The organism is Lamprobacter modestohalophilus (assembly GCF_016583905.1).
GTDB lineage: Bacteria > Pseudomonadota > Gammaproteobacteria > Chromatiales > Chromatiaceae > Lamprobacter > Lamprobacter modestohalophilus.
Genome location: NZ_NRRY01000005.1, coordinates 56,567 through 112,942 on the forward strand (window position 1 = coordinate 56,567; position 56,376 = coordinate 112,942).

Consider the following 56,376-nt stretch of genomic DNA (forward strand, 5'->3'; position numbering starts at 1 on the left):
CATCGACCACCTGCATCTGATCGCCGAGATAGCTCTCGGAGGGCAAGCTGAGCACTTCGGCGATCAATGCGGCATCGGTAGCCTCGGCACGATCAGCAGCACCGGCATGATCAATTGCATCGGTAGCACTGGCAGCATCGGTAGCACTGGCAGCATCGGTGGCACTGCCAGCATCAGTGGCACCGTCAGCCTCGGCCGCCGCGTCCGCAAGCGCACGCTCGAAGGCCTCGATGAAGCTGTCTGGCGCGGCCAACGCCGGGTCGGCCACCATCGCCAGCAACAGGCGCTGAGCCAGCGTCTGCGCCGCATCCCAGCGGTTGAAGCCATCGCTGTCGTGAGCCATCAAGAAGCTGAGCTGCGCATCGGTGTAGGGATAACTGACCCGCACCGGGGCCGAGAAGCCACGCAGCAGCGAGGGCACCGGCTGCGCGGCGAGGCCGGTGAAGATGAAGGTCTCGACCGGCTGGCGCAGCTCGAGCAGGCGTGTGCCGGGCGCCGGGGCTTTGGTCTCGCCTTGCAGCCGCAGCGGCAGCTCCTGGCCATCGGCATCGAGCAGTCCGAGGGCGAGCGGGATATGCAACGGTTGTTTGTCGGCCTGCCCCGGCGTGGCCGGCGTGTGCTGGCGTACCTCGAGCTGATAGGTGCCGGCCACCGGATCATAGCGGTCCGCGCAGTCGAGCTGCGGCGTGCCGGCCTGGCGATACCAGCGCTTAAACTGGGTTAGGTCGATGCCACCAGCGGACTCCATGCAGTCGACGAAATCGTCCGTCGTCACCGCTTGGCCATCGAAGCGCTCGAAGTAGAGATCAGTCGCCTTACGGAAACGCTTCGGACCAAGCAGGTTGGCCTGCATCCGCACCAGCTCGGCGCCCTTCTCGTACACCGTCGCGGTGTAGAAGTTGTTGATCTCGATGTAGGAATCGGGCCGCACCGGATGCGCCATTGGACCCGAGTCCTCGGGGAATTGGCGCGCACGGAGCATGCGCACATCCTCGATGCGCTTGACCCCGCGCGAGCCCATATCGGCCGAGAACTCTTGGTCACGGTAGACGGTGAAGCCCTCCTTCAGACTAAGCTGGAACCAATCGCGGCAGGTGATGCGGTTGCCGGTCCAGTTGTGGAAGTATTCATGGGCGACCACGCCCTCGATGCCGGCGAAATCGGCATCGGTGGCCGATTCCGGGCTCGCTAGGATGTACTTGGCGTTGAAGACATTGAGCCCCTTGTTCTCCATCGCACCCATGTTGAAATGGCTGACGGCGACGATGTTGAACACCTCCAGGTCGTATTCGCGACCATAGCGCTCCTCGTCCCAGCGCATGGCGCGGATCAGCGATTGCAGCGCATGCTCGCACTTCGCCTCGTTGCCGGGCTCGACATAGATCCGCAACGGCACGCGACGGCCCGAGGCGGTCTTGAACGTCTCCTCGACCGCGCTCAGCGCGCCAGCGACAACGGCGAACAGATAGCTCGGCTTTGGGAAGGGGTCATCCCAGTGGACGCAAAGACGGCCGTCTGCGAGCCGCTCCTCGCCGGCCGGATTGCCATTTGCCAGCAGCACCGGATAACGTTCGGGGTCGGCAATCAGGCTGACCCGGTAGGTCGCCATCACGTCCGGGCGATCGAGGAAATAGGTGATGCGCCGAAAGCCCTCTGCCTCACATTGGGTGCAGAGCATGTCACCGGAGACGTAGAGCCCCTCCAGCGCCGTGTTCGCACTCGGATTCAACCGCACCCGGGTCTGCAGCTGGAACCGATCCGGCACCCGACGGACGATCAGGTGATCCTCCTCGACCTGATACTCGGCAGGCGCCAGCGGCCGATCGTTCAGGCTGATCGTCTCGAGCTTGAGCTGTTCGCCATCCAGCCGCAGATCGCCATTGCCGCGGGTTGCGGCCGGGTTACGCCGCAGGCTGAGTTCCGCCTCGACCTCGGTGTGCTGATCATCAAGCTCGAACCGCAGTGCGACGGTATCGATCAGGAATTCCGGCGGGCGATAGTCGCTGAGGCGGATAACGGGTGGTGTCGTGCGATACATCGGCGTACTGAGTGGCTCTGCTAGGATGGAGGAAAAGAGAGGCTGGAGGAAAACGGGCGGTGGCGCTCGAGGCCAGCCAGGGCTCGGCGAAGCTTGGCGGATGCGGGTCGCTTGTGCCAATCTTGGCTCATCCGGTCGCAATCGACCGATTTCAAGCAACGCGCGCGGCGGTTCTCCGATTGAGAGCGGCCGCCGGCGCCGATCAGCGAGGGTCAAAGCGCAATGATGCCCATTGTGGAGATGTACTCGACCGCTTTCTGCCCCTATTGCGTGCGAGCACGCAGACTCCTCAAGCAGAAAGGCATCGAATTCGAAGAGATCCGGGTCGATAAAGACCAGGATCAGATGCGCAGCATGATCCAACGCAGCCAGCGCACGACGGTGCCGCAGATCTTCATCGATGAGCGCCACATCGGCGGCTACGACGACATGGCTGCACTGGACCGGGCCGGCAAGCTTGACCCCTTGCTCCAAGGCCAATGAGTACCGACTGATGAACGCCGACTGATGAGTACCGACTGATGAGCGCCAACCGATGAGCTCAGCAAAGGCTAGCGTCGAAGAGGCGGGAAGCCAGCGGCTCGACAAATGGCTCTGGGCGGCGCGCTTCTTCAAGACGCGACCACTCGCTGTTGAGGCCATCAACGGCGGCAAGGTCCATCTCGACGGCCAACGGGCAAAACCCGGCCGCAGCGTGCGCCCGGGGACCAGGCTCAGCATCCACAAGGGCCAGCTCGAATGGCAGATCGAGGTCAAGGCGCTCTCCAAGCAGCGCCGTCCGGCCAGCGAAGCGGCACTGCTGTTCGAGGAAGACGAGCAGAGCCGGCTCAAGCGCCAAGAGTTGGTGCAAGAGCGCCGGGCCGCGGGGCCGAGCTTACGGGTCGAAGGCGGCCGCCCGACCAAACGCGACCGCCGCCGACTCAGCGAGTTGACCGGCAAATAGACAGAGGCCCAAGCGCTGATGGACAACCAAGTCTTACGAGAGACCTATAGCACCATTAACGAGCGCTACTGTCCGTTCGAGAAGAGCATCTTGACCAATCAATGCGCCTGCAGCCGCGCCGAGCGCTTTTGCATCGCCGAACGTGAAGGCGTGAGCTGCGAGACGGACGAGGCGCAGGCGCGCTGTGTTAGGTTGTTGGAGCTGTTACGAGGCCAGGCGCGGTTCGCGCTGAGAACCACCGATGGCAGCTCGGCACTGCCGCACGCGAAGGCGATGCGCGTTCAGGTGGGCGGCCTACGCGGCCTCTATCTGGCGCTGAACCCGGATGCGGAGGTGCCAAAGACCATCGACGATGTGGATGCGATCATCAGGGCTGCGGTCAGCCGATTCGGCAGTCTGGACCATCTCCCCTTCCAAGTCATCGTGCAGCAGATCACCGCCTACCGAGGACGCCGCCCGTTTCGCGACCGCCGGTCCTGACCGTCATCGCCTCCTGACTGTCATCGCCTTAATGCTTGCTGTAGACCTCGCGCGAGCGCCCGGCATTGGAAAGACGCACGATGCGCGTCACGCCGGGGATCTGGCGTAAACGACGCATGATGCCAGCAAGATGCTTACGACCGGTCACATTGACCAAAAAGTCGAGCGTTGTGGTCATCCCATCCTTATCGCGCGAATTCACGTTCTCGATATTGGAGCCCTGCTCGGCGATGGCACTGGCAAGCGTCGCCAAGGCACCACGGCGATTGCCCACATCAACCCGGATCTCGGTCTGAAACTCGGCCAGCGGGTCCTCTGCCCATTCGACCTCGAGCCATTTGTCGCGCTTTGAATGGAAATCGCCTAGGTTTCCGCACTCGTTGCGGTGCACCACAATCCCCTTACCTGCACTGAACAGCCCCGTGATCGGATCGCCAGGGATCGGCCGACAGCAGCGCGCGAAGTGCACCACCATCCCCTCAGTGCCTCGAATCGCGAGTCGGCGGGCGCCCCGGCGGTCAGCATCGCCGGCTTCCGGCGCCCCCGTATTGACCAAGAACTCACCACCCGGCACCGGCTCGGACGGCCCCGCAAGACGCCGCGCAATCAGCATCGGCATGCGATTTCCAAGACCAATCTCAGCAAACAGCCGCTCGCCGTCTTCCAGACCGCTCTCGAGCGCATGTGCCAGGATGCGCGCCTCACCGACCTGCTCCAACGTCAGTCCAAAGGCCGCAAGCTCGGCCGACAACATGCGCTGACCCAAGGCCTCTGCTTCACGATTCTGCAGATTCTTCAAATAGCTACGAATACTCGCACGCGCCTTGCCGGTGACCACGAAGTTGAGCCAGGCGGCATTCGGCTTAGCGCCGGGCGCGGTGATGATCTCGACAGTCTGTCCGCTGCGCAGCGGCGTGCGCAGCGAGGCCAATCGCCGGTCGATCCGCGTCGCCACACAGGTGTTGCCAACGTCGGAGTGGATCGCATAGGCGAAGTCGACCACGGTCGCGCCCATCGGCAGCACGAGGATGCGCCCCTTGGGCGTGAACACATAGACTTCGTCTGGATACAGGTCGACCTTGACGTGCTCGAGGAACTCTTGAGAGTCGCCTGAATCACGCTGCACCTCCAGCAGTCCCTGCAGCCAATCCTTAGCCGCCGCCTGTGGCCCGCTGGCCTCGCCATTGCTCTTATACATCCAATGCGCGGCAATGCCCGATTCTGCGAGCCGGTTCATGTCCGCAGTCCGGATCTGGATCTCAATCGGCACACCTTGTGGCCCAATGAGACCCGTGTGCAAAGACTGATAGCCGTTCGACTTCGGGATCGCGATGTAGTCTTTGAAGCGCCCCGGCACCGGCTTGTAGAGATCATGCACCTGACCAAGGACGCGGTAGCAGGTGTCGACGCGGTCGACGATGACGCGAAAGCCGAAGACATCGACCATGTCGTCGAACGAGCGCCGCTTGGCCGTCATCTTCCGATAGATGCTGTAGAGATGCTTCTCGCGGCCGAAGACCTCGGCCGCAATGCCCTCAGCGTCGAGCCGGGCTCGCAGCGTCGCCTCCACCTTGGCGACGGTCTCGCTGCGACCTTGGAGTTTGTCACCGACCGTGCGCGACAGCACCGCATGGCGCCAAGGCCAGTGATGGCGAAAGCCGAGGTCTTCGAGGTCGAGCCGAATCCGATTGATACCGAGCCGGTTGGCGATCGGCGCGTAGATCTCGAGGGTCTCGCGCGAGATGCGCCGGCGCTTGGCGGGCATCATCGCATCCAGCGTGCGCATGTTATGCAGGCGATCCGCCAGCTTGATCAGGATGACGCGAATGTCGCGCGTCATCGCCAACATCATCTTGCGGAAGCTCGCGGCCTGCGCCTCGGCGCGCGAGGGAAAGTCGATCTGGGTCAGTTTGCTCACCCCGTCGACGAGCTCCGCGACATCATCGCCGAAGACATCGGCGAGATGCTCTTTTGCGGTGGGCGTGTCTTCGATGACGTCGTGCAGGATCGCCGCCATCAGGCCTTTGTAATCCATCCGCATCTCGGCGAGGATGCGCGCCACCGCGATGGGATGATAGATGTAGGGCTCACCGCTTTGTCGCTCCTGCCCTTGATGCGCTTCAGCACCAAAGAGGTAGGCTCGGTAGACCTCGCTGATCTGCTCGGGTGGCAGATAGGTCTCGAGTTCGGTGAGGAGATCGCTGATCAGGAAGCGCGCGGGCTCATTGTCCAGCCGCAGGTAGAGGCTCGGCCGCGAACTACCCGCGACGCGCGCACCCTGCTGCGAATGTGCCTGCGGGATTCTCGGTGGAGGCTCATCCGAGCGCGACTGATAGGCAAGCGCGGGCATCACGGATGCCGGAGCCCCCGTACGCAGCGAGCTCAGTGGTGATTCGGCCTCAGTCTTCTGCATCCCGTGACGCAAGTTCTTCAGCCAGCGCGCGCTCGAGCGCCTCGGCCGCATCCTGAGCCGCGCGATCGCCTTCTTCCAAGGTCTGCGGTTCGATCAATCCAGCCGCGATCTCACGCAGCGCCATGACCGTCGGCTTGTCATTCTCCCAGGGCAATAGCGGCTCGACGCCCTTAGCGAGCTGGCGAGCGCGCTTGGACGACACCAAGACCAGCTCGAAACGGTTATCCACATGCTCGAGGCAGTCCTCGACCGTGATACGGGCCATTCAAGTACTCCAAAAACGACAGAAATTAATGCTCAAACTACCAGAAAAAAACTAGGCTGGCATCGTCTTGCGAGGTTGCCCGGCCGGCAGATGCCAGAACGATCGACGCCAGACCGATCAGGGTTAACCTGAATTTCACGCGATTCATGTTCCGGGGTGGTGGCGCGCCATGAGCGTTCGGTCATGGGCATTCGGCCATGAGCGTTCGGCCATGGCCATATCCAATGGCGCTCGCCGATGCTCGCTGCTACGCCCCCAGCATCAACCGCAGCCGATCTTGCTCCCTCAAACCTTGATGCACGCTGCGCAAACGCTCCGCGGTCAGGATACAGTTGAGTTCTTGCAGGGCTTGATCAAAGTGCTCATTGACCACGAGGTAGCGATATTCGTCCCAATGCGAGAGTTCATCGCGCGCCTTGCCCATCCGGTCCCTGATCACGGCATCGCTATCCTGGCCTCGACCGCGCAAACGCTGTTCCAGGGCTGAGAGCGATGGCGGCACGATGAAGATCGAGACCGCCTCTGGAAAGCGTTCGCGGACCTGGCGCGCGCCCTGCCAATCGATCTCGAGCAGCAGGTCCTGACCTTGCTCCAGGGTCTCGCGGAGCGATGCCTCTGCCGTTCCGTAGGCGTTATCGAAGACGCGAGCGTACTCGATAAAGGCCCCTGTCTCGATCATCGCCTCGAATCGGTCGTGATCGATGAAGTGATAATGCGAACCGTCGATCTCGCCCGGTCGACGCTGCCGTGTGGTATAGGAAACGGACAGCGACAGCGCCGGATCGTTCTCGAGCAGTGCGGCGACGAGACTGGTCTTACCGGCTCCCGAAGGAGCCGAGACGACGAACAGGATACCGCTCGGATGGCTCGAGTGCGGCTGATCGGCAAGGGACATAGGGCTTCCAGCGTTGGCCAGGGTCAGCCCTTTAGGCTATCGCAGCAGCCGCGGCATGGATAGCGCCATGAGGCGATTGTCCCCGCATCGGCGAGCATTCGGTGCAGAACTCGGGCGGCTCGGAACCCATCTCAGCCGCCAGTGGATGACTGAGGAGCTTTGCTGGCATCATCTACCGTCTATAGCGCGTAACGTCCATAGCCCGTCGCCAGCCCGGACGATGCAGCGCTCGTTTCACGCGAACCCCGGCAATCGACCACCCAGCCCCATGCATCCAGACTTCGATCTCGACCCCGACCTCCTCTACCTCAATCACGCCGCCATCGCGCCTTGGCCAAAACGCACGGTCAAAGCAGTCGCGGACTTCGCCGCAGAACAAGGGCGGCTCGGATCGAAACGCTATCTGACCTGGCTCGCCATCGAGCAGCGGCTGCGCGAGCGATCGGCGCGGCTGATCGGTGCCGATTCCGCCGCGGAGATCGCCCTGCTGAAGAGCACCTCCGAAGGCCTCTCCTTCATCGCCCAAGGGCTCGATTGGCAGGATGGCGACAACATCGTCACCATCGCACAGGAATTCCCCTCGAACCGGATCGTCTGGGAGACGCTGGCTGAGCGCGGCGTTGCGCTGCGCTCGCTCGATCTCTCGACCAGCACGGCTCCAGAAGCCGATCTGCTCGCCCTCTGCGATCCACGCACCCGCCTGATCGCGGTCAGCTGGGTCCAATACGGCCGGGGTCAGCGCCTCGACATCGCCCAGCTGGCCGCCGCCTGCCGCCAGCGTGGCATCCTACTCTGCCTGGATGCGATTCAAGGGCTCGGCGCCCTCCCCTTCGATCTCGCCACCAGCCCGGTCGACTTCATCGTCGCCGATGGCCACAAGTGGATGCTCGGCCCAGAGGGGCTAGCGCTGTTCTGGTGTCGGCCCGCGCTGCGCGACCAACTCAGCCTCACCGAGTTCGGCTGGCACATGGTCGAAGACATGGGGGATTTCGATCGCAAAAGTTGGCGCCCCGCCGAGAGCGCAAGGCGGTTCGAATGCGGCAGCCCGAATATGCTCGGCATCCATGCCCTCGAGGCCAGCCTGTCATTGCTCGAGGAGACGGGCGCAGCGCAGATCGCGGGCGCAATCGAAGCCCGTATTGCACGTCTCATCGAGCTCATCGATCAAGCCGGCTTCGAGCTCTTGTCGCCGCGCGAGCCGCAGCGGCGAGCGGGCATCGTCACCTTCCGCGTGCCTGAAGCCGATCAGTCGGCGCTCTATCAACGACTCATGGCGCAGGGCCTGATGTGCGCGAGTCGCGGCGGCGGGCTGCGGTTCTCGCCGCATTTCTACACCCCGGAGCACGATTTGCAGCGCGCCATCGCGCTCACCAAAGCCTCAGCACAGCAGCCCAAGTAACAGCTCCCCGTGAAACCGAACGTCGGTGCAGAAGCAGAAGCCGCAACCCGTGCAAAAAAGGCAACCCGTGCAAACCATCATTCGATCGCCTCAACATCCGAAGCAAGATGCCCCATTTCTCTATCAAGGACCAGCTGCCCTCCTCCCACCCTCAGCCAAGCGCTCACCAAGACTTGAACCAATGGCAGCTCGCGCTGCGGGTCTTTGCTGCGCCATCGGATACCAATCTTGATGGTGACATCTTCGGCGGCTGGCTCCTGGCACAGGCCGATATCGCGGCTGCCAGCATCGCTGTCGCGAGGGCCCAGGGCCGCGTGGCCACGGTTGCCATCCAGGCGTTCCAGTTTCAAGCGCCGATCCGCGTTGGCGATCTCGTCGATCTCTACGCCCGGATCGACGGCACCGGCAAGACCTCGATGACGATCGATGTCAGCGCTTGGGCGCGACGTGCGTCCAAACCGGGGGCGACCCGCGAGGTCGCGACAGGCAAGCTGGTTTTTGTCGCGCTCGGTGACGACGGACGAACGCGCCGCCTGCCGGCCTGGGTCGAGCCCACTGAATCCGCTTGACGCACAAGCTAGCCCGAAGCTAGCCCGAAGCTAGCCCGCAAGCCAGCCCACAAGCTAGCCGTCAACACTGAGCGATACACCGTCATCGGCGATCGCCAGCACTTCCACCTGTCGATGACACGATCCGCATGCGATGATTCAGGCGGCCAGCATCCAAACGCACACATTTTCGGGTATCGCATATGTTCGAGGCAGCAAAGGTCGGTCGATCGGTCAGCAAATCAGACTTCAAGGCACAACGTGACGAACTGCGTACCCAGTTGCTCGAGGCACAGCGCGAGCTGACCGATAGCCATATCCCAGTCATCGTCATCATCGCGGGCGTCGAGGCCGCCGGTAAGGGCGAGGTCGTCAACAGCCTCAACGAGTGGCTGGACACCCGCGGCGTGCAGACCTTCGCGTTCTGGGACTTCAGCGATGAAGAGCGGGAACGGCCCCGATACTGGCGCTTCTGGCGCACCCTACCGCCGCGTGGCGAGATCGCCATCCTGTTCGGCGGCTGGTATCTAGCCCCGATCGAGCACCGCTTTCGGGGCGAATGCGATGATGCGGCGCTCGACTCCGAACTGGCACGCATCGTCGACTTCGAGCGCTCGCTGACCCACGACGGCGCCCTGGTGGTGAAATTCTGGTTTCACCTCTCCGAGGAAGACCAGAAGAACCGGCTCAAGGAGCTCTCGCGCGACGATCGAAGTCGCTGGAAGATGCTGCCGAAGAAGTCGAAGTTCACCGAGCAATATCAGCTGTTCGAATACGTGGCCGAGCGCGTCATCCGGCAAACCGACCGCGGCATCGCGCCCTGGTACCTGATCGAGGCAGAGGACAAACGCTATCGGGATCTCACCGTCGGCAAGACGCTGTTACAGGCGATTCGGGCGCGCATGCAACAACCGCTGCCAACGGAGCCACCGGCAACCGCTGAGCCGCTCGACCTGCCCGAATCGGCAAGCGCTCAGATCACCCTGCTCGACCAGCTCGACCTCAGCCAGCAGCTCTCTCGCGATGCGTACAAGGAGGAACTGAAGAAGTATCAACGCGAGATCAACGAGCTCGCCTGGAAGGCCTACAAGCAACAGCGCACCACAGTTTTGGTGTTCGAGGGCGTGGATGCAGGCGGTAAAGGCGGCGCCATCCGCCGCATCACCAGCGCGGTGGATGCGCGGCTCTATCGCACCATCCCGATTGCAGCGCCGACCGACGAAGAGAAGGCACACCATTATCTCTGGCGGTTCTGGCGCCACCTGCCGCGCGCCGGTCATATCATCATCTACGATCGTTCCTGGTACGGCCGCGTACTGGTCGAGCGCGTCGAGGGCTTCGCCGCCGAGGATGAATGGCGCCGGGCCTACGCCGAGATCAACGAATTCGAAGAGCAGCTGGTCGAAAATGGTGCCGTGCTGCTCAAATTTTGGCTGCAGGTGAGCGAAGAAGAACAGCTACAACGGTTCCAGGATCGCGAAAAGACGCCGTACAAGCAGTACAAGATCACCGATGAAGACTGGCGCAACCGTGAAAAGTGGCCGCAGTACAAGATCGCCGTCAACGAGATGATCGCTCGCACCAGCACCGAATACGCCCCCTGGACGCTGGTTGAAGGCAACGACAAGCAATTCGCGCGCATCAAGGTGATGAAGACCGTCTGTGAGCGGTTGCGCGACACCCTCGGTGACGACTCATCGGCGATTCCCGGCAGCGGCATCGCCCGTTGTGGTTACAAGGCCGTGGAATCGGATTGACGGACGGGCGCCTGGTCGCCCTCAGTTCTATCGCTGCCGTATTGGCTGGGGAGATCGGCGTCGAGCAGGCATTGAACCAACGGCCGACACGGTAAAGCGCGCCAGGCCTCGGCGCCATCCGTCACCTGGCTGGCGCCATCAACCGCTAAGCGGGTTGTTCCCGTGGCAACAAAGAGTCCGCGTACATCGGCTTGACGGCGTTGTAACGTCGGGCCGTGTAGTGCGCGGTGATCACGGCCAGCATCAATGGCAAGACGATGTTGTAGTCCATGGTGAGCTCAAACACCATCAGGATCGACATCAGCGGGGCGTGGGTGGTGCCTGCGAGCATCGCGCCCATGCCAACCACGGCATAGGCGCTCGGGGTTGCGGTGCCATCTGGCAGCAGAGCGTGCACCAGGGTGCCGAAGAGGGCGCCGAGCATGGCGCCGACGAAGATCGTCGGCGTAAACGCACCACCCACGGCGCCGGAGCCGTGGGTCGCGGCGGTGGCGATCATCTTCAGCACCAGCACGGTCAGCAAGGCCTGCCAAGCCCAGGGGTCCTGCAAGACTGCATTGACGACGCTGTAGCCATTGCCCCACACCTGGGGCTCGTAAACCGAGATCGCGCCGACCACGAGCCCACCAAGGGCCATGCGCCCAGCCAAAGGCATCGGCAGACGACCGAAGACCTGATGTGAGCGCTCCAAAAGGCTCAGAAACGCCGGCGCCAAATGGCCGGCCAGGATGCCAAGCACCAGGTACAGCGCCAACTCCCAGTCACTGACCAGGCTGAATGCCGGGATCTGATAGACCGGCGCATACCCGAGGATCTCGTGGACCGTGGTGTTGGCGATCACCGCGGCGATGATCAGCGGGCCGATGTGCTCCAAGGCGATCGAGCCGAGCACGATCTCAGCGACAAAGAGGGTTGCTGCGATTGGTGCGTTGTAGGCCGATGCCAGTCCGGCAGCGGCCCCAGCGGCGACCAGGAGCCTCAGGCGATCACGCGGAAAATGGCTGAGGCGGCCCATCGCCGAGGCCACCATCGCCGCCAGCTGCACCATCGCGCCCTCGCGGCCGATCGAGCCACCAGAGGCCACGGTCACCAGCGACGAACTCGCCTTCACCAAGCTATGGCGCACGCTAATCCAGCCATCCCCCACCGCAACCGCCTCCATGTAGTCGGTCGTTGAGCGCCCCCGTAGGAGCCCACCAATCTGTTGCAGGATCAACCCAGCCAGGAGCCCACCGGCCACCGGAAACAACAGCCGCTGCCAGGGTGCAAGCGCCTCAGCGGCCGCGACCAACCCTTGATCTTGTCCGCTGACCAGCCATTCGAGGAGCCGAATCCCCTCACGGAACAGCACCGTCACCAAGGCGCCGAAGAACCCGGCCAGGGTGGCCAACAACAGCAGCGTGTATAACTCGGATTGACCTCCAGAGAGCAACAGCACCGCGCGCTTCGGCAGCTGCGCCGCTGCTCCCAACGCCGTGGTTGCCGAAAATGGGCGTCCGCTGATCGCCCAGCGACGCTCCCAACGGATCATGGCGGCCGCGATCAGGGCAAGCAAGAGCGCCGTCATCGCCCACACCGGAGCCCGATTGCCCTCAGGGGCAATTGATCCTTCGCCGCTGTCCTTTAACGCAGCAGCATGCACCGAAGTGCCCACAGGTGCCGGCGCAGATTTCGGCGTTGATATCGGCGTTGATATCGGCGCAGGTGTTGAACCATTTGGAGACGCCTCCTGGGGAACCGTTGACGCTGCAGCCTGAGTCGGTAGTGCCTCATTCGGAAGGCCTTGATTGGAAGGCAGATCTGGCGCACCAGCCGGCGCTGCAGCTGGTCCCAATGATCGCCCTGCGCCGAGCTTCGCCGTCGGCTCTGACTTTGGAATCGGAATCTCGTTGGGCAAAACGGCGGACTCGGCGGCTTCGGCACCCTCCGTACCGCGCTCAAGGCTGATCGTTTCGCGGGACTGGAGGTCTGCGCCTGACCCATCGGCAGCTAAGTCACCCTTGTCCTCCGCCGCCGGACACTCGATCGGCCGTCCACTCCGCCGATGCTCAGCCCACTGCTCGGCTTGCTGCTGCACCTGCGCGCGTGCGGAGTCAGCATCCACTTGCTCAGCCTGTTTCACAGCGGGCACGCTCAGCACCGCACCAACACGCAAGACCCCGTTCAGATTGCAGGAAGGCGAAAACGCGTCCGGATTCGCCTTCAGCAACGCCAACATCATCTGATCCCTCGTCAACCCGAACCCAGTGTTCAGGCGCCCAGCGATCTCCCAGAGTGACTCGCCGGCGCGCACCGGTCCATAGGTTTGTTCAGCAGCGGCGAGCCAAGTGGGACCGAGCGCAACCAGCAGCGCAAGGCCAATCAGCCATAACCGGACCTGGTGTCGAAGCCGCATCAGCGTAGCCAATCTCAATTAGGCTCAAAATTAGGGTCAATGAGGGTCAAGCTCATCATGCGAGCGATTGGCGAGTATTCATCGCCTATCGCCACCCCACCCCAGAAGATAAGCGATGGCTTGAAGGTTGAAGGTAACGCTCACAAGGAAGCCGTTGCCGCGGATGCTACCGCAACCTCAAGCACTCGAATGCCTGACTTGCTGTGATCACGAACGCCATCAGGCGAACACGGGATACGATATAGGGATTGGACCTGCCGCGACACCGACTCATTTCGAGCCATCGGCGTCGAATCGACTGCACAACCTCGAATCGCCGCCATTGGACAGGCCTCACCAGAGCCGTTATCCGTTGCCCCGCGGCCTCAGGCTGACCTCACCGGCAGCAAAGGTGCGACGACCAGCGTCGGTCTCGAGCAGCAGATTGCCCTGCGCATCAATCCCACAATATCGACCCTGAATCCGTTGCTGACCGTTCAGCAGCGAGACAGACTCGCCCTGATAGGCATCGAGCCGACGCCAGTCATCTAGGAAGGGCGCCAGGCCGGCGTCCGTATAGCGACTGAGGGTCGCCGTCAGACGCTCGATCAGCGCGGCGGCGAGCGCGTTGCGCCCAGGCATCCGGTCACCACAGACCTCGCACAGATCGACCCAGGGCTGATCGATCGCTGCCGCCTCCTCTGCACGCAAGCGCAGATTCAGGCCAACCCCGACCACGACCAGGCTTGGACCCTGCGCCTCGCCAGCCACCTCCAGCAGCAGACCAGCAAGCTTTCGCCGCTGCCAATGGACATCATTCGGCCACTTGAGCCCGATGCCCTCAACACCGAGCTTATCAAGGGCCTGAGCAACAGCGACCCCGCAAGCCAAGCTCAATCCTCCGAGCTGTACCGGCGCCAGCGGATAACGCCAGAGGATCGAGAGATAGATGTTACGCCCAAACGGCGAGACCCAGCGCCGTCCGAGTCGACCGCGCCCAGCACTCTGGCGCTCAGCCAGGCAGATCTCGCCAGCATCCGCACAGATCTCGTCAACATCCACACAGATCTCGCCAACATTCGCACAGATCTCGCCAGCATCCACAGCCAGGTCAGAGCCGCAGTCACGCGCGGAAGACGTGGCTGTCAGCACCGTTCGCCGACCAGACGCCAGCAGATAGGCATTGGTCGAATCGATCTGATCGAGGATCTCGAGCACGCTGATCCGTTGCCGCGCCTGCGCGTCGAGCTGAGCCTGAATAGCCTCCGACGACAGCAATTCGATCGGCTCCGGCAGCCGATAGCCCTGCCCGCGCACCGATTCGATGCCAAGGCCGAGCTCGGCATCGAGCTGATGCAAGATCTTCCACACCGCCGCACGGCTAATCCCCACTGCTGCCGCAATGGTCTCGCCCGAGCAAGGCTTGCTATTCGCCAGCAGGCGAATGATCTCACGTGCTCGTGGACTCATTGGCTAGCGCCCATGATTCGTCACCTATAACGCCCAACCACTTTAGTCAAAGCGGTGCAGCCTCAACATGAGGTCACGTGATGTTGTAACGTGGCAAGAAGAGGCTCGCGCAGAGACGCAAAGGCGCAAAGGCGCAAAGGAAGAAAGAGCTTGCTCGATGTTCCCAGTGCGCTTCTTTTGTCCTTCTCTTCTTCTCTTCTTCTCTTCTTCTCTTCTTCTCTGCGCCTCCGCGCGAGGTCTCTTTTCCTTGTGTCATCTACGCGACACGGCCACATCTGATTGAAATTCTGTAGGGCCGCACCCGGTCAAAGGCGGTCCAGGCCTAAGCCTGATTGACCGACTTGAGCGACGACGCCAGCCAGGTCTCGCGCCGGGCGCGGATAGCATCAGCGGCCTCTTCGTCCAGCCGCAGCTCACAGGTATCGGCCGGTGCTAGCTCCGGCAACACCTCGGTCTCGAACAGCTCATCACGACGGAAGGCATGCACCCGAATTGGCCCGACTCCGGCCGCTCGCGCGATCAAGGCATCGAGATTAGCGGCGTTCGTCCGCAGTCCATCGACCGCGATGATCAGATCGCCCGCCGAGAGCCCAGCGCGTTGTGCCGTCCGCCCATCCAGCACGACCCCAAGCCGCGCCTCCGCGCTGTCAGGCTGCAGTCGAACACCGATATCAGGCCGCGACGACCTCGGCTCGAAGCGTTCGACGCAACCGCCATTGTCCTTGGCACTGGTCGAGGGCCGCAGACGCATCTCGATCGCAACCGTCCTCAACAAGGGCGCCAGATCCAGATCATCGGTCGAATCGAGCGCATGGTCGAAAAACCCGGTGAGATCGAGACCGCTGACTTCGGCCGCCACCTGCTCGACCTCACGCTCGCCGATGCCAACGCCGGTGCGTCCATAGCCCTGCCAGAGCGCGCGCATCACATCATCCAGGCTCTTGCGATGCTCGGTGCCGTTGCGGATGGTCAGATCCAGAGCCAGCGCGGTCAGGGCACCCTTGGCATAGTAGCTGACGATGGCATTGGGCGCGTTCTCGTCCTGCTTGTAGAAGCGCGTCCAGGCGTCGAAGCTCGACTCAGCGACGCTCTGCCGCAACCGCCCAGGATTGCGCTGTACGCGGGTGATAAGCTCGGCGAGCAGGGTCAGATAGGCCTTGGCATCAATCACCCCGCTGCGCACCAGCGCCAGATCGTCATAGTACGAGGTGATGCCCTCAAAGGCCCAGAGCAGCCGCGTGTGCACCTCGCGCTCCAAGCCCTGCTCGGCAAAGGCACGCGGCCGAATCCGCTTCACGTTCCAGAGATGGAAATACTCGTGGCTGCAGAGCCCGAGGAAGCGTCGGTAGCCCTCCGAAGGCTGGGAGGGCGCCTGCATCGGCGTCGCCTCCCTCTCCCTCTCCATCGCCGTCGCCTCCCTGTCGGTCTTCGCCTCCATGTTCATGTCCGCCTCCATCGCCATCGGCCAAGCCGGTGCCGGCAGATCGTCGCGATTGGCCAACAGGCTGGTCGAGAAGCGATGCTCAAGGCCACCATAGCCATCGCCCACCAGCTGCGTCAGGAACAGGTAGCGGTCGATCGGCAGCTCGCCGAACAGGGCGGCATGCTCCGCACAGATGCGCGGCAGATCCAGCGTCAGCCGCCTGAGATCAGCACGATGCCGACCGCTGATCGTCATCCAATGCGGCACACCCTCGACCTTAAAGGCGATTCGATCGAAGACGCCCATCTCGACCGGGTGATCGATCAGGTCGGCATAGTCATCGGCCCGATAGCGACCAAAGCCCCAGGCCGGGGCGCCATCAGAGGCAAGACTGGTCGCCACCTGCCACTGTGTACCAATCGCACCCGGCGGCGGCAGGATCTCGACCTGACAGGGCCGCTCCTCGGCGCCCGCCACGCAGAGGAAGAGACTGGTGCCATTGTAATAGCCGTGGCTGCGGTCAAGATGCGCCGAGCGGACGGTCAGCTCCCAGGCATAGACCTCATAGCTCAGCTGCACCGGGCCGGCCTGCGGCGAGAGCCCAGAGAGCCGCCAGGTCTGTTTGTCCAGCTTCTCCAGCGCCACCGGGCGCCCGGCTTGCCGCGCCACAAGGCTGAGCAGATTGCGCGCAAAGTCGCGAATCATATAGCTGCCCGGTATCCAGGCCGGCATCGAGACCTGCAGCGTCTCGGTGTCAGGTGCCGGGATCTCGAGCATCACCTCAAAGCAATGGGCATCAGGGCGTGCCGGGACAACGCGGTACAGCAGCGGATTCGATTCAGACATAGTGAAGGACGCCTTCTATGAACAGAGCTTGGGTGGGCATGCCTGAATAGATCGGTATCACGAGGCGCATAGCCAACCGCATGCTGCGCCGACACTGGGCTCGCGCCCGGTATAGAATCCTCCGCAAGATCCCATCACCCTGTCAGACACCGCTGATCAACAGCACAAAGCGCATCGCCACCCGGAACGAGGATACGCTTGTTTCAGGGGCCTGTTCCTGGGTCGTCGGCAACCCGGAACAGACAAGCGCCTGTTTGGCGGCCAGCGAAATATCCGATCAAACACTATCCGAGCAAACCATGGATCAGATCCCCGTCGAGCTCAGTCTAAACGGCGTCTACTACCCGCCTTGGCTCCTCGCCGCTGGGCTTGGCCTAGCGCTGGCGATGGCGCTGACCAGCCTGGCCAATCTGACTGGCCTGAGCCGATGGGTCTGGCATCCGCCGCTCTTCTTTACCGCGTTAGTCGTCGCCTGCACGCTGTTGATCGGCTCGACGCTCGTTCCTTCCTTCTTTGCTTGAGCGCCCAGGCCACGCATGAACCTCTCTGAAACCCGGCGCCAGATGCTCTTTGACTTCGTCCGGGTGCTGATCACATTGCTGATGGTGGCGCTGGCCGCCGGCGGCGTCTTCTGGGTCACCCAACAGCAGCAGGCGCATCCCTGGACACGCGATGGGCAGGTGCTCGCGAATGTGGTCCATGTCGCGCCCCAGGTCAGCGGCCCGGTGGTGGCCGTCCATGTCGCTGATAACCAGCGCGTCGCCCGGGGTGATCCCCTGTTCGAGATCGACCCGACGCTCTTTCAGCAGGCGGTGCAGCAAGCAGAAGCCGATCTGGCACAAGCCAGCGCCGAGGCGACGGACGCCGCAGCGGATGCGAACCGTGCGCAGACGCTGCACGCACGCGGCGATCTCTCACAGCAGGATTTCGACCTCAAGACCGCGCAGTCGGAGGCCAAAGCCGCAGCGGTCGATGCTGCCAAGGTCGCGTTGGAGACCGCTCGGCTCAAGCTCAGCTACACCAAGGTCAGCGCCGCCTCAACCGGCTATGTGACCAATCTCGAGCTTGACGCTGGCACCTATGCCACCGCAGGCGAATCAGTGCTCGCCCTGATCGACGCCGATTCATTCTGGGTCGCCGGCTATTTCAAGGAAACCGACCTGCCGTACATTGCGATCGGCGACCCGGCCGCGGTCACCCTGATGGGCCATCCTGATCGACCGCTCGCCGGTCGCGTCGAGAGCATCGCCTTTGGCGTCGCGCGCCGCAACACGGGCACCAACCTCGGCGACCTTGCCAAGGTCGCACCCACCTTCGAGTGGATTCGCCTGGCCCAGCGCATCCCGGTGCGCATCGCGCTCGCGTCGCCGCCGGCCGATCTGCCGCTGCGGGTCGGCTATACAGCCAGTGTCGCGATCAACCCATCGCGCACCGCCGAGCGCCGCTGAGGCCCGGTTGAGCAGCCGCGGCTGATCACTCGAGCCGATCTCCCAACGATGCGCCTCTGGAGCCCAACCGCCGTTGTCGCGGCCTTCAAGACCAGCCTCGGGATCATCATTGCTTGGGGCATCGTGCTTTGGCTGCAGTGGCCCGAGCCCTTCCTGGCCCCGGTCGCGGTCTTGGTCTTGCAGACCCCTTATCTCGGCGCCTCACTGCGCAAGGGGCTGATGCGGGTGCTGGGCACCTTGGCCGGTGCCCTGCTGGTACTGGCGCTGATTGGACTCTTCGTGCAGGAGCGCTGGCCACTGTTGGCGATGATGTCGGTGGTGCTGATGATCTCGATCTACCAGATGCGCCTGAGCCGCTACGGCTATGCCTGGTTCATGGTCGCGTTGGCGGTTGCCGTGATCGCCTGGGACGCCAGCGCAGCCCCCGAAGTGGCCTTCCAGGCAGCCGTCTATCGGACCTCCGAGGCCATCGTCGGCATCCTCGTCGTGCTGCTGGTCAACGGTCTGCTCTGGCCGCGCACCGCTGGCACCGATTATCTCAAGCAGCAGCGCGCGGCGCTTGTGACACTCGCTGAGCATCTACGTCAAACCGGTGCCGCCGTCACCGCTGACTCAACGACGGGGTTTTCGTCGATGCCCAAGGCCCTGCTGCGCGCCGGCCCGGAGCTGCGCGAGCTGCTCGCCGCGGCAGAATTGGACACCGGCCATTTCCGCCAACGACACCAAACCCATGAGGCGCAGATCCAGGCCTTGACGGCAACCCTCGGCTCGGTGATGGGCCTCACCGAGAATCTTCGCCTCGCTGCGGCGGGTCGACGCGCCTTTCTGACGCCACCGCAGCGCCAGGTGCTGCGCGAAGCGCTCGAACAGTTGGCGATGGCAATCGAATCGACATCGGCGCATCGACCAACTGCGGGAGCAACCGCAACCGCAACTGCAACTGCAACTGCAACTGCAACTGCAACTGCAACAGCAACAGCAACTGCAGCAAAGCCATCAGCCGGTGCGCGGCAGTATGCCTCCAAGCCGCATTCGCGCACGCAGGCTGTGACCATCAGCACAGCGGCTCAGGTCGCGCTCGCCGAGGTCGAGTCGCGCCGCCAGCGCCTGCTGAGCGGTCCCAGCCTGGCGCAACAGAGCGGCGGCGACAGCGCGCTCGCCCATGCCTTGGCGGCTCAGCTGCAGGCACTCGTGAGCCATGTCGAGACGCTCGCGGAAGCCAGCGCTGCCGTTGCCGCCGGCCGCGCATTGCCACGGCCTCAGCTGCCACCGCAGACGACGGTGCCCTGGCAGACGCGATTGGCCCTCGCACTACCCAACAGCCTGGCGATGGGACTCGCATTCTGGGTCTCAGTGCTGATCTGGGTGCAGCTTCAGTGGCCGCCTCAGGGGCTGCTCGCCGTGGTGATGGGCTTGGTCCTGATCGGCGGGCACACGCTGCAGAAGACCAGCGTCTTACAGCCGGCCAAGCTCACCCTGCTCGGCTTCCTGATCGGCATCCTCAGTACCGCGCCGATCTATTTGGTGCTGATGCCTCAGCTCGACGGCTTCGTGCAGCTCGCCCTGGCACTCTTCCCGATCTATTTCGCCATTGCCTACTTCCTGCATGCACTGCCAGCCCCGCATCACCTGATGTTCCTGCGCATCGGCATCCTCGCCATCATGCTGCTAAATCTCGAGCCGCATCAGGTTTATGATGCCGCGGGCTACATCAACGCAGCGCTCTCCATCGCCACTGGCTTCCTGATTGGGGTCGCGGCCCTGGCCTTGGTGCGCGGCGCAACGCCGCAAGAGCAGCTGCGGCGCGGCATCAAACGCCTGCTCGCCCACCTCAGCAGCGCCCAGCAAGCCCTCTCGGACCTCGATCGCAGCGACATCAAGGCCGTCCTAGGGCAGCATGAGCAGCAGCTGCGGAGCGAGCTGCAAGCGCTCTCAGAGCTGCTGCCGTCGGCCTATTCAGCAGCGGTGCCGCAGAACGATCGCGACCGCATCCTGGCCCTTGGCGACGCTTTGCAGGGCCTGGTCACGCGCTTTCGCGGCCTCCAGCAGGCGCGTGTCCGCTGGGGTGTCGATCTGCGTCGCCAGGGTCTGGGTACCCAACTCGGCCGGCAACTGCTCACCCCCTTGGTCACCACCTATGACGCCTTTATCCATAAGCTCGACCATCCAACGGGCCCAGCCTCGGTCGTCGCGCTGGATGCGAGTGTCAGCGATGTGCGCGCCGAGCTAGCGCGGATCGACGCCTATCGGCACAGCGAACAGGTGAACGCCGACGTGGTCTACACGCTCACCATCGCTGGCCACTATATCGCCGTGATGCACGCGCTCCGCGATCTGGCAATGTCGCTTGATAGCATCGATTGGGCGGCCTGGCGACGCAATCGATTCTGAGCGCAGTTGGCAGCTTGACTGCCTCGCAAGCCCTGCCAGCGCTCACAGCGACAAGACCTCACTCGCGCCGAGCAGATGTCGTTACAATGCCTGATCGACCAGACCAAAGAGTGCGGGACAACCGCAACAGGAGCCCCGATGTATCCATCACAGCGCCAGCGCTTTCATCCCAGCGATGCCCCTGGAGCGCGCAACCTGCATCCCGCCCGATTGTCGCGCAATGCCCTGCCCATCCTCGCGGCTGCAGTGCTCGCCCTGCTCAGCGGCTGCGCCACCGATGGCCCGATCACCGACCCCTCGGTCCACCTCGGCAATCCGTTCCAACGTCCGACCGAAGCCGGCTTCCGGGCGCTGGTGCAGGCTAACTGCGGCCCGCTGAGTATCGGCAGCACGACCGTCAACGCGCTGCTCGGCAAGAACACCGCCTTTGATGGCTGGGTCACCGCGCTCTACGATGGCGATATCTCCAACGATGAATTCATGAATCAGGTCCTGCTGGAGTACCCAGCACCAGATGCCAACGTCCCCGCAACCGGCTGCATCATGGACCAGCTCGAGCAGTGCTTCGCCGAGACCTGCAAGGTCCAAACCGCCGCTGAGCGCGAGAAGAGGGCCGCGGCGGAGACGCAAGCGGTCGAAGAGATCGAATCAGCAGTGACCCTCGACCCCACCGAGCTGCCGGCACAAGACGCACCTGAGATCGAGCGCATGATGGAGACATCGAAGGAGGATGGCCCCAAGCCTCTACCCTGAGCACATGACTGCGATCGACTTCGGGGATGTCTGAGCACTGGCCGCGACCAGACGCTGAGCAGCCGCCAACCAAGCATGAGCACACCGCCGCAGCGACGATCAGGCTGAGGTTGTGGCGGAAACGCATCGGCCGCGGTCTGTCCGTCCTGCTGTTCGGTCTGGCCAGCCTGGTAGCGGTGCTGCTGCTGATCGACCTCGGGATCTCGCTCTCCACCCGCGGCTCGATCACCGACCAGCTGGACCAGGTGCAGCCCGCCGAAGTCGCGCTCATCCTGGGCACCTCGCGCGGTATCCGAGGTCGCCCCAACCCGTTCTATCAAGCGCGCATCGAGGCCGCCGCCGAGCTGTATCACAGCGGCAAGGTGCGCGGTATCCTGGTCAGCGGCGACAACGCCACTCGCTACTACAACGAGCCGGTGTCGATGCAGAAGGACTTGATCGCGCTTGATGTTCCAGCCGACCACATCAGCCTCGATTACGCCGGCTTCCGAACCCTGGACTCGATGGTGCGAGCGAAAGAGGTCTTCGGGCTCGAAAAGGTGCTTGTCGTCAGCCAGCGTTTCCACGCCGCGCGCGCCATCTTTCTCGGTCGACAATTTGGCATTGATGCCCGCGGCTACGCTGCAGCTGATCCCGAGCGTACCGGCTACCTCAGGGTGCGCATCCGCGAGATCTTGGCCCGTGCGGCGGCTGTGCTCGACATTCTTACCGGCCAAGGACCACGGTTTCTCGGCGACCCCGAGATGATTCGTCTGCGCGACGAGCCAGAACCAGCATTAGACTCGGTTCCCGAGCAACCCAACGTCTTGAAAGCCGCCCGATCGCACGATTACTAAGGCAATTTCTCTCAACGCTTAACCTTCGCCCCCAACACAGAGGCATCCACTATGCCGTGCTTCGACTCACTTCAGCCACTGATCAGCATTCAGCCAAGGCACCTTCTACGCGGTACCGGTCGCTTCGCCTTAATCTGTGCGCTCTGCCTCCTATTCATCATTGGCTTGAGTGGATGCCGGGAGGTGAAGGGCTTTCCTTCAGGCGCGATCACAATCACGGTGAAGCCAGGCGACACCGGCAACTGTGCCATCTCGCCCTGCCGAGTGCTGTTCGAGATGCCACCCGGTACCGCGGATTATCAGGTGCTCGGCAACCAGGTTGATTTCGGCCGCTACCCTGCTGGAAAGACGGTCAACCTCGGCAACTTCTACGAGCCGATCGCCATCGAAGTCGTCGGCGCCAAGGTGCCCAAGACCTATGTCTATATCCCGGTTGACTGGTAAGGAGGGACCGCCAGCGGGAGCGCCCCGCAAGGCGACAGACCCGGAGCACCGCGATCGCTCCGTCTCAGCTTGGCCCAAACAGCAGCCAGATGATCAAACCAAACACGGGCAACAGCAAGATCAAGACGACCCAAAGCACCTTACCCAAGGTGCCCGCATTGCTCTGTACGATCTTGATGAAGGCGTACACAACCACGATCAAATGTAACAGGCCGAGTAGGCCGCCAACTTCGATTCCCACCACCGATCTCTCCCCGAGTCGTTAAAGAGCTGACACCATGTCTCAGGCTGTGATCGTCGTCAACTATCGCGCTGGCGCTGGCGTCGAGCAGATCGATGCCCTGGCCAGGCGGCTCAGCGATCGACTGCGTGATCAAGGCCGTGAGCAAGTCCGCGATCACGGCCGCGATCAAGTCCGCGATCAAGTCCGCGATCAAGTCCGTGAACAAGTCCGTGAACAAGTTCGTGAACAAGGCCAGGATCAAGACCAAGACGTCATCCTGATCGCGATCGGCAGCCAGGGCGATCAATCAAACGCCTGGACCAAGCGCCTGCAGGCGGCAATCGAAAATGGTGTCGATGCCGTGTTCGTGCTCGGTGGCGATGGCACGGTGCTCGCGGTCGCCTCGGTCTTGATCAACACCAGCGTCCCGCTCGGCATCATTCCGCTTGGCACCGCGAATCTGCTAGCACGCGACCTCAGCATTCCGCTAAAAGCTGAGGATGCTGTTGACTGCTTGACTGAGGGCTTCAACAGTCGCTCAGCCGGTCGCTTGACCGATGGATTAACCGGTGGATTAAGCGATGGATCGGCCCATGGATCGGCCAATGGATCGTCCGTGACCGAAGCAGCGATTGATGTTGGGTTCGTCAACGGGCAGCCGTTTCTTTGTGCCTCGATGATTGGTCTGACCACGGCACTCGCACGCACCCGCGAGGCAGTGCGCGACCGCGGCCTGCTTCAAGCCGCCGTCAGGCTGGTCCGCAAGGCGCTCCGACTGCTCTGGCGCTACCCCTATCATCGATTACGCATCACCGCAGATGGCCAGGAGCTGAAGGTCACAACACGCGCTCTGATGATCACCAATAACCCGATTCAATCGATCGTTCAGCCCTATCCGAGCCGCGCGCGCCTCGACACCGGCAGGCTTGGTCTCTACGGCATTTGCTATGGCCCAATCTGGGAGTTGCCGCGGCTCGCCCTACGACTACTGCAAGGCGACTGGGCCGATGATCCCCGCATCTTTCATCAGCAACCGCAGTCACTGCGGATCGAGGCCCGCCGCGAACATTGGCTCAGGGTGATGAATGACGGCGAGCGGCTCCGGCTCAAGACGCCGCTGATCTATCAGCTCCGACCGGCTGCGTTACGCGTGCTGAAGCCAGGCAAGGCTGCAACCTGATTTCGACGCCGCCAGATCGGTTGGCAGGCCCAGCGCCTATGCTAACCTGAGTGTTTTCGGCAGCGCGCCACCGCAGAGCGCCGAGGTAGAGGCAGTATGGCAGTGCGTACCTTCGACAGCATCGTGATCGGCACCGGCCCAGCCGGCGAGGGCACGGCGATGAAGCTGGCCAAGGCCAACCAGCGCGTCGCCGTGATCGAGGCCTATGACAAGGTCGGTGGCGGCTGTACGCATTGGGGCACCATCCCCAGCAAGGCCCTGCGGCACTCGATCCAGATGCTCGCCGACTATCGCCGCAACCCGCTGTTTCAGCACACCCGGGACCAGGTCGAGGTCGAATTCCCAGACCTATTGCGCGCCGCCGACTCGGTGATCGACCACCAGGTGCGCACCCGCTATCGCTACTATCAACGCAACCGGGTCGAGCTGCTGTTTGGCCATGCCCGCTTCGTCGATCCGCATCGAGTGCAGGTCCAGCGCCCGGATGGGGTTGCCGAGCTGATCGAGGCCGAGCATCTCGTCATCGCGACCGGATCTCGCCCCTATCATCCGCCGGATGTCGATTTCAGCCATCCACGCATCCACGACAGCGACTCGATCCTCAAGCTGGCGCATACCCCACGCAGCCTCACCATCTACGGCGCCGGCGTCATCGGCTGCGAATATGCCTCGATCATGGCCTGCCTCGACGTCAAGGTGAACCTGGTCGACACCCGCGACCGCCTGCTCTCGTTCCTCGACAACGAGATCACCGACGCGCTCAGCTACCACCTGCGCGAGCAAGGCGTGGTGATTCGCCACAACGAGAGCTACGAGCGGGTTGAGCCGAGTGACGACGGCGTCGTGCTGCACTGCAACTCGGGCAAGAAGCTCAAGACCGACGCCCTGCTCTGGGCCAACGGGCGCAGCGGCAACACCGAGGATTTGGGCCTGGAGGCGATTGGCCTGGAGCCGAACAAGCGCGGCCAGATCGAGGTCGACAAGTCTTATCGCACCGAGCTGGAGCACATCTTCGCGGTCGGCGATGTCGCCGGTCCGCCGGCACTGGCCAGCGCCAGTTACGACCAGGGCCGCTTCGTCGGCGCCGTGATCGCCGACGGCAACTGCGATTGGTCGCTGATCGATGAGTTCCCCACCGGCATCTATACGGTGCCTGAGATCAGCTCAATCGGGCGTACCGAACATGAGCTGACCGCGGAAAAGATCCCTTACGAGGTCGCCCAGGCGCACTTCAAGAGCATCGCCCGTGCCCAGATCACCGGCCACACCGTCGGCATGCTGAAGCTCTTGTTCCACAGCGAGACCAAGGCCATCCTCGGTATCCACTGCTTTGGCGAGCAGGCCTCGGAGATCGTCCACATCGGCCAGGCGATCATGTCGCAGCCGGGCAGCGCCAATAGCATCGAATACTTCGCCGAGACCACCTTCAACTACCCGACCATGGCGGAGGCCTATCGGGTCGCCGCCTTGAACGGGCTCAATCGGTTGTTCTGACCATGACGCAGCTCCTGAGTCTATCGCGTGCGGCGCGGCTCGCCGGGGTCACCCGCGCCGAGATCCAGAAGCGCATCCGCCAAGGCGAGATGCAGACCTTCGAGGGCCAAGTCGCGATCAGCGATCTGCTGCATGTCTACCCCAGCGTCAGTCTGGAGAAGACCGGCGATCTCGAGCGGGTCGAGCAGATCAAGACCGATGCCCTGCCGCGCAGCCATGATGAAGATACCCGACTACCGAGCCAAGAGGTCTTGGTCAGCCGCATCCGCTCGCTGGCCAAGGCGTTGGTGCAGCGCATCGCCCGCGTTGACAAACTCGAAGCCTTGATGGATGAGCTCGAGCAGCGACTCGACGCGCTTGCAGCCGCAGAGACAGGACAAGAGCAAGAGCAAGGACTAACGCGGGACCAGACTCAAGCGCCAGCGCCGTCGCCACAACCGGCCCAAACTCAGGCGCGAACGCAAGCTCAATCACCGGCTCGAGCGCCAGTTCAAACTCAGGCTCAGGCACGAGCACAGGCACAGGCGCTGAAGGCTTGGCTTCGCGAGCGTCGCGCCGCCCTCGGCGAGGAAGCGGTTGAGGCCGCACAGACTCAGTTACTGGCGAAAGACACCTTTCTACGCATCATGTCAGCAAGCGTGAAGATGATCCCGTCCGGACACGAATTTTTCGTCGACGGCAACGAATCTATCCTCGAGGCCGCGGTGCGCTCAGGCCTGCGCCTGAATTACGGCTGCGCCAATGGCAACTGCGGCGAATGCAAGGTGCGCTTGGTCAGTGGTGAGGTCTATCGGATTCGCGAGCACGACTATGTGCTCAGCGAGCGTGAGAAGCAGCTCGGCTACCTGCTCAGCTGCTCCCACACCGCGGTGACCGACATCCAGCTCGAAGCCGCCGAAGCACACTCGCCCGCTGACCTGCCAGAGCAGGAGATCCAGGCGCAGATCCGCAAGTTGGAGCCCCAGGGCGATGGGCTCATGCTGGTGCATATACAGACCCCACGCACCAACACGCTGCGCTTCATGGCTGGGCAGCGCGCCCGGCTTCGGCTTGCTGATGGTGTGGAGCAGGAGCTACCCATCGCCAGTTGCCCCTGTAACGGGCGCAATCTGCTGTTCTCGGTTCGGCGTCACGGCGACGCCTTCAGCCAAGCCGTCTTCGACAGCCTGAAGCCGCGACAGGCGATTACCCTGACCGGCCCTTACGGCGACTTTGTGCTCGCCGAAGACGCCACCGAGCCGGCCGTGTTCATTGCGATTGAAGACGGGATCGCGCCGGTCAAGAGCCTGATCGAGCATGCGGTCTCGATCGACAGCATCGAGGCCTTCCATCTGTACTGGTCGGTGCCAGGGATGCAGATGCACTACCACCAGCCCTGGTGCCGTGCACTGCGCGACACGCTCGACAACTTCGCCTATACGCCGCTGGTCGAAGCCGCCTGTGATGATCTACTGGCATTGCTGGAAGCCGATCTCGAGAACCTTCAAGCCAACCGTTACTATGTCGCCGGCCCAAGCAGTGCCGTCGCCGCAGTGGCTGCGGCGCTGCTCAGGGCCGGCGTACCCGAGCAGCGCATCGCCAGCGAAGGGATAGACTGAGCGCTGTTCGCGGACTCGCCTTAGCACTGCACCAGATTGGCCATGCAGCAATGCTGAACCGATCAAACAGCACTAAGATCGTTCACGCACAGAGCGTAGACCCAGTCGGCGGCCTAGGCCGCGGCGCTATCGAGCAACCGGTTCTGGCGCGGCGGCAAAAAAACGGTACCCTTGCCAAAGCGGTTGATCGCCTCGTTGCGCACCCAATTCGGCGCATCTGCAAACAGACGAATATAGGTAAAGCCGCACTCGCCTCGCTCAATGCTAGCGACCCACTCCCCGAACATGCTGTTTTCGTTCATCTTCACTCCTTTCCGGCCACTTTGCGGACGATGTCCTGACCTACCTATGAGGTCGGCGGCCTGTTCTTGTTGCTTCATCGATCCTAGGATCGACCCTGGTTTGGCGGTCGTCAGTCCTTCTCGGCATCGGCCAACATCGGCCAGGCGCAGCTATGCAAGCTGTGCATGATCTAAAAAAATGACAAATCGGACTCGACATCTCCACTCTACAGCCAATTCAAAACGTCATGCAACTTTTGTTCCGATGTCGACGCACAGCTTTCGACCACGTAACCCTTAGGTCGCGGTGTTGCACAAAACACCTGTTCTACCAGCAACAGCAGTCAGCCCACGCCCTGCCGCAAGCTCGGGCGTCAACGGGGGCGGATTCTGGAAAATGTTTGAGTGCTAGCTGCTGAGCGCTCGACTTAGAAGTCGTTTCTGCGTTGCAGCTGAAGATCAGCATGTCTCGTCACAACGAGACCAAGTGATGGCGTAACGTTATCCGTTACCAGCCCCGGATAGGCTGATTGACGCAATTCGCATCTGGCCCCGGTGGCCCCGGTGGCCACGGGGAACCAGGCAACAAGCACCAAGCAAAGCGCCTAAGCCTTTGTTTTATTTAAGTTTGAGATGTGCTTGAGGATGGTGCGCGAGGGGGGACTCGAACCCCCACGGGATTACCCACTGGAACCTAAATCCAGCGCGTCTACCAATTCCGCCACCCGCGCATGAAGGTGTGAGGCCTAAGTTTAACGGTTTTCGCGTTCGCCGGTCATCTGAAGTCGTGCAATCTTCCTGCGCGTCGCCGCGCCTGATCCGATACTTGCTTTTTTACCAGGAACATAGGATGGTCTTGCGCTGATTTTCACCAGGAGACAAGAGATGAGTAGCTTGCGTTGGTTGTGCATCGTCGCACTGGCTTTTGCAGTCACTGGCTGTATCAAGGTCGATCAGACCCTAACGCTGAACAAGGATGGCTCAGGAACGCTCAATATGCGCTACGGCATGTCGGAACAGGCCATCGCTCAGGTCGAGGCAATGGAGAAGATGGGGGAGGCGATGCAAGAAAGCGGCGGCGAAGCCTTAGACATGGATGCTGAGAGGCCGTTCGACCTTGATTTTGACGAGGCCAAGGTGCGTGAAGAATTCGAAGCAGAAGGGCTCGAGGGCGTTGAATTGGCCTCCGTGAAGTCCGAGAGCGTCGACGGCTGGCGCTTTATGGAGATGAAACTGACCTTCGATAATCTCACCGCGCTCAAGCAGACCGACTACTTCGATGGCAGCGAGCTATCGCTCTCCAAAGACGCTGAGGGCAACTATGTTCTAACACAGCGCAGCACCGATAACGGGGATGACGGCGACGATGAAGAGATGGACCCGCAGATGCTGAAGCAGATGGCAGCGATGTTCGCCGGAATGCGCATCGCGAACCGTGTCATCGTGCCCACTGAGATCATCGAGACGAACGCGACGGATATCGATGGCCGCTCGGCCTCCTGGGTCTACGATATCGAGAAGGATCCCACAATCCTCTCGCAGATCCAGAACTTCAACATGCGCGTTGTGTTCTCTAGCGAAGGCACATCGATCGCAATGCCCTGATGCAACGATGAGAACACAGGCTTGGGCTACCAGTGTTAGGTACCCAAGCTCAACGCCAGACCTGATGGCACCCAACCTGATCATACACAGCTGGTTGTTGCTGGGTTAAGACGGACCAGCGATCAGGTTTGACCACCGGACGTATCGATGACGTCGAGTTCAGTCTCAGCCGACAACTCTCGTATCCAAAGATCGAGCTTGCCGAGCACGTCCGGCAATGCTTCGCTCGCTTGTTGCGCGGCAGCTCGATCCTGATGCAGGCTATAGATCAGTACGAACCAAGGGCGACCTCGAAACCGCTCTTCTCGCATATAGACTCGGCTGGGCAACGGACTACGATCGACGAAATCGTCAAGTAGCTCACGGCTGTGGAAGCCAATGAGCTGCAGCGCGAAGGGACGATCAGCGACAACAATCCGCTCCGGACTCGAGCGTGCCGGCAACCGCGAGCTCTTTTCAACGCTACCGACATCAACCGTATCCAGCATCGCCTCATCTTCGGCATCGCTTAGCGCGTTCTCAACAGCCCAACGCGGGCGGACCGCAGGCGCTGATAGCTCGCGCGCTAAACGCTGGTATTCACGATCAACCTCTCCCAAGCGGCGCTCGATGAGCGCGTCCACCACTTCATCGACGGACCGGTTATCTATCGCCTCCTCAGCCTCAATATCAGCCATCGCAGGAGCCTGATGCGCGCCCGATCCATCGGTAGCCTCAGGGGAGGCCACGGCCAGCGCTGCATTGGTTACCTGAACGGCTGAGTCAATTGCTGCAGAGCCAGTCCCCGCGCCGTCAACATCTGGCGCCGCTGGCTCAGACGCAGCAGACTCAGGGGCTGCAAGCTCAGGGGCTGCAGCCTCAGGTATTGTAAGCTCAGGGGCTGCAGCCTCAGGTATTGTAAGCTCAGGGTCTGTAGCCTCAGGAGTTGTAAATTCAGGGGCTGCAGGCTCGGCGACTGCAGACTCAGGCGGCGCTGAGGTTCGATCAACTGCCGCCGAACGCCCAGCATCGACAGGCTTTTGCAGCACCATGCCATTATTCGGCAGGACGTCGGTCGAGCGCTCACCCACCACCTGCGCATTTGCTGTCGCGTCTGCGCTGTCAGCTATCGCATCTGCGCTGTCAGCTATTTCATCTGAACTGCTACTTGACTTGATCTTGGTGGTATCGACCATCCGTTCGCGCAACACCGCGACCTGGCCCTCTAGGCCTTGAGTCAGCGAGTCAGTTGGTGTTGCCTCAACCGCTGCGGCGACCGTTGAAGAGGAGGGGGAGGTAGAGGTGGAGGTGGAAACGGCTGACGGCTGCTCAGTAACAGCGTCCTGGCCGGTCGCAATCAGGGCGCCTGCCTCTAGCGCCACGACCTGCTGCTGCAACTGCTCAAGATCAGCACGCCAATCCCGCTGCATCCGTTCAACCTGAAGCAGAACAAAGCTAATAGAGAGGACCGTCAGGAGTATCATCAGGGCAGCGACCAGTACCACCCCCACGCGTTGGAAGCTTGCCAAGGCCGCGACTTCTACCCGCTGGGACTCGATGGCTCGATGCATCTGCGTGGCATTGCGCCGCCGCTCGTCATCGACCGCCGCAATGCGCTCAATCAGCGAGCTTTGCAGTGTTTCGACTTGCGGGTCTAGTCTGCGCTGAGCAACAGCAGCATCCGCTTCGGGCAAAGGAGGACTGGCGCCTGAGGCTTCTCGGTGGAGAAACCCGGCCACGTCCGGCGGGTTCTTTGGGTTAGGATCATACGGATGAACCATCAGCTTCTGTTCCTTGTAACCAATGCTGAAGACCATTCATCATCGGCCAGTACCGCGCCGATGCCAAGTCTGCTAGCAAACGCTGGTCACCTCAAAGACCTGACTCAGATCAAGATTGACTCGCATCAATAACCGAGAAATCAGCCGTGACCAACATCATACGATGCGTGTTTTTGGCGATTCAGAGCCGACCAATAAGGCTTCTATTGCGCGGCGACATTGACCCAAGCTCACGGCAGCGCTACCAACACCAACCTTAAGACTAGGCGCGAAACCGACTGATCGACCTCACGAGGACCTTCGATGGATTTAACAGAAAAAACCGCGCTGGTCACAGGCGCCAATTCAGGGCTCGGCAAGGCCGTCGCGCGCGCACTCGCCGCTCGAGGCGCGCGCGTCCTCATGGTGGCCAGGGACTCGCGGCGGGGCGAAGAAGCCCTCGAAGAGCTCAAGGTTGCGACCGGAAACGACCGACTCGAGCTCCTGATCGCAGACCTGAAATCGCAAGCCCAGGTCCGCAGGCTCGCCAAAGAGGTCAGCGAGAAAGCCCCAACACTCGACTTCTTGGTCAACAATGCAGGAACCGCCTTTCCGAAGCGTTGCCTGACCGAGGATGGCATCGAATGCACGCTTGCGATCAATCACCTGGCGCCGTTCCTGCTCACAAACCTCCTGCTCGATCAGCTCAAAGCCGCCGCGCCATCGCGGATCATCAACGTCGGAACCCGCATTAATGAGGCGATGGAGCTCGGCGACCTGAACTGGGAAGGTCGCTCGTTCAAGATGATGCGCGCCTACGTCGAATCGAAGCTCGGCATGCTGCACTTCACCCGACAGCTAGCCAAGCAGATCAAGGGCACCGGTGTCACCGTCAACTGCGTCTTCCCAGGCGTATTCAAATCCAACCTCGGCGGCACCGACGGCGCACAGGGCCTGTTCTGGAAATCGGTCAGCTTGCTGGTCGGTTGGGCGCTTGCTCAGCCTGAGCAAGCCGCAGAGCGCGTCATGTACCTGATCGAATCCCCCGAGGTCGCTGAGATCAGCGGCGAATACTTCGGCAATTGCCGTATCATCTCGTTGCCGACCCAGGCGCGCGACCCAGCCGCCAATGCCCGCGTTTGGGAGATCAGCGAGCGCCTTGCCAACCTTGATGAGGCCTAAGGCAATCTCTGTCAGCACTCAGGCCGCCGCACTGGGCGGTTTAGCCGCACCGGTGAACAAGCGAAAGAAATTCTCTGTCGTCAGCTCAGTAACCGCTTCGACAGAGAGGCCGCGCAGCTCCGCGACCTGCGCGGCGACATGGGTCACGAAGCGCGGCTCGTTCTTCTTGCCTCGGTGCGGCACTGGCGCGAGATACGGCGAGTCCGTTTCGATCAACAAACGCTCCAGGGGCACCGAGCGAGCAACCTCGCGCAGGCTCTCGGCATTCTTGAAGGTCAGGATGCCGGAGAATGAGATGTAGAAGCCGAGATCAAGCGCTTGCTGCGCCATCTCCCAGGTCTCGGTGAAGCAGTGCATGACTCCGCCAGCTGCATCAGCCCCAGCGTCGCGCATCACCGCGATGGTGTCGTCGCGCGCGTCACGCGTGTGAATGATCAAGGGCTTTGCGAGCGTGCGCGCGGCCTCGATGTGAGTCCGAAATCGCTCACGCTGCCATTCCAGATCACCCTGATTGTAGTGATAGTCGAGTCCCGTCTCACCGATCGCCACCACATCGGGATCAGACCCAAGCCGCACTAAGTCGTCCAGCGAAGGCTCATCACCACCCTGTTCGCTTGGATGGACGCCAACCGACACCGAGACATTTGGAAAAGGGCTGACCAGGCGACGCATCGCGGCGTAGTGCTCGAGGTCGATGCAGACGCAGAGCATGTGCCCAACGTCTTCTTCGCCTGCGCGACCCAGCATGGCGCCAAAGTCCCCGTCGTAGGGGCTTAGATCAACGCGATCGAGATGACAGTGAGAATCGACTAGCATAAGGGATCAACATCAGTTTAGAGAGCCAAGCGACTCTTTGGGCACTACTGTAAGGCGATGATCGGGGTGCGGGAAATAGACCGCGACCAAGCCATCCGGCCATCGCCAGCAGCGCACGGAGCAACACAAGGCTCACATTGTATGTGTTGGACGCTGCGCATCAGTGCCACTGGGCAGGTACTGCTCGAACTTATGACGGATATCGTTCTTTTCCTGCTCCTTGAACTGGATGCCAACACCCGCCGCGCGGTTCCCTTCCGCACCCACCGGCGTCACCCATACCACCTGGCCGGCAACCGGGATGCGATCAGGCTCGTCCAACAACTGCACCAGCAGAAACAGCTCATCACCAAGCTGGTAAGGATGGCTCGTCGGGACGAAGAGACCGCCGTTCTTGATGAACGGCATATAAGCAGCATGTAGCGCCCGGCGATCCTTGATCACCAGACTCAGGATGCGACGGCGCGCCTCTGGCTGCTGGCCGGGTCGCTCTGATTGGGCGATGGGAATCACCTCCTGAAACCTGTCGAAACATCCGCTTGCCTAGGATAGGACTGGCAGCGGTTAAGCGCGAGCCTTAGCAAGCCGCGCCCAGCGCACCAATAGGGCCTCAAATAAGATCTGCTTATTGACGGGCGCATCGATGGACGCTCGCGCCTGCAGCAGCATCTGCAACAACCGATGCCCCGCAGCCGGCTCGATCCGCTCGACGAGCGTCGCAATGGATCGGCGCGCTCCGAGGTTGATCATCCGCGTGCCCGTGGCGTCAACCGAGAGGCGCAAGAGGTCGGTCAGCCCGTCAATCATCGCAGCCAGCGCCGCCGACGGCTCAAGTCGCTGCCAGTCATTGGCGACGGCGAGTGGATCAAGCTCCCCGCGGGCGACACCAATGATGGCATCCAGCAGCCCCTGGCGCAGTTCAAGGGCACCGTTCTCCGCGAGCGACAATGCCCGAAAAGGAGCCCCCTGGGCTAATGCAAGAGACTGCTCGGCCCGCTCTGAACTCCAGCTCGCGTCGACATCGCCCTTCGCATTCGCCTTGGTTGGAACCTGTGCGAGGCGCGCTTTCAGCCAGGGTAAGACCTGCTCCGCCTGCGGCGCGGTCAAGCTGATCTGCTGGCAGCGACTGCGAATCGTCTGACTCAGACGCTGGGGCCGCTCAGTGATCAGCATCCAAACCGTCGAGTCCGCGGGCTCCTCTAGGGTCTTCAAGAGACTGTTCGACGCAAACAGGTTCATCGCATCTGCCGGCACAACGACAAGCACTTTCGTGGAGCCTCGCATGGGTGTCAAGACCTCACGCGTGCAGAGTTGCCGGACTTGCTCCGCTCGAATCTCGCCGCTCGCCCCCTCCGCATCGGGCGCAAGCACGAAGCGATCAGGATGGTGCCCAGCCGCCGACAGCGTACAGTCGGCACAAGTCCCGCAGGGACGCTCATCAACCTTGGCTGCGGTACAAAGAAGCAGTTGCGCGAGATGATCGGCCAAGAGGCGCTTGCCGATCCCTAAAGGCCCGCTCAGGATCAAGGCCTGACCGAGACGGGCCTGTCGATGCGCATTCATCAGCCGTTGCCAGGTTGACTCTAACCACGGCGGCACCGGCTCTGACGGCCCCGTTGATGTTCTGAGCGGGTCCACCAACTCAGGAATCACCTAGCAGACGACTGGCAACGCAGGCCTTGACCTCAGCAGCCACCGCCTCCTCGGTTTGATCGGCCCGGATCAGGCACACTCGACCAGCCGATCGCTCGGCGATCGCTCGGTAGGAGGCTCGGACGCGCTCGAAAAAGGCCAGATCCTCAGCCTCGAAGCGATCCGGCGCCGAGCGTTGCCTAGCACGCGCCAACCCCGTCGCAACCGGCAGATCGAACATGAGCGTCAGATCGGGCTGCAACCCGCGCTGCACAAAGTGCTCCAGCACCTCAATTCGCGCCCGATCCAAACCCCGACCGCCCCCCTGATAGGCGTAGGTTGCGTCGGTAAAACGATCGCAGACGACCCAGCGTCCCGCGGCGAGCGCGGGTTCGATACGCTGCCTCAGATGGTCGGCACGCGCCGCAAAGACCAGCAACAACTCCGCGTCTGCGCAAAGCTCAGCGTTAGCCGAATCGAGCAGCAGCGCACGCATCCGCTCGGCCGCCGCCGTCCCGCCTGGCTCGCGGGTGACCAGTGGATCGATGCCCTGCCCCTGCAGCCAGTCGACCAAGCGCCTGAGCTGAGTCGTCTTGCCCGCGCCTTCGCCACCCTCGAGTGTGATGAAACGGCCGCGACGCTTCGGGTCTAATTCGCCCAAGGGCACGCCGCTGTTCGTCTCCACAGCAGCCATCAGGGACGCTCCTCGACAGTCTCCTTGATCATGTCGCAGCGTCCACCAAGCTGGTACTGTCGCACCGCACAGTTGTGCTCCTTGAGCGTCGCCGAAAAGTGATGGCTGCCGTCGCCCCTAGAAACGAAATACAGCGCATCACCCTCCGCCGGGTTCAATGCGGCATGGATGGCCTCACGCCCCGGTAACGCGATCGGCGTTGGCGGCAGACCATCGATCACATAGGTGTTGTAAGGCGTTGCTCGGCGCAGATCCTCACGCCGGATGTTGCCGTCGTAGTCATCGCCCATGCCATAGATCACGGTTGGATCGGTCTGCAGCCGCATACCCCGCTGCAGCCTGCGCACGAACACTCCAGCAATATCTGGGCGCTCCTCGGCAAGCCCGGTCTCCTTCTCGATGATCGAGGCCAAGATCAGCGCCTCATAGGGTGTTTCGATGGGCAAGTCGTCTGCGCGCTGGTCCCACTCCTCGCTCAGCACCTGCTTCATCCGCTCATGGGCGCGTTTCAACACGGCGATATCGGTGCTCTCGCGCGCAACCAGATAGGTGTCTGGAAACAGCCAACCCTCTGGATGCTCATCCTCGATGCCAACTCGCTGCATCACCTCGGCATCTGACAAACCGGCCAGTTCCAGCTTTAGCACCTCTTGGCTAGCGAGGCTATCGACAGCGTCGCGAAACCGGCGCCCCTCGATCAGCGTCACTGGATACTGGATCGAGCGCCCGCTCGCGAACATCGTGATCAGATCCAACGGGCGCATGCCATTGACGAGTGCGTACTCGCCCGCCTTGATCTTGTTCTGCAATCGCTCCTGATACGCAAGCGCAATGAAGAAATAGGGGTCGCTGATCAGCCCATCGTCCGCGAGGCGCGCTGCCAGATCACGCAAGCGCATTCCCGGGGGAATCTCGACGATGCGTTGATCCGGACGCTGGGTCAGCTCGACGTCAGGCTCTGAATCAGGAGCAGGCTCGGCGACAAGCTCGATTGGCGTTTGTAAGAAACGCTGATACTCAAGCAAGAGCACGCCGCTGACCGCTACGCCGACCAAGATGAGCGACAACAGTCCTGCAAAGAAGGCTCTCACCAATGGGACTCCGGTTGCATCAGCTGCTCGCGAACCCGATCGATCAGTGGCCACGGCAACAGCGAAAGATCGAACTCGCGGCCGTCAAAGGAGCGGATTGGCCAAACCCCAAAGAGCGCGTTCGTCAACAGAGCGCCTTGCGCCCTGATCAGGTGATCGAGGGTCAGCCGCCGCTCTTGCACCTGATAACCAGCCTCAGCCGCGATCCGCAACAGCCGTCCCCGCGCCGTTCCAGCAACCCCGCAGCGATCAATCAATGGCGTCTCGAGGCCCGCCTCGGTCACCAGAAACAAGTTGCTCATGGTACCGCAAACCAAGGCCCCTTCAGCATCGAGCATCAACCCCTCATCGATGCTTGGCTCGCTCCATTCTGAGCGCGCGAGCACCTGCTCGAGTCGATTGAGATGCTTTAGGCCCGCGAGCTGCGGATTGATGCCGAGCCGGGTCTCGCACAGCCGGACCTCGACGCCCTGCTCAGTACGGGGATCCTGTCGAGCCTCTGCGGCAACCGCATCGCTACGATCAGCAGCCGGTGCGTCGACAAACAGGATGCGTGTCGGCTGAGGGTCGGACGGTAGACGATAGCCACGCGCGGACGGGCCGCGCGTCATCATCACCTTCAGCACTCCAACCTCGACGCCTTCGACGAGCTGGTTGGCTTCTGTCTTCAGACGTGCTGGCGACGGTAAGGGCAGCCTCAGCCGCGCAGCACCGCGTGCGAGACGGTCAAGGTGGTCGAGCCAGCAGCAGGGTCGGCCAGAGCGGACAGCGATGGTCTCGAAGAGTCCGTCGCCATAGGCGAGGCCTCGGTCTCGAACATCAATGTCGGACCGCGCCTCACCGTTGATCAGGCACCGCCGCAGGCGGTGCGGTAACGCTGAGCCCATGGCCGCCGATCCCAGAGGCAGCCCTGCTGGACTAGATTCGCTTGAAGACGAGGGTACCGTTGGTGCCACCAAAGCCGAAGGAGTTGCTCAGCGCCACATCGATCTTCATCTCGCGCGCTGTATTCGGAACATAGTCCAAATCGCAGTCTGGGTCCGGCGTCTCGTAGTTGATGGTTGGCGGCGCAACCTGGTCGCGCATCGCAAGCACCGTGAAAATGGCTTCAGCGCCACCGGCTGCACCGAGCATGTGGCCAGTCATCGACTTGGTCGAGCTTACCGCCAGCTCATAAGCGGCATCGCCGAAGGCGCGCTTGATCCCTCTTGTCTCAGCGATATCACCCGCTGGCGTAGACGTGCCATGCGCATTGATGTAATCGACTTCAGCCTTATCGAGGCCAGCATCGGCGAGGGCCATCAACATGCAATCGCTCGCGCCCTCACCAGTCAGTGAAGGTGCCGTCATATGATAGGCGTCGGAATTCATGCCAACACCAACGACCTCGGCATAGATACGAGCGCCGCGCGCCTTTGCGTGCTCATACTCCTCCAAGAGCATCACCCCAGCGCCATCGCTCAAAACGAAGCCATCGCGATTCTTGTCGAATGGGCGACTCGCTCCCTGAGGATCATCATTACGCGTCGACAGCGCGCGCGCAGCGGCAAAGCCGCCAAGCCCAACTGGCGAGGTTGCCATCTCAGCACCACCAGCAAGCATCGCGTCGACAACGCCATGACGAATCATGAACGCCGCATCGCCAATGTTGTGGGTCGCGGTGCTACAGGCAGAGACGATCGAATAGTTCGGTCCCTTGAGCCCATACTTGATCGACAAATCGCCCGCAACCATGTTGACGATATTCGCCGGGACGAAGAAGGGCGAGATCTTGCGCGGGCCACCATCGAGGTAGGCACCATAGTTATTCTCGATGCCGGTAATGCCACCGATACCCGAGCCAATCACGACGCCGATCCGCCGGCAATTCTCCTCGGTGACTTCGAGGCCTGAGTCTTCGATAGCCTGGGTGCCAGCGGCGATGCCATAGTGGATAAAGGCATCCATCTTACGTGACTCTTTCTTGGTCACGTACTGGGTTACATCGAAACCATAGATGGGACCGCCAAAGCGGCTGCTAAAGGGGCTCACGTCGAAGTGGGTGATCGGCTGTATCCCACTGCGCCCCGCGAGGATGCTATCCCAAGCGGACGGAATGTCGAGCCCCACCGGCGACACGATACCGAGCCCGGTGATGACTACCCTTCTGTCTGACATGAATTACCCCTCAAATCTAGTTGACGACGCGAAGCCGCCGAACAGCAACAGCCCACACCGCCGGGTCGTGAAGAGGCGTCGACCTCAACCCGGCCCAGGAGCACCTGCAAATCCACGGCGGACGCGCTCCGGCATGTACCGGATAAGCACGACTTCAGGATCAACCGAGATGCGCGTTGACGTAATCGACAGCTTCTTTGACCTTGGTGATCTTCTCGGCGTCTTCATCCGGGATCTCGGTCTCGAACTCTTCCTCGAGCGCCATAACAAGCTCGACGGTATCCAACGAGTCGGCACCCAAGTCGTCAACGAATGACGCATCCATGGTCACCTCCTCCTCCTTGACGCCGAGCTGCTCGACGACGATCTTACGCACCCGCTCTTCAACGCTACTCATGATTGGTAAACCCTCAGGAAGTAAAGACACGTCACCTTCTCCGTCACCTTCTCTAGGAGAGGCTGCGCCATTTTAGAGACAAACACCGGCAGACGAAAGCTCAATCGACGCCCATCAGTATCTGCCCAAAAACCGCGATTTGTTGTTTCAAATCAGCGACCTCATTCAGACCATCAACATCCCACCATTGACATGAAGGGTTTGGCCCGTGATGTACGCGGCGGTTGGCATCGCCAAGAAGGCGACCGCAGCAGCAATTTCTTCCGCAGCCCCGAGCCGGCCGAGCGGAATGCTCGCCAAGAGCGCGTCTCGCTGGGCCTCGGGTAGCTCACGGGTCATATCCGTATCGATGAATCCGGGCGCGACCACATTCACGGTAATGCCGCGCGGGCCGAGCTCACGCGCCAATGACTTACTGAACCCAATCAGCCCCGCCTTGGATGCCGCATAGTTACATTGCCCAGCGTTGCCACTGACCCCAACCACCGAACTCACATTGATGATCCGGCCATGGCGCGCCTTGGTCATCGGTCGCGCACAGGCCTTGCAGAGCCGGAAGGCGGACGTGAGATTCGTGTCTAGGATCGCATCCCATTCCGTCTCTTTCATCCGCATCAGCAGATTGTCGCGCGTAATGCCAGCGTTGTTGACGAGGATTGTTGGCTTTGATCCCAGCTGCTCCTCGACCGCAACCAGCGCGGCATCGACCGAGGCCTGCTCGGTCACATTCAGGCACAAGCCGATGCAGCCGCCGGCCACGGCGCCCACACGCTCAGCAATCCGCGCTGCACCAGCCTCTGTCGTCGCCGTCCCCGCGACCTTCGCACCCAGGCGCGCAAGCTCGTCGGCAATCGCGGCGCCAATACCGCGACTTGCACCGGTGACCAGTGCGATCTCGCCTGCAAGGATGGAATCAGACATCTGCGCAAACCTCGAGTGCGTGCGACAACCCTTCCGGATCGAACACCGGTAGCGTTGTCAGACGTTTATCGATTCGTTTTCCGAGCCCAGTCAGCACCTTTCCAGGCCCTGCCTCGATCGCGAGCTGTACACCGCTGTCGGCAACGGTACGCACGCTCTCAACCCAGCGCACCGGACTGAACAATTGCTCCGCCAAACGCTGACGGATCAGCGCCGGCGACTCCGCTGTGTCCACAGTGACGTTGTGGATCACCGGAATCGAAGGCAGGTGCAGCTCGACCTGGTCCAGCTGCGCCGCCAGCTCAGCCGCCGCCTCGCGCATCAATGCGCAGTGCGAGGGCACACTCACCGGCAACAGAACCGCGCGCTTCGCGCCGGCAGCCTTGGATGCGTCGACCGCTCGCTGCACTGCCTCGCGTTCCCCGGCAATGACCACTTGCCCAGGCGCGTTAAAATTAACCGGCTCCAACACCTGCCCCTCCGCCTGCGACCGACAGAGCGCTGCAACAGCGTCATCATCGAGTCCGAGCAGCGCTGCCATCGCCCCAGCATCGCCGGGAACCGCCGCTTGCATCAAGCGCGCGCGCTCCGCAACAAGGCTCACCGCATCCGCAAAGGTCAGCGCACCGGCACAAGACAGCGCACTGTACTCGCCTAAACTATGCCCCGCCATGACCGAAGGCATTGCACCACCCTGCTCGCGCCAGACCCGCCAGACAGCAACACCCGCCGCGAGCATCGCTGGCTGCGTATTAACCGTTTGATCAAGTTCGTCTTTCGGCCCGTCCTGAGACAGTGCCCAAAGATCTCGGCTTAGGATCTGCGAGGCCTCATCGAAGGTTGCTTTGACCAATGGAAAGGCAGCTGCCAGCTCGGCCAACATGCCGATCGCCTGCGAACCTTGCCCAGGAAAGAAAAACGCGGGATGGGAGGTCATCAAAAGCTCCAAAGGGAAAACCCCAAAGGGAAAAGCCCCACAGGGCGCTCAGTAGCGAAGTAACGCCGAGCCCCAAGTAAAACCGCCGCCGAAGGCCTCCATCAGCACGATCTGACCGCGCTGGATGCGGCCATCGCGAACCGCCTGGTCAAAGGCGAGCGGGATCGACGCGGCTGAGGTGTTGCCATGCTCGCCCACCGTCACCACCACCTGCTCCATCGCTAGATCGAGCTTGCGCGCGGTCGCCTTGATGATCCGAAGGTTGGCCTGATGCGGCACCAGCCAATCGATGTCAGCCCGGGTCATGTTGTTCGCGGCTAGGGTCTCGTCAACGATCGCCCCCAGCGTTGTCACGGCAACCCGGAAGACCTCATTGCCCTTCATCTGCATGTACGGCGAGCCATTGCCACCATTGCCAATGCCAGCCGGCACTTGCAGCAACTCGCGATAAGCGCCATCGGCATGCAAGTGGGTCGAGATGATGCCTGGCTCATCGGCGGCGCCGATAACGACGGCTCCGGCGCCATCACCAAACAGCACAGAGGTCCCACGGTCAGTCCAATCGATGATCCGTGAAAGGGTCTCAGCCCCAACGACGAGCGCGCGCTCAGCACTGCCGGTGCGGATAAACTTTTCCGCGACCGCTAGCGCATAGATAAAGCCGGTGCAAACCGCCTGAATATCGAAGGCGGGACAGCCATGGCTATCCAAGCGCTCCTGCAGCAGACAGGCACTGCTCGGGAAGGTCTGATCTGGTGTGGTTGTTGCCACCACGATCAGATCAAGCTCTGCGGCCGACACGCCGGCAGCAGCGAGGGCCGCCTGCGCAGCGCGCTCGGCCAGATCGACGCAGGTCTCATCATCTGCAGCGATGTGGCGCTGCCGAATGCCGGTGCGCTCTCGAATCCAGGTGTCGGAGGTATCAACCTGACGTTCGAGATCTTGATTGGTGACGACCTTGGCAGGCAAGGCGCTGCCCGTCCCGAGGATCTGCGTAAAGCGACTCATGCTGGAACCTCCGCAGCCTGCAGCTTCAAGGCCCTCGCCTCACCGAGGTGAACCTCGACCTCACGCTCGATCCGGGCAATGACACCAGAGCGAACCTCTTGATCGGCGATGCGCAGTGCATGCTCAAATGCGAGCGCATCAGCGCCGCCGTGGCTCTTGATCACGATTCCACGCAGCCCGAGCAGGCTGGCGCCGTTGTACCGACGCGGGTCGACCTCAGCACGGAAACCGCGAAGTACTGGAAGCGCCGCCAAACCCGACAGCCGAGAGAGCCAGTTGCGCCGAAAACGTCGCTTCAGCATCTGCGCGATCAGCTTGGCAACGCCTTCGCTCGCCTTCAGCGCAACATTACCGACGAACCCATCGGAGACGACCACATCGACGTCGCCGAGGTAGACATCATCACCCTCGACATAACCAACGTAGTTCAGAGAACTGCCAGCCAGCAGCTCATGGGCTGCGCGCACCTGGTCGTTGCCCTTGATCTCTTCGGCGCCGATGTTCAGCAGCCCGACCCGTGGCATCGGCAGGCCCTGAACCGCTCGCACCAGCTCGCTGCCCATGACCGCGAACTGGAACAGATGCTCAGCCGTGCAATCGACATTGGCACCGAGGTCGAGCATGTGGGTTTGGCCCTTGAGGGCCGGAATAGCGGTGATGATCGCAGGGCGATCGATGTGCGGCAGCGTCTTGAGGACGAAGCGGGCCGTCGCCATCAACGCGCCCGTATTTCCCGCGCTCACACAAGCATCCGCCTCGCCGCGTTTGACCAGATCGATCGCAACCCGCATCGACGAGTCCTTCTTGCCCCGCAAGGCCTTCGACGGCAGCTCATCCATCGCCACTTCCTGCGACGCAGGGTGGATACGGATACGCTCATCGCGCGCCGCTGAGCTGGGCAAGTGTTCAGCGATCGCCTCCTGACGACCCACCAGGATGAGTTGGCAGTGCGGTCGCTGATCGAGGAAACGCAGCGCAGCCGGGATCACGACACCAGGACCGTGATCCCCGCCCATAGCATCCAACGCGAGGGTCTGTCGAACAGCCAAGTCGGTATCTCCTAATCGATGAAGCCTGTTCGCAGACGCGACGGATGCAGGAGGAGTTGACGGCGGCCTGGAGCCCTACCGCCCTTCGCCCGCTTAAGTGACCTCAGCCGAGACAACCCAGCTCGGCGACTGTGGCGCCTCAGCCTTCTTTATCGACGACCTTGCGGCCGCGATAGAAACCGTCGGGCGTCACATGATGGCGCCGATGGATCTCGCCCGTCGTGCCGTCTTCCGACAGGGTTGGGCGGGAGAGCGCGTCGTGCGAACGACGCATGCCGCGTTTTGAGGGGGTCTTACGATTTTGTTGAACGGCCATTTCGATCTCCGCGTTGGTCGCGTTTAGTCCTGACTCTCAGGGTCATCTCGTGTTGTTTTCAGCGCAGCCAGGCTCTCAAACGGATGCCGAGAAGCCTCCTCCACCGGCGCCAGCGTCTGCTGCCTGACCGGAGCCGATGCGTCGGCGGCGCGCACCCGTGGCGGCTCGCATTCGCCTTCCGGATGCCTCGGGATCGCAGGAACGGCCAAGATGAGCTCATCTTCCACCAGATCAGCAGGTCGCATCAGCCGATCTTCGATCATCAACGGCTCGTACTGGGGCGGCAGGGCGTTGGCCTCATCGAGACCGGTTACCAGCGCGAGACTCACCTCGGTATTGACGGCGAGATCATAGCGCTCGAAACAACGCTGACAGCGCAGCGGAAGGTTTGCCTCCACCGCACCGATAACCGTCGCGCGACCGTCGGGATCGGAGCCGAACTCGAAACGATAACGGACAAGGCCGCCACTCGGGTCTGCAACCGCCTCAACCGGAACCTCGCCCTCAGCCCGCCAGAGCAACTGCGATAGCCTCGGCAGGCGCCTCAATGCGAATTCGCCTTCGAACACCGCACGTTGCGCGACCGCTTTTTTTGGGTCGAGAAGATCCGGGAAAGAGGCCGACATAAGCCCTTAACTATAAAACGAAAGCATTACGGCTGTCAATATCAGCTTCCGGCCAAGGCGAGCAACACGCCCGCTGCAACCGCAGAGCCGATGACGCCTGCCACGTTCGGCCCCATGGCATGCATGAGCAAGAAATTATGCGGATTCGCATCGAGGCCAACGCGATTGACCACGCGCGCTGCCATCGGCACCGCCGACACGCCTGCCGCACCGATCAATGGGTTCACTTTGCCACCAGTAGCCCGGTACATGATCTTGCCCATCAGGACACCCGTCGCGGTCCCAATCGAAAACGCCAGGGCTCCTAGCACCAAGATCCCCAGCGTTTCGAGGGCGAGAAACTTGTCAGCCGAGAGTTTCGAGCCAATCGCCAGGCCGAGCATGATGGTCACGATATTGATAATCTCGTTTTGCGCAGCCCGACTCAGGCGCTCAACCACACCGCTCTCGCGCAGCAGGTTACCGAACATCAGCATCCCGATCAGCGGCGCCGCCGAGGGCAGCAGCAGGGCGCAAAGGGCCAGGACGACAAAAGGGAACAGGATGCGCTCGAGCCGCGACACCGGCCGCAACTGCTGCATCACGACCTCTCGCTCCTTCTTGGTCGTCAGCGCACGCATAATCGGTGGCTGAATGATCGGCACCAACGCCATATAGGAATAGGCCGCGACCGCGATTGCACCAAGCAGATCTGGCGCCAGCCGTGAGGCGAGGAAGATCGCCGTCGGACCATCAGCACCGCCAATAATCGCGATCGCCGAGGCATCCTGCAGCGTGAAGTTAAAGCCTGGCACGAAATTCAGGGCGACGGCCCCGAGCAGCGTGGCAAAGATACCAAATTGCGCCGCCGCGCCGAGCAACAAGGTCGACGGACGCGCGATCAAGGCACCAAAGTCGGTCAGCGCCCCCACGCCCATAAAGATCAGCAGCGGGAAGATGCCGGTCTCCACCCCGACGCTGTAGATCATCCCGAGCAAACCATCAGGCCCACCAATGCCGGCAACCGGGATATTGCTGAGCACGCAACCAAAGCCAATCGGCAACAACAGCAAGGGCTCAAACTTTTTAGCAATCGCCAGATAGACCAGCCCACAGCCAACCGCGATCATCAACAGCTGGCCCCAAACGAAGTTGGCGACACCCGTCGACTGCCAAAGCGTCAGGAGTTCGGCCATCGATTCAGCCTAACGCGAGCAGGGGCGCGCCGAGCGCCACTGCGTCACCCTCTTTGACCCGGATATCGGTGACCCGGCCTGCAGAGGGCGCGCGGATCTCCGTCTCCATCTTCATCGCCTCAAGGACGACCAACACGTCTCCGGATTCGACCGCCTGATCACTGCGAACCTCGACCCGGACGATGCTTCCGGCCATCGGCGCGGTGATCACCCGCCCCTCGATGATGGTCGAGACCTCGTCCGCCGTCTCCACCGAGCGCACACGCTCTACCACCCCCTGCGGCGACACCGTGACGTCGTAGCCCTTGCCGTTGACCTCGACGTGGTAGGACTCCGGCTCGGTGTTCGCTAGCGGTCGCGCGGCAGCCGCGGTTGGCGCCGCGGTTAGCGCAGAGGTCGGCGCCGGAACCGGTTCGATCTCCCAAGGCGGTCGCTCGAAGGCCGAGGCGTTACCCCGATTCTCGAGGAATTTAAGCCCGACTTGCGGGAACATGGCATAGATCAGCACGTCGTCGGCGGCCTCTTTCGCTAGCTCGATGCTGCGCTCGCTTGCAAGATCGGCAAGCTCGCCGGTCAAACGATCCATCTCCGACGCAATATCATCCGCAGGACGTCCGGTGATCGGTTCCTCGCCGTCTTTCAGCACCTTTGCCTGCAGCTCAGCGTTGACCGGAGCCGGCGTCGCCCCGTAGGCACCACGCAGCACGCCAGCCGTCTCGTTGGTGATGCTCTTGTAGCGCTCGCCCATCAGCACATTCAGCACCGACTGGCTGCCGACGATCTGCGAGGTCGGCGTCACCAACGGAATGAAGCCCAGGTCTTCACGCACCTTCGGGATCTCAGCGAGCACCTCATCCATACGATCGGTCGCGCCCTGTTCCCGCAGTTGGTTCTCCATATTGGTCAACATGCCGCCGGGTACCTGCGCGACCAGGATGCGCGAGTCGACACCCTTGAGCGAGCCCTCGAAGCGTGCGTACTTCTTGCGCACCTCGCGGAAATAGGCAGCGATCTCTTCGAGCAGCAACAGATCAAGCCCGGTGTCACGCTCGGTGCCATCCAGAATGGCCACCAACGACTCGGCCGGCGAATGGCCATAGGTCATGCTCATCGAGGAGATCGCCGCATCGACCACATCAATTCCAGCCTCGGCGGCCTTGATGTAGGTGGCCGTACTCATGCCGGTGGTCGCATGACAATGCAACGCGATCGGTACCGAGCAGGTCTCCTTCAGCCGCGTGATCAGCTCCTCGCAGACGTAAGGCCGCAACAGCCCGGCCATGTCCTTGATGCAGATCGAGTGGCAGCCCAGCTCCTCGAGCCGCTTGCCCATGTCGACCCAGTAATCGATATTGTGGACCGGACTCACCGTGTAGGACATCGTGCCCTGCGCATGCGCATCCGTCTCCAGCACCGCACGGATGGCCTGCTCGAGGTTGCGCAGGTCGTTCATCGCGTCGAAGATGCGAAATACATCGACGCCATTCTTCGCCGCGCGTTCGACGAACGTATCCACCACATCATCGGCATAGTGCCGATAGCCGAGCAGGTTTTGGCCCCGTAACAGCATCTGCTGTCGTGTATTTGGCATCGCCGCCTTGAGCTGCCGCAAACGCTCCCAGGGGTCCTCACCGAGATAACGGATGCAGGCATCGAAGGTGGCACCGCCCCAGGTCTCCAACGACCAATAGCCAACCTGATCGAGCTTGGCCGCGATCGGGAGCATGTCCTCGATGCGCATGCGCGTCGCCAGCAACGATTGATGGGCGTCGCGGAGAACGACTTCGGTAATGCCGAGAGGTTTCGGTTCGCTCATGGGCCTGTGTTCCAGGTTGGGTTCCAAGTAGAGACCGTGATCGTCAAGAAGCAGAAGACGTCGATGGGCAGTGCAAAGGCGTTGGTCATTGCCGCCGATGGGAGCGATAGCGCGCGACCGCAGCACTGATCACGGCAACTAGCTCGGCATCGGCCGTCTGACCGTTGCGAGACACCTGCGCCGGCGTTAACAGGGGCTCGACCCCGCCCGGCGCCAGCTTTTCTGCCAGCCAAGACATGCCTTTCAGCAGCAGCACGAGCAACAGCAAGAAACTGAAGACAGTCCCCATGCCGATCGCCATCAGGCTGAGGCTGTCTGCAATCAAGGTTGTCTCAGGCATCGAAGGGATCACGAATGGTCAATGTCTGGGCACGATCAGGTCCAGTCGAGACGATATCGACTGACACCCCACCGAGCTCCGCCAGTGTTTTTAGGTAGGTCTGCGCCTCGGCTGGCAGCGCGTCCAGGGACTCGGCGCCGACCGTTGAGCCCTGCCAACCTGGCAGATCGATGTAGCGCGGCGTGCAGCGCGCGAGCTCATCGGCGGTGATCGGCGGGGCCTCAAGCTCGCGGCCATCAAGCTCGTAGGCCACACAGATCCGCAGCCGCTCCATGCCATCAAGCACGTCGAGCTTGGTCACACAGAGCCCCGAGACGCTATTAATGACGAAAGCGCGCCGTAGCGCAACCATATCCAACCAACCACAGCGGCGCTTACGGCCCGTGGTCGCACCAAACTCATGGCCGCGCGCACCAAGCCTCTCGCCGTCGGCGTCATCGAGCTCGGTCGGGAACGGACCACCCCCAACGCGGGTCGTATAGGCCTTGACGATGCCAAGCACGTAGTCCAAATGCAGCGGACCGACACCGCTGCCGCTGGCAGCACCGCCAGCCGTCGTGGTCGACGAGGTCACAAACGGATAGGTGCCATGATCAATATCCAGCAACGCCCCTTGCGCCCCCTCGAACAGCACGTTGGCGCCCTCAGCGCGCAGACGCTCGAGCTCGCCCGTCACGTCGGCGAGCATCGGCAGCAGCTGCTCGCGCTGAGAGAGGGCCTGGTCCAAGCATTGCTGAACATCGATCGGCTCCGCCGCGAACTGCTGCTGCAGCGTGAAGTTGTGCTGATCCAGCACCTCGCGCAGCCGATCCTCGAAGTGCGCCACGTCCGCCAGCTCACCGAGCCGGATACCACGGCGCGCGATCTTGTCTTCGTAGGCGGGGCCGATACCGCGTCCGGTGGTACCGATGGCCTTGTTGCCGAGCGCCTTCTCACGCGCCAGATCGAGCGCGATGTGGTAGGGCAGGATCAAGGCACAGGCGGGGCTGATACCAATGCGCTCGCGCGCCGGGATACCGCGCTGCTCGAGCGTCGACAGCTCCGAGAGCAGGGCCTCCGGCGACAGCACCACACCATTGCCGATCAGGCAGCGGACGCCCGGATGCAAGATGCCGGAAGGGATCAGGTGCAGGATCGTCTGCTCGCCATCGATGACCAGCGTGTGGCCGGCATTGTGGCCACCCTGGAAACGCACCACCGCATCCGCACGCTCGGTCAACAGGTCGACAACCTTGCCCTTGCCCTCGTCACCCCACTGGGTGCCGATCACGACGACGTTCTTACCCATGTATTCCTCTGGTTCTGGTCACTCGATCAGCCAAACTTTTTACAGCGTCGGCAGCCGCTCGGCGCCGGGCCTTGATAACGCATCGGCTCATGACGGCTCAGCTCAGGCGGCCACATCCGGCACCAGCTGCCAGACGCCGTCAATCTTCGCCAGTCGTTCGCAACAGTTGTAATCGCTCGGCACACCTCGCTGATCAGGCAGCTCGTAGAGCACCTGCCGCCCCTCGGCCCGGAGCCGTTCGACGATCGGCTGCAGCTCGGGATCAGCATCCCAAGGTGCCATCACCGCTGCCGGCGCAACCTCGGCCGCCGCAGCCTGCGCCGAGAGCGCAATCAGCCCCTTCAAATCGGAGCTAAAGCCGACCGCCGGGCGCGCGCGCCCAAACACCCGGCCAATGTCGTCGTAGCGCCCACCGCGCGCGATCTCGAGCCCCCAGCCGGGGGCAAACGCGGCAAACACGACGCCGGTCTTGTAGGTATAGCCGCGAAGCTCGGCGAGATCGAAATGCACCGGCAGGTCCGGCAGCCAACGCCGCAGCTCGTCGGCAACCCGCTGTAGTCGATCCAGCGCGCCTAAGACCTGTGGGTCGGCCGCCCGCAGCATCGTGCTCGCACGCGAGAGGGCGTCCTCACCATTGAGCTCCACCAACGAGAGCAACATGGTCCCAACAGGCCCGGCAACCCCGGTCTCGGTGATGATCGCATCGATCTCCGCGCTCGCCTTGCGCTGCAGCGCATCGAACAACCGCAACTCATCAGCGCGCGATAACCCGGCTTGCTGGATCAGCCCCCGATAGACACCAACGTGGCCGAGATCGAGATAGGGCGACTCGATGCCCGCGGTCTCAAGGGTCCGCACCAACAGTCGCAGCACCTCGACATCGCTCTCCGGACCATCATGCCCGTAGATTTCGGCACCGATCTGCAGCGGACTGCGGGTGCCGGCAAAGCCATCGGTGCGGGTATGCAAAATGGTGCCCAGATAGCAGAGCCGGGTGGGGATCTCTCGGCGCAGATGATGCGCATCGATCCGCGCCACCTGCGGGGTCATGTCAGCGCGCACACCGAGCAGTCGCCCGCTCAGCTGATCCGTGAGCTTAAAGGTCTGCAGGTCGAGATCCCGGCCGGTCCCCGTGAGCAGGCTTTCTAGGTAGTCGATGAACGGTGGGATAACCAGCTCATAACCCCAGCTTCGAAAGAGATCGAGCAAGCACCGACGCAACCGCTCTAGCTCAGCGGCCCTAGCAGGCAGCACTTCTTCGATGCCGGTCGGCAGAAGCCAACGCTCGTCGTTCATCAGATCAGACTCAGTTAACCAGGTAGAGGAGTGCAACACCGCTGAGCATACTCAGGAGCCCCGAAAACCGGAGGCTGCGAGCATCCTGAGAGGCAACCTGCAGGAGGAGTCGGCGGAACCCATTGGGAGCGATAAATGGCAGCAGCCCCTCGATCACAAGCATCAAGGACAGTGCCAGTAGCAAGGCATGCCACATGGATCAACCGGCGCACTCAGCGAATGTATAAGAAAGATTGAATCGTCTCAGAAGCAATGGCTGGGCGACAACAGCGGCGATGATTGCAGAACCATTGCGGCCTGTCTATGCGGCGAGTCAGATGCCCGGGCTTGACGAGAGACAAAAAATAAGGCCCGGCAGTCTCGCTGCCGGGCCTCTTGGTGGCTGGCGACAACACAGGCGCTAACGCGCCGCTGTCCCTGGCAACCTGGGTGACCCACTCAAGGCTGCAGCCGAGCCAGGGTCCTGCGAGTTGAAGAACCGGAAGAACTCCGAATCCGGCGAGAGCACCAGTGTGCTGCCCTTATTGGCAAAGGTGCGCCGATAGGCGTCCAAGCTGCGGTAGAAGGCGTAGAAATTTGGGTTTTCCTGATAGGCGGTGGCGTAGATCTCCGCCGCCCGACCATCACCTTCACCGCGCGTTTCTTCAGCCTCCTTGTAGGCATCGGCAATGATCACGGTGCGTTGCCGATCCGCGTCAGCACGGATGCGCTCAGCAGCCTCAGCACCCTTTGCACGCAGATCACGCGCAACCCGCTCACGCTCGGCGCGCATGCGGTTGTAGACCGATTCACTGACCTCGGGCGGCAGATCGATCTTCTTGACCCGCACATCCAGCACCTCAACACCAAGCTCGCCGGCTTGCGTATCACTGACCTTGGTCAGCGCCTTCATCAGTTCGATGCGGTCTTCGGTCACCACCTCTTGGATGGTGCGCTTACCAAACTCGTCACGCAGCGCGGTATTGATCCGCTCGGAGAGCAACCGCTCGGCACGCGCACTATCGCCGCCGGTCGAGCGGAAGAACTGCGCGGCGTCGTTGATGCGCCACTTCGTGTACGAGTCGACGATCACGTCCTTCTTCTCGATGGTCAGGAACCGCTGTGGTCTGGCATTGAGGGTCTGGATGCGCGCATCGAAGTGCATGATGTTATTCAGCACCGGCACCTTGAAGTGCAGGCCCGGCTCATAACCGCTGCGCACGATCTCACCGAGCCGCAGCTTGATGGCCGTCTCCCACTGCTGCACCGTGAAGGTCGACGCGAGGACAATCAGCGCAAGCAGCGCAACAGCAATAGGAATCAGGATTTTCTTGGTGTCATCCATCAGCGCGAGCTCCGATCGCGGGACACGTCACGAATCTGAGACGTGGTTGGCGGCGCGTTGTACTGGTTCGAATCGGGTCCATCGAGCATCGAGGTCCGCGGCTGCGCGACCTTCGCCGTCTGGTTCCGCATGATCTGATCCAATGGCAGATACATCAGACTATTCCCCTGCGGCACATCGATCAGCACCATATTGCTTCCAGTCAAGACCGACTCGATGGTCTCGAGATAAAGACGCTCACGCGTCACCTCTGGGGCCTTCTCGAACTGGGTCCGAATCGCATTGAAGCGAGAGGTCTCACCTTCAGCCGAAGCCACGACCTGATCTCGATAGGCCTTAGCGTTCGCGATCGCGCGCGCCGCTTCACCGCGAGCCTGCGGCAGGATCTCATTGGCGTAGGCCTCAGCCTTGTTCTCGAGCCGCTCCTTGTCCTCGCGCGCCTTGATGGCGTCATCGAAGGCGTCTTTGACCTGCTCTGGCGGCTTCGCTGGCTGCATGTTGACCGAGGTCACCAGCAGCCCAGTCTTGTACTCATCCATCAAGGACTGAATACCCTGCTGGATCATCGCCGCTACGGCACTACGACCCTCGGTCAGGATGAAGTCGAGCTTGGCGCCACCAATGGTCTTGCGCACCACGGTTTCCGTGGCATCCCGCAAGGTCTTCATTGGCGCCTGATCTTGGAACAGGTAGTTGGATGCGTCCTGGATACGCGACTGCACCGTCAGCTCAACGTCAACGATGTTCTCGTCGCGCGTCAGCATCGCTGCCTTGTGGCTGAACGAGGAGATCTCGTCAACATTGACCACCTCGACACGCTCGATTGGCCAAGGAATGTGCCAGTGCGGACCCGGCGCCGTGGTCTTCACATAGGCACCAAAGCGGAGAACGACGCCGCGCTCAGCCGGATCGATAATGTAGATCCCGGTGAACAGCCAGACGACGAACACACCGGCGAGGATCACGCCGATCGTCTTCAGGCTCAAATCCACCGCGCTCGGACCACCACCGCCACCGCCACCCGACGAGGAGCCCTTGCCGCCGAACAGGCCACTGACCCGCTCCTGAAGCTTGCGCACGATCTCGTCGAGGTCCGGCGGCCCACCCTGATTGCCAGGGCCGCCCTGGTTACTACCCCAGGGGTCCCGGTTACCACCTCCCGGTTCATTCCAGGCCATACTTGCTCCGATTACACGTTGTTGTGTCGCGTCGTGACGTCGACTCTCGCTGATCGCGAAGCGAGCGCCCTGCGTGCTGCAAGGCTGCTCTCAGTCGACCGTTACCGCCTCTCGGCGGCCTCTGCAGTCTTCAGCCGAGAATGCTGACAGCGTCTAGAGTGGGAAAGTGCCGCCCTCGCTGCGGTTATCAAGGACGCGGTTATCCAAGGACGTACTCTAAGCCAAAACCGCGCATTGTACGTGGCGTCGGCGGGTTACGACAATGCCGGCTCGCCCCTGAGTCGACACTGCTGCCAACGCGGATCGGCCTCGAGATAGCGCTCGACCTGCTGTCGCGCCAGCTCCACCTCCATGCGCCAGCCACCTTCATCGGTACCGACATCATTGAGGACGCTGGCATGCTCGAACAGCCAGGCGCGTAAAGCACCATCCGCCGGGCCGAGCAGAAGCGATTCGTGCACCAACTCGCCACGCAAGCGCTCACTCAAGGCTTCCGTCAGCAGCTCGACACCAGCACCGGTCTGCGCCGACATCCAGACTCGCCAGGGCCGACCATCGGCATCACGATCCAAGCGCGGAGGCTGATCATCAGCCAGATCGATCTTGTTGTAGACCAACAGCTGCGGACAGTCCTGCGCACCGATCTCTGCCAGCACCGACGCAACATCGCGGATGCGGCGGTCCCGCTCCGGCGACGCCGCATCAACCACGTGCAGCAGCAGGGAGGCCTCGCGCGTCTCCTGCAAGGTCGAGCGGAAGGCCGCGACCAGCTCATGCGGAAGCCCGTTGATGAAGCCGACGGTATCGGCTAGCACCGTCGCCGGACCAGCCGGCAGGTGCAAACGACGCAGTGTCGGGTCAAGGGTCGCGAACAGCTGATCCGCTTGATAGACACCCGCCTCGGTGAGCCGATTGAACAGCGTCGACTTGCCCGCGTTGGTGTAGCCCACCAGCGACACGGTAGGAATCTCGGCCCGGTTTCGCGCCCGTCGCCCCTGTCCACGCTGGGTCTCGACATGGGTCAGCCGCTCGTTCAGCAGCGCAATGCGACGACCGAGCAGCCGACGATCCGTCTCGAGCTGGGTCTCACCCGGACCGCGCAGTCCGATACCGCCCTTCTGGCGCTCCAGATGGGTCCAGCCGCGCACCAGCCGGGTCGAGAGATGTCGGAGCTGCGCCAGCTCGACTTGCAGCTTGCCATCGGCAGAGCGGGCGCGTTGGGCAAAGATGTCAAGAATCAGGCCGCTACGATCAACGACGCGACAGGACAGCAGCCGCTCCAGATTGCGCTCCTGAGCCGGACTCAGTGCATGATCAAAGATCACCAGCTCAGCACCAGCGGCCTCGACCAATGCCTTCAGCTCATCGGCTTTGCCGGAGCCGATGAACAGCCGCGGGTCGGGCGTGTCTCGGGACCCGCCAAGCGTCCCAACCACCTCCGCACCAGCGGCTTCGGCGAGCAGCTGGAACTCCCCGGCTGCATCATCGGTCGTCCGCTGGCCGCCCATGGCGATCTGCACCAGGATTGAGCGCTCACCGGCCTCAGGACGCTCAAGCATCGGATCGCCTCAGACCACCGAACACGCTGGATGGCCTTAAGTCTGCGCGTGGGACGATCAGCCGTCGTCCTCCTCGATCCCATCCTGAGGCAGCGGCAACTTGACATTGCGCGTCGGCACCACAGTCGAGATGGCGTGCTTGTAGACCATCTGACTGACATTGTTCTTTAGCAGCACAACGAACTGATCAAAAGATTCGATCTGACCTTGCAGCTTGATCCCGTTCACGAGGAAGATCGAGACCGGAACCCGCTCTTTGCGCAAGGCGTTCAAAAATGGATCTTGTAGACTCTGCCCCTTGGACATGGGCGATTCTCCTTGTTGTTATCACGGACCGGCATCAGCACAGCGCTGCATGCGATGAAACCGGTAAAGCATTGCAAGATAGCACAGAGATCAACGCAGATGCCTAAGCAAACCGCAAGCCAGGAGAGCAATCCAGTACTGCGATCTAACGAGGCTCGGCAGGACTGAGGAAGACCTCCACCTGCTGCAGTGCCGCCTGCTTAACCTCAGCCTCAGCCTCATCCCAGAGCCAAACCGCGTTCTCCTCAGTGCGTAACCAGGTGTACTGCCGCTTCGCAAGCTGGCGGGTGGCCACCAGCGCCTTCTCGCGCATCTGCTCCCAGCTCAGCTCGCCGCTGAGATAGGCCCAGAGCTGCCGATACCCGACCGCCCGCATCGATGGCAGCGTCGCATCCAGATCGTCGCGCTCATAGAGCGCGCGGACCTCATCCTCAAACCCCGCCGCAAGCATCGCCTGCAACCGCAGCTCGATACGCTGATGCAGCGTCGCCCGCTCGCGTGGCGAGCGCACCAGCCTCAACACGCGGTATGGCAGCGCGCTGCCGGCGTCCCGATGCCAAAGCTCACTCATCGGCCGACCAGTGACCAAGAACACCTCAAGCGCCCGCTGCACACGCTGTGGATCGTTTTGATGCACCCGCGCCGCGGTCAGCGGATCGACCTCGACCAGCCAGTCATGCATCGCGGCGGCCCCCTCCGCAGCATAACGCTCAGCCAACTGCGCGCGAACCTCCGGCTGTGCGGTTGGCAGCGGCGACAGGCCGCCGACCAAGGCGCGCCAGTAGAGCATGGTACCGCCCACCAAGAGCGGGATGCGCCCGGCAGCCGTGATCTCCGCCATCGCCGCTAACGCATCGACGCGAAAGCGCGCCGCCGAGTAGGCCTCGCTGGGATCGCAGATGTCGACCAAGCGATGCGGGAAGCGGGCGAGCACACTCGGCGCAGGCTTCGCGGTGCCGATGTCCATCCCCCGATAGACCAGCGCCGAATCGACGCTGATCAGCTCGCAGGGCAACTGTGCCGCCAGCGCCAACGCCAACTCCGTCTTGCCTGACGCCGTTGGCCCAGTGATGAGGATCGCCGGCGGCGCGGTCTCTCCAGCACCACCGGTCGAATCAGGGGCGGTCATCGCCGGCAACCTAATGCTCATGGCGCGGCGCCACCCCGGAAACTGAATCGCTTGAGATTCACGCTAAGTCCAGCGTCAGCGTCCACGCCAAAACAACCGGTCCAACGCTTGCAGTGTCAGCTTAACCCAAGTTGGGCGACCATGATTGCACTGATCGGCGCGCTCGGTGCGCTCCATCGCCCGCAGCAGCGCGTTCATCTCCGGCAGGGTCAGCTGTCTGTTCGCCCGCACTGCACCATGACAGGCCATGGTCGACAGCACGCGGTTGATCTCAGCGCGCACGCGATCACTGCTGCCTTCGGCAACCAGATCGGCAAGCAGGTCGCGCAGCAACTGCTCCGGATCGGCGCCACTGAGAATGGCTGGGATCGCCCTCAGCAACAGGCGCTCCGGGCCGACCCGATCGACACTGACACCCAGCGTTGTCAGCACTTCCTGCTGTTCTTCGGCGAGATCGGCCTCGCGCCCTGAGACGGCCACCGCGATCGGAACCAGCAGCGGCTGTTGCTGCACCGAGCCCTGGCCCCAGCCCGCCTTCAACCGCTCATAGCCGATGCGCTCATGCGCAGCGTGCATGTCGACCAAGATGAGCCCATCGGCGCCCTGGGACAGGATGTAGACACCGCTCAACTGGCCGATGGCGAAGCCAAGCGGTGGCAGTTCCTGATCTGAATCTCGGTCATCGCCTGAACCTTCAGGACCGACATTGTCCCAGCCCTGCGTCAGATTTTCCCCGAGGCCAGCTCTCAGATCAGCACTCGAAGCGGGCCGCGAATCGAGCCCCGCGGCCTCGCCTCGGTCGAGCAGCGCGGCAGCCAAGACGGGGTCTAGAGTGCCATCAGGCGCGGGGTCCGGCATCTGCAGCGCCAAGGCCGCGGCATAAGCGCTACGGCCATCGCTGATCCGCAACGGCAGACGGGACTGAGTTGGTGCCGTCACCTCGGCCGCAGTAGCGGCAGCGACCGGCTGTTCCTCCGCCCCAAGGCCAGCCAGTGCCGGATCAGCCGCAATCCTGGCCTGCGCCCCACCCTGTTCACAGCTGCCGGCAAGGCGACGATGCAGGCTGCGGAACAGGAAGTCGTGCACCTGCCGGCCCTCGCGGAAACGGACCTCATGCTTCGCCGGATGGACATTGACATCGACCTGGCGGGGATCGAGCTGCAGATAAAGCACATAGGCCGGGTGACGTCCGTGATGGAGCACATCTTGGAACGCCTGTCGCACCGCATGGGCGACTAACTTATCGCGCACCATGCGGCCATTGACGAAGAAGAACTGCAGGTCGGTTTGACTGCG

Annotated in this window: 54 protein-coding genes and 1 tRNA gene (2 of these 55 only partly in view); 18 read left to right on the top strand and 37 right to left on the bottom strand. The window is 62.2% G+C overall.

Annotation, left to right across the window (positions count from 1 at the left end):
• A protein-coding gene (pepN, locus tag CKO42_RS27145; protein ID WP_242479139.1) for an aminopeptidase N crosses the window boundary here: on the bottom strand, nucleotides 1-2,038 show its 5' portion. It extends 905 nt beyond the left edge of the window; 2,038 of the gene's 2,943 nt are visible here — the first part of the coding sequence; its start codon is at nucleotides 2,036-2,038; its stop codon lies off the left edge, out of view.
• Nucleotides 2,039-2,263: 225 nt separating this feature from the next.
• Here pepN and grxC point away from each other — a divergent pair, with 225 nt between their 5' ends.
• The 3 genes from grxC to CKO42_RS05020 are packed head-to-tail and all read left to right on the top strand — an operon-like array spanning nucleotide 2,264 to nucleotide 3,461.
• On the top strand, nucleotides 2,264-2,521 hold the full coding sequence (gene grxC / locus CKO42_RS05010; RefSeq protein ID WP_200240059.1) for a glutaredoxin 3: 258 nt from the start codon (nucleotides 2,264-2,266) through the stop codon (nucleotides 2,519-2,521).
• Between the two features lie 52 nt (nucleotides 2,522-2,573).
• The gene (locus CKO42_RS05015; RefSeq protein ID WP_200240061.1) at nucleotides 2,574-2,981 is read left to right on the top strand and encodes an RNA-binding S4 domain-containing protein; all 408 of its coding nucleotides are present in this window, start codon (nucleotides 2,574-2,576) and stop codon (nucleotides 2,979-2,981) included.
• Nucleotides 2,982-2,999: 18 nt separating this feature from the next.
• Complete coding sequence (locus tag CKO42_RS05020) at nucleotides 3,000-3,461, top strand: hypothetical protein (protein ID WP_200240063.1); 462 nt, start codon at nucleotides 3,000-3,002, stop codon at nucleotides 3,459-3,461.
• Nucleotides 3,462-3,489: 28 nt separating this feature from the next.
• On the opposite strand, the gene CKO42_RS05025 is transcribed toward CKO42_RS05020, so the two are convergent.
• From CKO42_RS05025 to gmk, 3 genes are all read right to left on the bottom strand, one after another.
• Nucleotides 3,490-5,874 (bottom strand): RelA/SpoT family protein, encoded by a 2,385-nt coding sequence (locus tag CKO42_RS05025; protein ID WP_242479140.1) that lies wholly within the window; start codon nucleotides 5,872-5,874, stop codon nucleotides 3,490-3,492.
• A complete protein-coding gene (rpoZ, locus tag CKO42_RS05030; protein WP_200240065.1) occupies nucleotides 5,861-6,139 on the bottom strand; it encodes a DNA-directed RNA polymerase subunit omega in 279 nt (92 codons plus the stop codon). The genes CKO42_RS05025 and rpoZ overlap by 14 nt, the downstream gene beginning before the upstream one ends.
• 247 nt (nucleotides 6,140-6,386) lie before the next feature.
• Nucleotides 6,387-7,034 carry a guanylate kinase gene (gene gmk, locus CKO42_RS05035; protein ID WP_200240067.1) on the bottom strand — a complete coding sequence of 216 codons (648 nt, stop codon included), beginning with the start codon at nucleotides 7,032-7,034 and terminating at the stop codon, nucleotides 6,387-6,389.
• Nucleotides 7,035-7,302: 268 nt separating this feature from the next.
• On the opposite strand from gmk, the gene CKO42_RS05040 reads away from it, so the two are divergent.
• From CKO42_RS05040 to pap, 3 genes are all read left to right on the top strand, one after another.
• Nucleotides 7,303-8,433 (top strand): aminotransferase class V-fold PLP-dependent enzyme, encoded by a 1,131-nt coding sequence (locus tag CKO42_RS05040; protein WP_200240070.1) that lies wholly within the window; start codon nucleotides 7,303-7,305, stop codon nucleotides 8,431-8,433.
• Nucleotides 8,434-8,540: 107 nt separating this feature from the next.
• A complete protein-coding gene (locus tag CKO42_RS05045) occupies nucleotides 8,541-9,002 on the top strand; it encodes an acyl-CoA thioesterase (protein WP_200240072.1) in 462 nt (153 codons plus the stop codon).
• A 182-nt stretch (nucleotides 9,003-9,184) separates the two neighbouring features.
• Entirely contained in the window at nucleotides 9,185-10,738 is a 1,554-nt protein-coding gene (gene pap / locus CKO42_RS05050) for a polyphosphate:AMP phosphotransferase (RefSeq protein ID WP_200240074.1), read from the top strand.
• Between the two features lie 145 nt (nucleotides 10,739-10,883).
• Here pap and CKO42_RS05055 read toward each other — a convergent pair whose 3' ends face one another.
• The 3 genes from CKO42_RS05055 to CKO42_RS05065 all read right to left on the bottom strand — a co-directional run bounded on the left by CKO42_RS05055 (nucleotide 10,884) and on the right by CKO42_RS05065 (nucleotide 16,851).
• Nucleotides 10,884-13,133, bottom strand: a complete 2,250-nt coding sequence (locus CKO42_RS05055) for a ClcB-like voltage-gated chloride channel protein (protein WP_200240076.1) — start codon at nucleotides 13,131-13,133, stop codon at nucleotides 10,884-10,886.
• Nucleotides 13,134-13,478: 345 nt separating this feature from the next.
• Nucleotides 13,479-14,582 (bottom strand): biotin--[acetyl-CoA-carboxylase] ligase, encoded by a 1,104-nt coding sequence (locus CKO42_RS05060; RefSeq protein WP_200240079.1) that lies wholly within the window; start codon nucleotides 14,580-14,582, stop codon nucleotides 13,479-13,481.
• 322 nt (nucleotides 14,583-14,904) lie between these two features.
• Entirely contained in the window at nucleotides 14,905-16,851 is a 1,947-nt protein-coding gene (locus CKO42_RS05065) for a M61 family metallopeptidase (protein WP_200240081.1), read from the bottom strand.
• Between the two features lie 299 nt (nucleotides 16,852-17,150).
• On the opposite strand from CKO42_RS05065, the gene CKO42_RS05070 reads away from it, so the two are divergent.
• From CKO42_RS05070 to CKO42_RS05095, 6 genes are all read left to right on the top strand, one after another.
• Nucleotides 17,151-17,372 carry a DUF1656 domain-containing protein gene (locus CKO42_RS05070; protein ID WP_200240083.1) on the top strand — a complete coding sequence of 74 codons (222 nt, stop codon included), beginning with the start codon at nucleotides 17,151-17,153 and terminating at the stop codon, nucleotides 17,370-17,372.
• Nucleotides 17,373-17,387: 15 nt separating this feature from the next.
• Nucleotides 17,388-18,299: an HlyD family secretion protein gene (locus tag CKO42_RS05075; RefSeq protein WP_200240085.1), complete on the top strand. Its 912-nt coding sequence runs from the start codon at nucleotides 17,388-17,390 to the stop codon at nucleotides 18,297-18,299.
• Nucleotides 18,300-18,347: 48 nt separating this feature from the next.
• Nucleotides 18,348-20,690 carry an FUSC family protein gene (locus tag CKO42_RS05080; protein ID WP_200240088.1) on the top strand — a complete coding sequence of 781 codons (2,343 nt, stop codon included), beginning with the start codon at nucleotides 18,348-18,350 and terminating at the stop codon, nucleotides 20,688-20,690.
• Between the two features lie 138 nt (nucleotides 20,691-20,828).
• Complete coding sequence (locus tag CKO42_RS05085) at nucleotides 20,829-21,443, top strand: hypothetical protein (protein ID WP_200240090.1); 615 nt, start codon at nucleotides 20,829-20,831, stop codon at nucleotides 21,441-21,443.
• Nucleotides 21,444-21,469: 26 nt separating this feature from the next.
• Nucleotides 21,470-22,279, top strand: a complete 810-nt coding sequence (locus CKO42_RS05090) for a SanA/YdcF family protein (RefSeq protein WP_200240100.1) — start codon at nucleotides 21,470-21,472, stop codon at nucleotides 22,277-22,279.
• A gap of 183 nt (nucleotides 22,280-22,462) precedes the next feature.
• Nucleotides 22,463-22,723 carry a hypothetical protein gene (locus CKO42_RS05095; protein WP_200240102.1) on the top strand — a complete coding sequence of 87 codons (261 nt, stop codon included), beginning with the start codon at nucleotides 22,463-22,465 and terminating at the stop codon, nucleotides 22,721-22,723.
• Between the two features lie 64 nt (nucleotides 22,724-22,787).
• Here the strand turns inward: CKO42_RS05095 and CKO42_RS05100 are convergent, their stop codons facing one another.
• Complete coding sequence (locus tag CKO42_RS05100; protein ID WP_200240104.1) at nucleotides 22,788-22,964, bottom strand: PLDc N-terminal domain-containing protein; 177 nt, start codon at nucleotides 22,962-22,964, stop codon at nucleotides 22,788-22,790.
• Between the two features lie 37 nt (nucleotides 22,965-23,001).
• Here CKO42_RS05100 and CKO42_RS05105 point away from each other — a divergent pair, with 37 nt between their 5' ends.
• From CKO42_RS05105 to CKO42_RS05115, 3 genes are all read left to right on the top strand, one after another.
• Nucleotides 23,002-24,126, top strand: a complete 1,125-nt coding sequence (locus CKO42_RS05105; RefSeq protein WP_200240106.1) for a diacylglycerol/lipid kinase family protein — start codon at nucleotides 23,002-23,004, stop codon at nucleotides 24,124-24,126.
• Between the two features lie 96 nt (nucleotides 24,127-24,222).
• Nucleotides 24,223-25,620, top strand: a complete 1,398-nt coding sequence (gene sthA, locus CKO42_RS05110) for a Si-specific NAD(P)(+) transhydrogenase (RefSeq protein ID WP_200240108.1) — start codon at nucleotides 24,223-24,225, stop codon at nucleotides 25,618-25,620.
• Nucleotides 25,621-25,622: 2 nt separating this feature from the next.
• Entirely contained in the window at nucleotides 25,623-27,218 is a 1,596-nt protein-coding gene (locus CKO42_RS05115) for a 2Fe-2S iron-sulfur cluster-binding protein (RefSeq protein ID WP_200240111.1), read from the top strand.
• Between the two features lie 113 nt (nucleotides 27,219-27,331).
• On the opposite strand, the gene CKO42_RS05120 is transcribed toward CKO42_RS05115, so the two are convergent.
• Both CKO42_RS05120 and CKO42_RS05125 read right to left on the bottom strand, forming a co-directional pair.
• A complete protein-coding gene (locus tag CKO42_RS05120) occupies nucleotides 27,332-27,598 on the bottom strand; it encodes a hypothetical protein (protein ID WP_242479141.1) in 267 nt (88 codons plus the stop codon).
• Between the two features lie 547 nt (nucleotides 27,599-28,145).
• Nucleotides 28,146-28,230: transfer RNA gene (locus tag CKO42_RS05125), tRNA-Leu, on the bottom strand.
• A 154-nt stretch (nucleotides 28,231-28,384) separates the two neighbouring features.
• Between CKO42_RS05125 and CKO42_RS05130 the strand changes: the two genes are divergently transcribed.
• Nucleotides 28,385-29,104, top strand: a complete 720-nt coding sequence (locus CKO42_RS05130) for a hypothetical protein (RefSeq protein WP_200240113.1) — start codon at nucleotides 28,385-28,387, stop codon at nucleotides 29,102-29,104.
• A gap of 122 nt (nucleotides 29,105-29,226) precedes the next feature.
• Here CKO42_RS05130 and CKO42_RS05135 read toward each other — a convergent pair whose 3' ends face one another.
• Entirely contained in the window at nucleotides 29,227-29,781 is a 555-nt protein-coding gene (locus CKO42_RS05135) for an SPOR domain-containing protein (protein ID WP_200240116.1), read from the bottom strand.
• Nucleotides 29,782-29,901: 120 nt separating this feature from the next.
• Between CKO42_RS05135 and CKO42_RS28440 the strand changes: the two genes are divergently transcribed.
• Nucleotides 29,902-30,081: a pentapeptide repeat-containing protein gene (locus tag CKO42_RS28440; protein ID WP_200240256.1), complete on the top strand. Its 180-nt coding sequence runs from the start codon at nucleotides 29,902-29,904 to the stop codon at nucleotides 30,079-30,081.
• A gap of 1,086 nt (nucleotides 30,082-31,167) precedes the next feature.
• The gene (locus tag CKO42_RS05145; RefSeq protein WP_200240119.1) at nucleotides 31,168-32,025 is read left to right on the top strand and encodes an SDR family NAD(P)-dependent oxidoreductase; all 858 of its coding nucleotides are present in this window, start codon (nucleotides 31,168-31,170) and stop codon (nucleotides 32,023-32,025) included.
• Nucleotides 32,026-32,043: 18 nt separating this feature from the next.
• Here the strand turns inward: CKO42_RS05145 and CKO42_RS05150 are convergent, their stop codons facing one another.
• From CKO42_RS05150 to mutL, 26 genes are all read right to left on the bottom strand, one after another.
• A complete protein-coding gene (locus tag CKO42_RS05150) occupies nucleotides 32,044-32,841 on the bottom strand; it encodes a TatD family hydrolase (RefSeq protein ID WP_200240121.1) in 798 nt (265 codons plus the stop codon).
• Nucleotides 32,842-32,973: 132 nt separating this feature from the next.
• Nucleotides 32,974-33,354, bottom strand: coding sequence for a PilZ domain-containing protein (locus tag CKO42_RS05155; RefSeq protein WP_338034849.1), 381 nt, complete (start codon nucleotides 33,352-33,354; stop codon nucleotides 32,974-32,976).
• A 51-nt stretch (nucleotides 33,355-33,405) separates the two neighbouring features.
• Nucleotides 33,406-34,494 (bottom strand): DNA polymerase III subunit delta' C-terminal domain-containing protein, encoded by a 1,089-nt coding sequence (locus tag CKO42_RS05160; RefSeq protein ID WP_338034850.1) that lies wholly within the window; start codon nucleotides 34,492-34,494, stop codon nucleotides 33,406-33,408.
• Nucleotides 34,484-35,167 carry a dTMP kinase gene (gene tmk, locus CKO42_RS05165; protein WP_200240125.1) on the bottom strand — a complete coding sequence of 228 codons (684 nt, stop codon included), beginning with the start codon at nucleotides 35,165-35,167 and terminating at the stop codon, nucleotides 34,484-34,486. Before tmk ends, CKO42_RS05160 begins: the two co-directional genes overlap by 11 nt.
• Nucleotides 35,167-36,258, bottom strand: coding sequence for an endolytic transglycosylase MltG (gene mltG, locus CKO42_RS05170; RefSeq protein ID WP_200240127.1), 1,092 nt, complete (start codon nucleotides 36,256-36,258; stop codon nucleotides 35,167-35,169). Before mltG ends, tmk begins: the two co-directional genes overlap by 1 nt.
• Complete coding sequence (gene pabC / locus CKO42_RS05175) at nucleotides 36,255-37,145, bottom strand: aminodeoxychorismate lyase (RefSeq protein ID WP_200240129.1); 891 nt, start codon at nucleotides 37,143-37,145, stop codon at nucleotides 36,255-36,257. The genes mltG and pabC overlap by 4 nt, the downstream gene beginning before the upstream one ends.
• 31 nt (nucleotides 37,146-37,176) lie before the next feature.
• Entirely contained in the window at nucleotides 37,177-38,415 is a 1,239-nt protein-coding gene (gene fabF, locus CKO42_RS05180) for a beta-ketoacyl-ACP synthase II (protein WP_200240131.1), read from the bottom strand.
• A gap of 160 nt (nucleotides 38,416-38,575) precedes the next feature.
• Nucleotides 38,576-38,812 carry an acyl carrier protein gene (gene acpP / locus CKO42_RS05185; RefSeq protein WP_200240133.1) on the bottom strand — a complete coding sequence of 79 codons (237 nt, stop codon included), beginning with the start codon at nucleotides 38,810-38,812 and terminating at the stop codon, nucleotides 38,576-38,578.
• Between the two features lie 165 nt (nucleotides 38,813-38,977).
• The gene (fabG, locus tag CKO42_RS05190; RefSeq protein ID WP_200240135.1) at nucleotides 38,978-39,733 is read right to left on the bottom strand and encodes a 3-oxoacyl-ACP reductase FabG; all 756 of its coding nucleotides are present in this window, start codon (nucleotides 39,731-39,733) and stop codon (nucleotides 38,978-38,980) included.
• Nucleotides 39,726-40,670: an ACP S-malonyltransferase gene (gene fabD / locus CKO42_RS05195; protein ID WP_200240137.1), complete on the bottom strand. Its 945-nt coding sequence runs from the start codon at nucleotides 40,668-40,670 to the stop codon at nucleotides 39,726-39,728. Before fabD ends, fabG begins: the two co-directional genes overlap by 8 nt.
• A gap of 48 nt (nucleotides 40,671-40,718) precedes the next feature.
• Entirely contained in the window at nucleotides 40,719-41,678 is a 960-nt protein-coding gene (locus CKO42_RS05200) for a beta-ketoacyl-ACP synthase III (protein ID WP_200240139.1), read from the bottom strand.
• The gene (gene plsX / locus CKO42_RS05205) at nucleotides 41,675-42,727 is read right to left on the bottom strand and encodes a phosphate acyltransferase PlsX (RefSeq protein WP_200240141.1); all 1,053 of its coding nucleotides are present in this window, start codon (nucleotides 42,725-42,727) and stop codon (nucleotides 41,675-41,677) included. The genes CKO42_RS05200 and plsX overlap by 4 nt, the downstream gene beginning before the upstream one ends.
• Before the next feature lie 139 nt (nucleotides 42,728-42,866).
• Nucleotides 42,867-43,043 carry a 50S ribosomal protein L32 gene (gene rpmF / locus CKO42_RS05210; protein ID WP_200240143.1) on the bottom strand — a complete coding sequence of 59 codons (177 nt, stop codon included), beginning with the start codon at nucleotides 43,041-43,043 and terminating at the stop codon, nucleotides 42,867-42,869.
• 23 nt (nucleotides 43,044-43,066) lie between these two features.
• Complete coding sequence (locus tag CKO42_RS05215; protein WP_200240145.1) at nucleotides 43,067-43,669, bottom strand: YceD family protein; 603 nt, start codon at nucleotides 43,667-43,669, stop codon at nucleotides 43,067-43,069.
• 41 nt (nucleotides 43,670-43,710) lie between these two features.
• Entirely contained in the window at nucleotides 43,711-44,844 is a 1,134-nt protein-coding gene (locus CKO42_RS05220) for a sodium ion-translocating decarboxylase subunit beta (RefSeq protein ID WP_200240147.1), read from the bottom strand.
• Nucleotides 44,845-44,848: 4 nt separating this feature from the next.
• Nucleotides 44,849-46,660, bottom strand: coding sequence for a sodium-extruding oxaloacetate decarboxylase subunit alpha (gene oadA / locus CKO42_RS05225; RefSeq protein ID WP_200240149.1), 1,812 nt, complete (start codon nucleotides 46,658-46,660; stop codon nucleotides 44,849-44,851).
• An 85-nt stretch (nucleotides 46,661-46,745) separates the two neighbouring features.
• Nucleotides 46,746-47,000: an OadG family protein gene (locus CKO42_RS05230; RefSeq protein ID WP_200240151.1), complete on the bottom strand. Its 255-nt coding sequence runs from the start codon at nucleotides 46,998-47,000 to the stop codon at nucleotides 46,746-46,748.
• Nucleotides 46,993-48,288, bottom strand: coding sequence for an adenylosuccinate synthase (locus tag CKO42_RS05235; RefSeq protein ID WP_200240153.1), 1,296 nt, complete (start codon nucleotides 48,286-48,288; stop codon nucleotides 46,993-46,995). Before CKO42_RS05235 ends, CKO42_RS05230 begins: the two co-directional genes overlap by 8 nt.
• Before the next feature lie 102 nt (nucleotides 48,289-48,390).
• Nucleotides 48,391-49,584, bottom strand: a complete 1,194-nt coding sequence (locus CKO42_RS05240) for an ATP phosphoribosyltransferase regulatory subunit (protein ID WP_476737466.1) — start codon at nucleotides 49,582-49,584, stop codon at nucleotides 48,391-48,393.
• Between the two features lie 10 nt (nucleotides 49,585-49,594).
• A complete protein-coding gene (locus tag CKO42_RS05245; RefSeq protein ID WP_200240155.1) occupies nucleotides 49,595-49,780 on the bottom strand; it encodes a DUF2065 domain-containing protein in 186 nt (61 codons plus the stop codon).
• A gap of 204 nt (nucleotides 49,781-49,984) precedes the next feature.
• The gene (hflC, locus tag CKO42_RS05250) at nucleotides 49,985-50,908 is read right to left on the bottom strand and encodes a protease modulator HflC (protein ID WP_200240157.1); all 924 of its coding nucleotides are present in this window, start codon (nucleotides 50,906-50,908) and stop codon (nucleotides 49,985-49,987) included.
• Nucleotides 50,908-52,086 (bottom strand): FtsH protease activity modulator HflK, encoded by a 1,179-nt coding sequence (gene hflK, locus CKO42_RS05255; protein ID WP_200240159.1) that lies wholly within the window; start codon nucleotides 52,084-52,086, stop codon nucleotides 50,908-50,910. The genes hflC and hflK overlap by 1 nt, the downstream gene beginning before the upstream one ends.
• A 254-nt stretch (nucleotides 52,087-52,340) precedes the next feature.
• Nucleotides 52,341-53,645 (bottom strand): ribosome rescue GTPase HflX, encoded by a 1,305-nt coding sequence (gene hflX / locus CKO42_RS05260; RefSeq protein WP_200240161.1) that lies wholly within the window; start codon nucleotides 53,643-53,645, stop codon nucleotides 52,341-52,343.
• Nucleotides 53,646-53,702: 57 nt separating this feature from the next.
• Entirely contained in the window at nucleotides 53,703-53,951 is a 249-nt protein-coding gene (hfq, locus tag CKO42_RS05265; RefSeq protein ID WP_200240163.1) for an RNA chaperone Hfq, read from the bottom strand.
• A 145-nt stretch (nucleotides 53,952-54,096) separates the two neighbouring features.
• Nucleotides 54,097-55,080, bottom strand: coding sequence for a tRNA (adenosine(37)-N6)-dimethylallyltransferase MiaA (miaA, locus tag CKO42_RS05270; RefSeq protein ID WP_200240268.1), 984 nt, complete (start codon nucleotides 55,078-55,080; stop codon nucleotides 54,097-54,099).
• A gap of 75 nt (nucleotides 55,081-55,155) precedes the next feature.
• A protein-coding gene (mutL, locus tag CKO42_RS05275; RefSeq protein WP_200240165.1) for a DNA mismatch repair endonuclease MutL crosses the window boundary here: on the bottom strand, nucleotides 55,156-56,376 show its 3' portion. Its footprint extends 756 nt past the window's final position; the window shows 1,221 of its 1,977 coding nt (coding positions 757-1,977); its start codon lies off the right edge, out of view; it ends in the stop codon at nucleotides 55,156-55,158.

What these genes read in the sequence shown, in the direction of transcription:
- CKO42_RS05045 (WP_200240072.1), top strand. Translation starts at nt 8,541, where the DNA reads ATGCCCCATTTCTCTATCAAGGACCAGCTGCCCTCCTCCCACCCTCAG.
- CKO42_RS05245 (WP_200240155.1), bottom strand. Translation starts at nt 49,780, where the DNA reads ATGTGGCATGCCTTGCTACTGGCACTGTCCTTGATGCTTGTGATCGAG.
- CKO42_RS05235 (WP_200240153.1), bottom strand. Translation starts at nt 48,288, where the DNA reads ATGGGTAAGAACGTCGTCGTGATCGGCACCCAGTGGGGTGACGAGGGC.
- CKO42_RS05040 (WP_200240070.1), top strand. Translation starts at nt 7,303, where the DNA reads ATGCATCCAGACTTCGATCTCGACCCCGACCTCCTCTACCTCAATCAC.
- CKO42_RS05115 (WP_200240111.1), top strand. Translation starts at nt 25,623, where the DNA reads ATGACGCAGCTCCTGAGTCTATCGCGTGCGGCGCGGCTCGCCGGGGTC.
- CKO42_RS05070 (WP_200240083.1), top strand. Translation starts at nt 17,151, where the DNA reads ATGGATCAGATCCCCGTCGAGCTCAGTCTAAACGGCGTCTACTACCCG.
- pap (WP_200240074.1), top strand. Translation starts at nt 9,185, where the DNA reads ATGTTCGAGGCAGCAAAGGTCGGTCGATCGGTCAGCAAATCAGACTTC.
- acpP (WP_200240133.1), bottom strand. Translation starts at nt 38,812, where the DNA reads ATGAGTAGCGTTGAAGAGCGGGTGCGTAAGATCGTCGTCGAGCAGCTC.
- sthA (WP_200240108.1), top strand. Translation starts at nt 24,223, where the DNA reads ATGGCAGTGCGTACCTTCGACAGCATCGTGATCGGCACCGGCCCAGCC.
- miaA (WP_200240268.1), bottom strand. Translation starts at nt 55,080, where the DNA reads ATGACCGCCCCTGATTCGACCGGTGGTGCTGGAGAGACCGCGCCGCCG.
- CKO42_RS05105 (WP_200240106.1), top strand. Translation starts at nt 23,002, where the DNA reads ATGTCTCAGGCTGTGATCGTCGTCAACTATCGCGCTGGCGCTGGCGTC.
- CKO42_RS05220 (WP_200240147.1), bottom strand. Translation starts at nt 44,844, where the DNA reads ATGGCCGAACTCCTGACGCTTTGGCAGTCGACGGGTGTCGCCAACTTC.
- CKO42_RS05085 (WP_200240090.1), top strand. Translation starts at nt 20,829, where the DNA reads ATGTATCCATCACAGCGCCAGCGCTTTCATCCCAGCGATGCCCCTGGA.
- CKO42_RS05130 (WP_200240113.1), top strand. Translation starts at nt 28,385, where the DNA reads ATGAGTAGCTTGCGTTGGTTGTGCATCGTCGCACTGGCTTTTGCAGTC.
- rpmF (WP_200240143.1), bottom strand. Translation starts at nt 43,043, where the DNA reads ATGGCCGTTCAACAAAATCGTAAGACCCCCTCAAAACGCGGCATGCGT.
- hflX (WP_200240161.1), bottom strand. Translation starts at nt 53,645, where the DNA reads ATGCTTGAGCGTCCTGAGGCCGGTGAGCGCTCAATCCTGGTGCAGATC.
- CKO42_RS05065 (WP_200240081.1), bottom strand. Translation starts at nt 16,851, where the DNA reads ATGTCTGAATCGAATCCGCTGCTGTACCGCGTTGTCCCGGCACGCCCT.
- CKO42_RS05120 (WP_242479141.1), bottom strand. Translation starts at nt 27,598, where the DNA reads ATGAAGCAACAAGAACAGGCCGCCGACCTCATAGGTAGGTCAGGACAT.
- hfq (WP_200240163.1), bottom strand. Translation starts at nt 53,951, where the DNA reads ATGTCCAAGGGGCAGAGTCTACAAGATCCATTTTTGAACGCCTTGCGC.
- rpoZ (WP_200240065.1), bottom strand. Translation starts at nt 6,139, where the DNA reads ATGGCCCGTATCACGGTCGAGGACTGCCTCGAGCATGTGGATAACCGT.
- fabD (WP_200240137.1), bottom strand. Translation starts at nt 40,670, where the DNA reads ATGACCTCCCATCCCGCGTTTTTCTTTCCTGGGCAAGGTTCGCAGGCG.
- hflC (WP_200240157.1), bottom strand. Translation starts at nt 50,908, where the DNA reads ATGGATGACACCAAGAAAATCCTGATTCCTATTGCTGTTGCGCTGCTT.
- CKO42_RS05025 (WP_242479140.1), bottom strand. Translation starts at nt 5,874, where the DNA reads ATGCAGAAGACTGAGGCCGAATCACCACTGAGCTCGCTGCGTACGGGG.
- fabF (WP_200240131.1), bottom strand. Translation starts at nt 38,415, where the DNA reads ATGTCAGACAGAAGGGTAGTCATCACCGGGCTCGGTATCGTGTCGCCG.
- tmk (WP_200240125.1), bottom strand. Translation starts at nt 35,167, where the DNA reads ATGGCTGCTGTGGAGACGAACAGCGGCGTGCCCTTGGGCGAATTAGAC.
- CKO42_RS05090 (WP_200240100.1), top strand. Translation starts at nt 21,470, where the DNA reads ATGTCTGAGCACTGGCCGCGACCAGACGCTGAGCAGCCGCCAACCAAG.
- CKO42_RS05080 (WP_200240088.1), top strand. Translation starts at nt 18,348, where the DNA reads ATGCGCCTCTGGAGCCCAACCGCCGTTGTCGCGGCCTTCAAGACCAGC.
- CKO42_RS05020 (WP_200240063.1), top strand. Translation starts at nt 3,000, where the DNA reads ATGGACAACCAAGTCTTACGAGAGACCTATAGCACCATTAACGAGCGC.
- gmk (WP_200240067.1), bottom strand. Translation starts at nt 7,034, where the DNA reads ATGTCCCTTGCCGATCAGCCGCACTCGAGCCATCCGAGCGGTATCCTG.
- grxC (WP_200240059.1), top strand. Translation starts at nt 2,264, where the DNA reads ATGCCCATTGTGGAGATGTACTCGACCGCTTTCTGCCCCTATTGCGTG.
- CKO42_RS05150 (WP_200240121.1), bottom strand. Translation starts at nt 32,841, where the DNA reads ATGCTAGTCGATTCTCACTGTCATCTCGATCGCGTTGATCTAAGCCCC.
- CKO42_RS05055 (WP_200240076.1), bottom strand. Translation starts at nt 13,133, where the DNA reads ATGCGGCTTCGACACCAGGTCCGGTTATGGCTGATTGGCCTTGCGCTG.
- CKO42_RS05015 (WP_200240061.1), top strand. Translation starts at nt 2,574, where the DNA reads ATGAGCTCAGCAAAGGCTAGCGTCGAAGAGGCGGGAAGCCAGCGGCTC.
- oadA (WP_200240149.1), bottom strand. Translation starts at nt 46,660, where the DNA reads ATGAGCGAACCGAAACCTCTCGGCATTACCGAAGTCGTTCTCCGCGAC.
- CKO42_RS05240 (WP_476737466.1), bottom strand. Translation starts at nt 49,584, where the DNA reads ATGAACGACGAGCGTTGGCTTCTGCCGACCGGCATCGAAGAAGTGCTG.
- CKO42_RS05145 (WP_200240119.1), top strand. Translation starts at nt 31,168, where the DNA reads ATGGATTTAACAGAAAAAACCGCGCTGGTCACAGGCGCCAATTCAGGG.
- CKO42_RS05230 (WP_200240151.1), bottom strand. Translation starts at nt 47,000, where the DNA reads ATGCCTGAGACAACCTTGATTGCAGACAGCCTCAGCCTGATGGCGATC.
- pabC (WP_200240129.1), bottom strand. Translation starts at nt 37,145, where the DNA reads ATGGGCTCAGCGTTACCGCACCGCCTGCGGCGGTGCCTGATCAACGGT.
- fabG (WP_200240135.1), bottom strand. Translation starts at nt 39,733, where the DNA reads ATGTCTGATTCCATCCTTGCAGGCGAGATCGCACTGGTCACCGGTGCA.
- CKO42_RS05060 (WP_200240079.1), bottom strand. Translation starts at nt 14,582, where the DNA reads ATGAGTCCACGAGCACGTGAGATCATTCGCCTGCTGGCGAATAGCAAG.
- CKO42_RS05135 (WP_200240116.1), bottom strand. Translation starts at nt 29,781, where the DNA reads ATGGCTGATATTGAGGCTGAGGAGGCGATAGATAACCGGTCCGTCGAT.
- CKO42_RS05200 (WP_200240139.1), bottom strand. Translation starts at nt 41,678, where the DNA reads ATGAGTCGCTTTACGCAGATCCTCGGGACGGGCAGCGCCTTGCCTGCC.
- hflK (WP_200240159.1), bottom strand. Translation starts at nt 52,086, where the DNA reads ATGGCCTGGAATGAACCGGGAGGTGGTAACCGGGACCCCTGGGGTAGT.
- CKO42_RS05075 (WP_200240085.1), top strand. Translation starts at nt 17,388, where the DNA reads ATGAACCTCTCTGAAACCCGGCGCCAGATGCTCTTTGACTTCGTCCGG.
- CKO42_RS05215 (WP_200240145.1), bottom strand. Translation starts at nt 43,669, where the DNA reads ATGTCGGCCTCTTTCCCGGATCTTCTCGACCCAAAAAAAGCGGTCGCG.